The sequence below is a fragment of the Rhodococcus sp. PD04 genome (assembly GCF_035918275.1).
GTDB lineage: Bacteria > Actinomycetota > Actinomycetes > Mycobacteriales > Mycobacteriaceae > Rhodococcus > Rhodococcus rhodochrous.
Window position 1 is genome coordinate 2,349,098 of the sequence record NZ_CP142143.1, and the last position, 57,671, is coordinate 2,406,768.

Genomic DNA, 57,671 nt, shown 5'->3' on the forward strand with positions numbered 1-57,671 from the left:
CGAGACGATGGTCCGGCCGGGCCTGCTGGACTGGCGCGGCGTCGCGAAGGTCATGAGCGAGCGTCCCGCGGAGATCGTGGGCCTCGACGATCAGGGCCGGCCCCTCGAGGTGGGCGAACCCGCGAACATCGTGCTCGTCGACCCGGATACCGAGTGGACGGTGCACGGCCCCGACCTCGCGAGCATCTCCCACAACACGCCCTACGAGGACATGACCCTGCCGGGCCGGGTCACCACCACCGTGCTGCGCGGGCGGATCACCGCCCGCGACGGTGAGGTGTTCCCGCGCTCGACCGAAAGGTAGGAACCGACATGGATCGCTTGCTCATCACCGTCGGTTTCCTCGCGCTCTGGGTCGTGCTCGTCCTGCTGATGTGGAAGGGCTGGAAGGGACGTGCCCGACGCCAGCAGGATGCGGTCGGCGAACTGCCGACCGTGCCGGCGGAGCTGGGGGAGCGGCTCGTCGAACCGACGACCGGTCTGTACGTCGGCAGCACGCTCGCGCCGAGCTGGCAGGACCGCATCGCGGTCGGCGATCTCGGGCACCGCGCCAACGCGGAACTGACCCGATACCGATCGGGTGCCCTGCTCGAACGCGACGGTGCATCCCCGATCTGGATCCCGCAGGACTCGATCCGCGCGATCCGCACCGAACGCGGTCTGGCGGGCAAGGTCATGTCCAAGGACGGGGTGCTGGTCATCCGCTGGCAACTGCCCTCGGGCACGGAGGTCGACACCGGCTTCCGCGGTGACGACAAGTCGATATACCCGCTCTGGACGAACGGGTCGGACGAAAAATCTTGAGACGGTGACGATCACAACGACGATGACGATCACGACGAACAACACGACGATCACGACACGCGAGATCTCAGCCCGTGCGGCCGGCTCTGGTGCGGTCGATAAGAACGGAGACAACGCATGAGCGGCAGAACATTCGGCGGCGGCACGGCTGTGCTGGTCCTCGAGGACGGACGGGTCTTCCGCGGCATCCCCTTCGGTGCGGTCGGGCAGACCCTCGGCGAGGCCGTCTTCAGCACGGGTATGACCGGCTACCAGGAGACCCTCACCGACCCCAGCTACCACCGGCAGATCGTGGTGGCCACGGCACCGCAGATCGGCAACACCGGCTGGAACCACGAGGACAACGAGTCCGTCGGCCCCACCGGCGACCACGGCGAGTCCAAGATCTGGGTGGCCGGCTTCATCGTCCGCGACCCCTCGCGTCGCGTGTCGAGCTGGCGCGCCACGGGTTCGCTGCAGGACGAACTCGAGCGGCAGAACATCGTGGGTCTCGCGGGTATCGACACCCGCGCACTCGTGCGGCACCTGCGCACCCGCGGTTCGATGCGCGCCGGCATCTTCTCGGGCGACGCCCTCGCCTGGAAGGGGGACGACCTCGACATCGACGTCCTGCTCGACCGCGTGAAGAGCCAGCCCTCGATGCTCGGCGCCGACCTCGCCGGCGAGGTGAGCACCACCTCCGGCTACGTCGTCGAACCGACCGACGGCGAGGCCCGCTTCACCGTCGCGGCCATCGACCTCGGCATCAAGACCAACACCCCGCGCATGTTCGCCCAGCGCGGCATCCGGGTGCACGTGCTGCCGTCCACCGCGACGCTGCACGACATCCTCGACCTGAAGGCCGACGGCGTCTTCCTGTCCAACGGCCCGGGCGACCCGGCGACCGCCGACGGCGCGGTGCACCTGACCAAGGAGGTGCTCGGCCAGGGACTGCCCCTGTTCGGCATCTGCTTCGGCAACCAGATCCTCGGCCGCGCGCTCGGGCTGGGCACCTACAAGATGAAGTTCGGTCACCGCGGCATCAACATCCCGGTGGTCGAGCACGAGACCGGCCGCATCGCGATCACCGCGCAGAACCACGGGTTCGCGCTCGAAGGCGAGGCCGGCCAGGAGTTCGACACCCCGTTCGGTCGCGCGGTCGTCAGCCACACCTGCGCCAACGACGGTGCGGTCGAGGGCGTCAAGCTCCTCGACGGCCGTGCCTTCTCCGTGCAGTACCACCCCGAAGCGGCGGCCGGACCGCACGACGCCGCCTACCTGTTCGATCGTTTCACCCGCATGCTCGAGGGAGAGAAGAACTGATGCCACGCCGTACCGATCTCTCCCACGTCCTGGTCATCGGGTCCGGCCCGATCGTCATCGGACAGGCCTGCGAGTTCGACTACTCGGGCACCCAGGCGTGCCGGGTGCTCCGCGAGGAGGGCCTGCGCGTCTCCCTGGTCAACTCGAACCCGGCCACGATCATGACCGACCCCGAGTTCGCCGACTCGACCTACATCGAGCCGATCACCGCCGACTACGTCGAGAAGGTCATCGCGACCGAGCAGGCCAACGGCACCCCGATCGACGCGGTGCTCGCAACCCTCGGCGGCCAGACCGCCCTCAACACCGCCGTCGCCCTGTCCGAGCGCGGCATCCTCGACAAGTACGACGTCGAACTCATCGGCGCCGACTTCGACGCGATCCAGCGCGGCGAGGATCGGCAGAAGTTCAAGGACATCGTCGCCAAGTGCGGCGGCGAGTCCGCCCGCTCGGCCGTCTGCTACACGATGGACGAGGTCCGCGCGACCGTCGCCGAACTCGGCTTCCCGGTCGTCGTGCGCCCCTCCTTCACGATGGGTGGCCTCGGCTCCGGCATGGCCTACGACGATGCCGACCTCGAGCGCATCGCCGGTGGCGGGCTCGCGGCCTCGCCCACCGCGAACGTGCTCATCGAGGAGTCCATCCTCGGCTGGAAGGAATACGAGCTCGAGCTCATGCGCGACGGCGCCGACAACGTCGTCATCGTCTGCTCGATCGAGAACGTCGACCCGGTCGGTGTGCACACCGGCGACTCGGTGACCGTCGCACCCGCGATGACGCTCACCGACCGCGAGTACCAGAAGATGCGCGACCTCTCGATCGCCATCCTGCGCGAGGTCGGTGTCGACACCGGCGGCTGCAACATCCAGTTCGCGATGGATCCGCGCGACGGCCGGCTCGTCGTCATCGAGATGAACCCGCGCGTGTCGCGGTCGTCGGCCCTCGCGTCGAAGGCCACCGGCTACCCGATCGCGAAGATGGCCGCCAAGCTCGCCATCGGCTACACGCTCGACGAGATCGTCAACGACATCACCAAGGAGACCCCGGCCTGCTTCGAACCGAGCCTCGACTACGTCGTGGTCAAGGCCCCACGGTTCGCCTTCGAGAAGTTCCCCGGCGCCGACGGCACCCTCACCACCACCATGAAGTCGGTCGGTGAGGCCATGTCGATCGGCCGCAACTTCTCCGAGGCCTTCGGCAAGGTGCTGCGCTCGCTCGAGACGAAGTCCGCCGGCTTCTGGACGGGCCCCGAGGTCGAGGGCACCCTCGACGAGATCCTCGAGGAGATCCGCACCCCCACGGACGGCCGGTTCTACCGGATCGCCCGGGCCCTGGAGCTCGGTGCGACCGTCGAGCAGCTCTTCGACGCCACGAAGATCGACCCGTGGTTCCTCGAGCAGTTCGCGCACATCGTCGAGCTGGGCCAGGACGTCCGCAACGCCGAGCAGTTCGGTGCCACCGAGCTGCGCTACGCGAAGCACCACGGCTTCTCCGACCGGCAGATCGCGGCCCTGCGCCCGGCACAGTTCGCCTCCGAGGACGAGGTGCGCGCCCTGCGTCAGGAGCTGGGGATCCACCCGGTCTACAAGACCGTGGACACCTGCGCCGCCGAGTTCGAGGCCAAGACGCCGTACCACTACTCGACCTACGAACTCGACCCCGCGGCCGAGACCGAGGTCGCGGAGCAGCGCGACAAGCCGAAGGTGCTCATCCTCGGCTCCGGCCCGAACCGCATCGGCCAGGGCATCGAGTTCGACTACTCGTGCGTGCACGCCGCGCTGACGCTGTCCGAGGCCGGCTACGAGACCGTGATGGTCAACTGCAACCCCGAGACGGTCTCGACCGACTACGACACCGCCGATCGCCTGTACTTCGAGCCGCTGACCTTCGAGGACGTCCTCGAGGTCTACCGCGCCGAGTGCGAGTCCGGCACCGTCGCCGGCGTCATCGTCCAGTTGGGCGGCCAGACCCCGCTCGGCCTGGCGCGTCGCCTGAAGGCCGCCGGGGTGCCGATCGTCGGTACCTCGCCCGAGGCCATCGACCTCGCGGAGGACCGCGGCGAGTTCGGTCGCGTGCTCGACGAGGCCGACCTGCCGGCCGCGAAGTACGGCACGGCCACCACCTTCGAGGGTGCGCGCGAGATCGCCGCCGGCATCGGATACCCGGTGCTGGTGCGCCCGTCCTACGTGCTCGGTGGTCGCGGCATGGAGATCGTCTACGACGAGAAGGCTCTCGAGACCTACATCTCCAACGCGACCGAGATCTCCGACGACCGCCCCGTGCTCGTCGACCGCTTCCTCGACGACGCCGTCGAGATCGACGTCGACGCGCTGTGCGACGGCACCGACGTGTACATCGGCGGGATCATGGAGCACATCGAGGAGGCCGGCATCCACTCCGGCGACTCGGCCTGTGCGCTGCCGCCGATCACCCTGGGCCGCTCCGACATCGAGAACGTGCGCCGCTCGACGGCGGCGCTCGCGAAGGGCATCGGTGTCAAGGGCCTGCTCAACGTCCAGTACGCGCTCAAGGACGACATCCTGTACGTCCTCGAGGCGAACCCCCGTGCCTCCCGCACGGTGCCGTTCGTGTCCAAGGCCACCGCGGTGCAGCTCGCCAAGGCCTGCGCCCGGGTGATGCTCGGCGAGTCCATCGCCGAACTGCGTGCCGTCGGCATCCTCCCCGCCGAGGGCGACGGCAGCGACATCCCGCTCGATGCACCGGTCGCGGTGAAGGAAGCGGTGCTGCCCTTCAACCGGTTCCGGCGTGCCGACGGCACGGGCATCGACACCCTGCTCAGCCCGGAGATGAAGTCCACCGGTGAGGTCATGGGCCTCGACGACGACTTCGGAACCGCGTTCGCGAAGAGCCAGACCGCCGCCTACGGCTCCCTGCCGACCTCGGGCACGGTCTTCGTCTCGCTCGCGAACAAGGACAAGCGGTCGATGATCTTCCCGGTCAAGCACCTCGCCGACCTGGGATTCCACATCATGGCCACCGTGGGAACCGCAGAGGTGCTGCGCCGCAACGGTGTTCCGTGCGAGCAGGTCCACAAGGTCTCCGGCGAGGACAAGCCGGAAGGCGCGCTCGACGTCGTCGACCGCATCCGCGCCGGCGACGTGGACATGGTCATCAACACGCCCTGGGGCAACGCCGGTCCGCGCGTGGACGGTTACGAGATCCGCAGCGCGGCGGTCGCCGCGAACATCCCGTGCATCACCACGGTGCAGGGTGCCTCCGCGGCCGTGCAGGGTATCGAGGCGGCGCTGCGCGGTGAGATCGGAGTCAGCTCGATCCAGCGGATGCACGCGCGGCTGCGCGGCGTGCCCGCCGAGCAGGCGTGACGCCCTTCGGGCAGCGACTCGCGGACGCTCTCGGGCGCCGCGGGCCGCTGTGCGTGGGCATCGACCCGCATCCGGGGCTCCTCACCGCGTGGGGGCTCGGCGACGACGTCGACGGCCTGGCCCGGTTCAGCGAACTGTGCGTCGAGGCTTTCGGTGACACCGTCGCGGTCGTCAAGCCGCAGGTGGCGTTCTTCGAGGCCTACGGCTCCGCCGGACTCGCCGTGCTCGAACGCACCATCGCCGACCTGGGGGAGGCGGGGGCGCTCGTCCTCGCCGACGCCAAGCGCGGCGACATCGGCTCCACGATGGACGCCTATGCGCGCACCTGGCTGTCGGACGGCTCTGCGCTGCGTTCGGACGCGGTGACGGTCTCTCCGTACCTGGGGTTCGGTTCGCTCGCCCCGGCGCTCGATCTGGCCGCCGGAACGGGCCGCGGGGTGTTCGTGCTCGCGGCGACCTCCAATCCCGAGGGCGCCCAGTTCCAGCGTGCACGGCTCGACGACGGGCGCACCGTCGCGCAGGTCGTGGTGGACGAGTGCGCCGCCCGCAACAGCGCTGCCCGCACGGACGGGGCCGCACAGCTCGGCTCCGTGGGTGTGGTGGTCGGTGCGACCCTCACCGAGGCACCCGACCTCTCCGACCTCCACGGGCCCATCCTGATGCCCGGAGTGGGGGCCCAGGGCGGTACTGCCGACGACGTGCGACGACTCGCAGGCGACCACCTGCGAGCGGTCGTGCCCAACGTCTCACGTGACGTGCTGCGCGCCGGCCCGTCCGTCGCCGACCTGCGGGCCGCCGTCGCCCGCACCCTGGACGGCTTCGCCTTCCTGACGAACTGAGACGTTCGACTCTCGTGCCCGGATCGCCACGTGCGGTCCGGGCACGAGTCGTACATACCGCTGGTATGCACTCTGACCTGCGCTCGGAGTGACGCGACACGCGGAATGGGAAGAAAAATTTCTCGACCCGCCCGGGTGCCGGAACAGCGGGTCGGCCAGATGGGGAGCCGCCCCATCCGATGCAACCTCCTCCGCCGCGGCAGATGCCCGGTGACCTGCGGGTTTTCGCTGTTCGGGCAGTTCGTGGCGGTGTCCGGACGCGTGGTGGAGGGCACGAGATCCACTGCGGAAACGGCGTGCACTACCGCACGGATTTTCGAGCGGATCGCCGGGGGGTGGGTTCGCATTCGTCGGTGGTCGTGAGTACGGTCGCTATCGCCGCTGGTTACAGCGGTGAAGACTCGAAAGCCAACGATGAGACGGAGGAACCGTGGCCCTTCCCCAGCTGACCGATGAGCAGCGCGCCGCTGCTCTGGAGAAGGCGGCTGCTGCCCGTCGTGCCCGGGCTGAGCTCAAGGAGCGCCTCAAGCGCGGCGGCACCGACCTCAAGCAGGTGCTCAAGGACGCCGAGAACGACGAGATCCTCGGCAAGATGAAGGTGTCGGCTCTGCTCGAGGCCCTGCCGAAGGTCGGCAAGGTCAAGGCGCAGGAAATCATGACCGAGCTGGAGATCGCCCCGACCCGCCGTCTGCGCGGCCTCGGCGACCGTCAGCGCAAGGCCCTGCTCGCCAGGTTCGATTTCGACGCCTGAGCACCGTGGTAGCTGACGCACGACCTGTGACGGACAGCGCACCCGCAACGCGGAGGGGCCGGCTGGTGGTACTGGCCGGACCCTCCGCGGTGGGTAAGTCGACCGTCGTACGCCTTCTGCGGAGCCGGATCCCGGATCTGCACTTCAGTGTCTCGGCCACCACCCGGGACCCGCGACCGGGCGAGGTGGACGGAGTGGACTACCACTTCGTCGGCCGCGCCGAGTTCGACCGGATGATCGAAGCCGGTGAACTGCTCGAATGGGCCGACATCCACGGCGGCCTGCAACGATCGGGCACTCCGGCCAAGCCGGTGCTCGACGCACTCGCCGAGGGGCATCCGGTGCTCGTGGAGGTCGACCTCGCGGGAGCGCGGGCCGTCCGTGCCGCGATGCAGGACGCAGTCCTCGCCTTTCTCGCCCCGCCCAGTTGGGAGGTGCTCGTCGAGCGCCTCACCGGCCGAGGCACCGAAACCGACGAGGTCGTCGCTCGCAGGCTCGATACCGCCCGCAGCGAACTGGCCGCGCAGGACGAGTTCGATGTCGTGATCATCAACGACGATGTCGACCGGGCCTGCGATGAATTGGTATCCTTGTTGGTTGGACCCGGAGCCGACTGACCGTCCGCGCCTCGAGCGCGTCCGGCTGCCGGTTCCGGCGCCCTCCCATCCCGCGACATCTCAGGAGAACACCGAGTGAGCAGCATCCAGGCAGCCGCGACCGACCTCGAGGGCAACACCCTTCCGGTCTACGACACCCCCACGGGTATCACCAACCCGCCTATCGACGAGCTGCTCGAGCGCGCCTCCTCGAAGTACGCGCTGGTGATCTACGCCGCCAAGCGGGCACGCCAGATCAACGACTACTACAACCAGCTCGGCGACGGCATCCTCGAGTACGTCGGCCCCCTCGTGGAGCCGGGCCTGCAGGAGAAGCCGCTGTCGATCGCCATGCGCGAGATCCACTCGGATCTGCTCGAGCACACCGAAGGCGAGTGAGCAACCCCGCTTCGAGCGGCGAGGCCGGATCCGTGCAGCGCCGCCGTATCGTCGTCGGTGTCGCCGGTGGCATCGCCGCCTACAAGTCCTGCGCACTGATCCGTGCCTTCACCGAGAGCGGGCACCACGTGCGGGTCGTCCCGACGGAGTCCGCCCTCGAATTCGTCGGGCGCGCCACCTTCGAGGCGCTCTCCGGCAATCCCGTGCAGACCGGGGTCTTCGCCGAGGTGCCGCAGGTGCCGCACGTCCGGCTCGGGCAGGAGGCCGACCTCGTCGTCATCGCTCCGGCCACCGCCGACCTCATGGCGCGGGCGGTCGCGGGTCGCGCCGACGACCTCCTCACGGCCACCCTGCTCACCGCGCGGTGCCCCGTGATGTTCGTGCCCGCGATGCACACCGAGATGTGGGAGCACCCCGCGACCGTCGACAACGTCGCGACGCTGCGTCGCCGCGGTGCCGTGGTCGTCGAACCGGCGTCCGGTCGTCTGACGGGCAAGGACACCGGTGCCGGGCGGATGCCCGAACCCGACGAGATCTTCAATCTGGCCTCGCTGCTGCTCGAGCGGGCCGACGCGCTGCCCCGCGACCTTGCCGGTCGCCGCATCGTCGTGTCCGCCGGCGGTACCCGTGAGCCCCTCGACCCGGTGCGCTTCCTCGGCAACCGGTCGTCCGGCAAGCAGGGTTACGCGCTCGCCCGTCTCGCCGCGCAGCGCGGTGCCGACGTCACTCTCGTCGCCGGCAGCATCGCGGGTCTCGACGACCCGGCCGCGGTCGACGTCGTCCGGGTCCAGACGGCCGCACAGATGCAGGACGCCGTCGCCAAGCATGCCTCGGGTGCCGACGCGGTCATCATGTCCGCGGCCGTCGCCGATTTCCGGCCCTCCACCTTCGCGACCAGCAAGATCAAGAAGGGCGAGGGCGAACCCGACTCCATCGCGCTGACGAAGAACGACGACATCCTCGCCGGTCTCGTCCGGGCGCGTGCCGACGGCGGCCTGTCCGCCGAGACGGTCATCGTCGGATTCGCGGCGGAGACCGGCGACGAACACGGCGACGTGCTCACCTACGCCCGCGAGAAGCTCGCCCGCAAGGGATGCGATCTGCTCGTCGTCAACGCCGTCGGGGAAGGCAAGGCGTTCGAGGTCGACGACAACAACGGCTGGTTGCTGTCCGCGGACGGTTCGGAAACGGCCCTCGCCCACGGATCGAAGGCTCTCATGGCCAGCCGCGTGCTCGACGCGCTGGGACCTCTGCTGGCGGAACGCAGCAGAATCGGGTGATTTCAATACTCGCGCCGACGCCTGCGGAGCAGTAGCGTCGGCACTGCGATCGGGTCCTTCCGGCCCGATCGGGAGCGCATGCTCCATACGGTTTGTCCGTCCAGCGCCTGGCGCACAGTCGAGAGGGAGTTTCGTGAGCAAGACCGGCGGTCGTCTTTTCACCAGTGAGTCCGTGACCGAAGGGCATCCGGACAAGATCTGTGACGCGATCAGCGACTCGGTTCTCGACGCGCTCCTCACCGAGGATCCTCGTGCCCGGGTAGCAGTGGAAACCCTCGTCACCACGGGCCAGGTGCACGTGGTGGGTGAGGTCACCACCTCGGCGTACGCCGACATCCCCAAGATCGTCCGCGATCGGGTACTCGAGATCGGTTACGACTCGTCGTCGAAGGGCTTCGACGGCAACTCCTGCGGTGTCAACATCGCGATCGGCGCGCAGTCGCCCGAGATCGCGGGCGGCGTCGACGTCTCGCACGAGGCGCGCAGCGGTGTGCTCACCGACGACGAGGTCGCTCGTCAGGGCGCCGGCGACCAGGGCCTGATGTTCGGATACGCGTGCTCCGACACGCCCGAACTCATGCCGCTGCCGATCTCCCTCGCACATCGCCTGTCGCGCCGGCTCACCGAGGTCCGGAAGTCGGGGGTCCTGCCGTACCTGCGTCCCGACGGCAAGACCCAGGTCACCATCGAGTACGACGGCGACAAGCCCGTCCGCCTCGACACGATCGTCATCTCGACGCAGCACGCCGCCGACATCGATCTGAACAACCTGCTCACGCCGGATCTGCGCACCCACGTCGTCGACGCGGTGCTCGCCGACCCGAACCTGGCCGATCTCGACACGGACGAGGTGCGTCTGCTGGTCAATCCGTCCGGCTCGTTCGTCCTCGGTGGCCCGATGGGCGATGCCGGCCTCACCGGCCGCAAGATCATCGTCGACACCTACGGCGGCATGGCCCGTCACGGTGGTGGCGCGTTCTCCGGCAAGGATCCGTCGAAGGTCGACCGTTCGGCCGCCTACGCGATGCGCTGGGTCGCCAAGACCGCCGTCGCCGCCGGCCTCGCCGACCGCATCGAGGCGCAGGTCGCCTACGCGATCGGCAAGGCAGCTCCGGTGGGTCTGTTCGTCGAGACCTTCGGCACCGAGAAGACCGACCCGGCCCGCATCCAGCAGGCCATCGGCGAGGTCTTCGACCTGCGTCCGGGCGCGATCATCCGCGATCTCGACCTGCTGCGCCCGATCTACGCGCAGACCGCGGCGTACGGCCACTTCGGCCGTACCGACATCGACCTGCCGTGGGAGAACACCGACCGTGCCGACAAGCTGCGCGCGGCCGCCGGTCTGTAGATTCCGATCGGGCCCGGGTGGCTGCTGATTTCGACGCCGCCGAGGTCGATCCGGTCGCGCGGGTTCTCCCGCTGCTGCCGGTTCCGCACCTCGACCGGGAGTTCGACTACCTGATCCCGCGCGACCTGGACGCGGACGCCCGCCCGGGCGTCCGCGTCCGCGTCCGCTTCGCCGGACGTCTCGTCGACGGTTTCCTGCTCGCGCGCGCCGCGACGAGCGATCACACCGGCAAGCTCGGCCGGCTCGATCGGGTCGTCTCCTCCGAGCAGGTCCTCACGCCCGAGATCGCTGCTCTGGCAGAGGAAGTCGCGACCCGCTATGCCGGGACCCGGGCCGACGTGCTGCGTCTTGCGGTACCCCCGCGACACGCACGTGTCGAAGCCGAGGCGCCGCGGACACCGGAACCTCCGCCTGTTCCGGAGATCGATCACGCAGCGTGGGCCCGATACCGACACGGCGAGAATTTCCTCGAAGCGCTCGGCGGCGGCCGCGCCCCCCGCGCGGCCTGGCAGGCCCTGCCCGGTGAGGACTGGCCGCGACGGCTCGCCGAACTCGCCGCGCTGACCCTCGCCTCGGGGAAGGCGGCCGTGCTCGTCGTGCCCGACCAGCGCGATCTCGACCGTCTCGTGACGGCGTGCGCCGATGTCGCCGGGGCCGATCACGTCGTCGGCCTCGCTGCCGGCCTCGGACCGGCCGAACGGTATCGACGCTGGCTCGCGGCGTTGCGTGGCTCCGCGCGCATCGTCGTCGGAACACGGGCCGCGGTCTTCGCCCCGACCCCCGATCTCGGGCTCCTGGTGGTGTGGGACGACGGCGACGACCTGCACTGCGAACCACGGTCCCCGTATCCGCATGCCCGCGAAGTGGCTGCCCTGCGCGCCCACGCGGTCGGTGCCGCCATCGTGATCGCCGGGCACGCCCGGACCGCGGAGACCCAGGCACTCGTCGACGCGGGCTGGGCCCACGATCTCGTGGCGCCCCGCGACGTCGTACGGGCGTGCGCTCCCAAGGTCACGGCCCTCGCCGACAGCGACCATGCACTCGCACGGGATCCGGCCGCGCGCGCCGCGCGACTGCCGGCCATCGCGTTCGCCGCTGCCCGCTCCGCCCTCGCTGCCGACCGCCCGGTGCTCGTGCAGGTACCGCGACGCGGGTATGTGCCCGCGCTGGCATGCGGAAAGTGCCGGGCACCCGCCCGCTGCCGGCACTGCAACGGACCGCTCGCACTGCCCACGGCCGCCGGCCCCGACGGTGCCGCGATCCCAGCCTGCCGGTGGTGCGGTGTCGCCGATGCGCGTCACCGTTGCCACGCGTGCGGCGCGCGCTCGTTGCGGGCCGTGGTGGTGGGGGCGACCCGCACCGCCGAGGAGCTGGGCCGCGCCTTCCCCGGTGTGCCCGTCGTGACCTCCGGCGGCAACGACGTCAAGCACACCGTGCCCGGCTCGGCGTCGCTCGTCGTCTCCACCGTGGGGGCCGAACCCGTCGCCGACGGCGGTTACGGAGCGGCGCTGCTCCTGGACGGGTGGGCGTTGCTCGGCCGGGCCGACCTGCGTGCCACCGAGGAGACGATGCGACGTTGGCTCACGGCATCGGCGCTCGTACGGTCGTTCGCCGACGGGGGACAGGTCGTGGTCGTCGCCGATTCCGGCATCCCCACCGTGCAGGCACTCGTGCGCTGGGATCCCGTGGGACACGCGCAGTCCGAGGTCTCCGAACGCGCCGAGGTCGGTTTCCCGCCCGCGGTCCACATGGCCGCGATCGACGGGTCGTCCGCGGCCGTCGCCGAACTGCTCGAGGCCACACACCTGCCCGAGGGAGCAGAGGTGCTCGGCCCCGTGCCACTACCACCGGGGCAACGGCTGCCGTTCGGGTCCGAGGGGCCCGAACCGGAGGACGTGCACCGGATGATCGTGCGGGTTGCGCGCGAGCGCGGTCGCGCACTCGGCCGAGCCCTGCGCGACGCGCAGGCCACCCGCACGGCGCGCCGCGCGTACGGGCCGCTGCGGGTCCAGGTCGATCCGCCGCGTATCGGCTGAACCGGCCGCGACGAGCGGGCGCGGATTGCCGCCGCCCGACTAGGCCGCTTTCGGAATCGGTTGCGACGGAATCGATGCCGCGTCCGTTCCCTTCCACAGCGCCGCGAAGTCGTGGCGGTGTCGTATGCCGAGGACGTGCAGCAGGACGAAGCGCGGTACGGGCGGCACGAGATGCACGACGTGATCGCGCGAGGAGTCGTCGAGACCGTCGATCAGCCAGTTCCCTTCCTTGCCGAGCTGCTGCATGCTCTTCGGCTCGATGTTGAACTCCTCGTCCCACGCCCGCCACTGCGCATCGGTGATGCTCCTCGAGACCAGCGGCATCATCTCCCGCTCCTCGCGTTCGAGATGGGGGAGCAGGACCTCGGACAGGCGGGACAGCGCCGCGCGGAGTGCCTCCCCGGAACCGGGACGGTCGGCGCGGAAATCGCGGGCGGCCTCCTCGAGGGTGGCGATCGCAGGTTCGATGGTGCGGTGGTCGGCGTTCATCCTCTCCACGAGTGGCGCCGCGTCGGGATTGCACTGCACGACGCGCGGATAGAGCCCGCGGTCCTCGGACTCGTGGTGATGGTGGAGGAAATCCATCATCCACAACACGTGGTCGGCGAGCGCCACTCGGTGGGTCTCCTGCCATGTCTTCATCGAGGTGGCGACCTCGATGCGGAGGAGGTCGCGGCGTAGGGCGGAGTGCACGATTCCCATGATGCGGGTATCGGCGGGCCCGTCGGGATCGGTGATCATGATGACTCCGGTGGATCGATGAGCAACGAGACCTGCGAAGCGCAGGTCGGGATCTGCGAGGACGGTGGGGGACACCGTGTTCGCACCGCGGAGTTTCCGTCGACGGAGGCTGTTCCCAGTGTCGATCCGGCGTGGACCGAGCGCAAGGGTCGACGGACGCTGTCCTGTGCACGGACGACAGCGACACGCGTTGCCGGAGATATTATTTGTCACAGTAACGGAGCTGCTGATTGTGACCGATCTCTTCCGTAGGTGCCGGGGAGGCACAGGAGGAGAGGACGGACGAATGGGTGCCGGGCGAAGTGTCGGTAGTGTCGTCGGCGCGTGTGTCGTCGCGATGCTGACTGCGGGTGCAGCGGTACTGACTGCGGGTGCAGCGGCGGCACAGCCGCTCCCGACCGACGACGGACCGATCCTCGGTCTCGGGGAGGAGTCGTTCAGCAGCGTGCCCGTCCCGGCGGGACCGGTGGCCACCGGGCACGCCGAGGCGGCCGAATACGCCGAGAACAACCCCGATGTCGCGCCCGCAGGCAGCAACGACTTCGCGTGTGTGCCGTCCGAGGAACACCCCCGCCCGGTGGTGCTCGCGCACGGTACCGATTCCAATGCCTATTCCGACTTCGCTGCTCTCTCACCGTTGCTCGCGGCGTCCGGCTGGTGCGTGTTCGCCCTGAACTACGGGTTCGCCGACGGCGCCGAGGACTACGGTACGGGCGACATCCGGGTCTCCGCAGCACAGTTCGGTGAGTTCGTCACCGAGGTTCTCGACGTCACCGGTGCGGAGCAGGTCGACGTCGTCGGCTACTCGCAGGGGGCCACCGTGGCCCGCTACTACATCAACGAGCTCGGAGGTTCCGAGGTCGTCGACCGATGGGTGGGTATCGCGTCGCCGAGCTACGGAGGCACCTTCTACGGCATCGGGGCCGCCTTCGCCGCGCTGCCAGGAGCGACCGACATCGTCGAGGGCGAGTTCTCCGTCGCCCTCGTACAACAGCTTCAGGGGTCGGAACTGCTCACCGAACTCAACACCCCGACCGACACCGTGCCCGGTGTGCGCTACACGACCATCGGTAGCGAGGTCGACGAGGTCATCCAGCCTGCCGGCAACGTCGCTCTCCACGGCGAGGGCGCCGTCAACCACGTGATCCAGGAGTTGTGCCCCCAGGATCTGACAGGCCATTTCAACATGGTCTACGACCCGTTCTCGCTGCAGCTCGCGCGGCACGCGCTCGATCCCGACGGGTACGCGATCGGTGAGTGCACCTCCGTCGCGCTCGGCACCGGCATCCCCGAACTGATCCTGCAGTCCAACACCTGAGCTTCCGCTGCTCGGGCACCGACCTCCGTGAGGTGACCGCTCGGCGCGGTGATGCAGGTCGCACGACGTCGACTCCCTAGACTGTGAGAGGTCATCGCCGTCGAAAACTGGAGCAGCATCCGTGACATCCCCGCACAGTCCACACGCAGCGCACCCCACTTCCTGCCCGGCGGTGCTCTGACATGCGCGTGGTCTTCGCGGGAACGCCGGAACCCGCCGTCCCGTCGCTGCTCCGCCTCATCGAGTCGTCGCGCCACGAGGTCGTCGCGGTGGTCACCCGCCCCGACACCACAGCCGGTCGCGGCCGGAAGGTCGTGCGATCGGCCGTGGGGCGGATCGCCGACGAGCACGGCATCGAGGTCCTCACCCCGCGCTCGCCGCGCGACCCCGAGTTCGTCGCGCGACTGACCGAACTCGCCCCGGACTGCTGTCCCGTGGTGGCCTACGGAGCCCTGATCCCGCAGGACGTCCTGGACATCCCCACGCACGGATGGGTGAACCTCCACTTCTCGCTGCTGCCCGCCTGGCGCGGCGCGGCACCCGTGCAGGCGGCGATCGCTGCCGGTGACGAGATCACCGGAGCGAGCACCTTCCGGCTCGAGGCCGGACTCGACACCGGTCCGGTCTACGGCGTCGTCACCGAGACGATCCGTCCCACCGACACCGCCGGCGACCTGCTCGGCCGCCTCGCCGAGGTCGGTGCGAGCCTGCTCGAATCCACCCTCGACGGCCTCGAGGACGGCATCCTCACGCCCGCACCGCAGCCGGCCGACGGCGTCTCGCACGCTCCCAAGGTCACCGTGGAGGCCGCCCAGGTGCAGTGGACCCTCCCCGCACACGTCGTCGACCGCCGGATCCGCGCCGTCACCCCCGCTCCGGGTGCGTGGACGATGATCGGCGACCTGCGCGTCAAGATCGGCCCCGTGACCGTGACCGACGAGACCCTCGAACCCGGTGAGCTCGACGTCCGCAAGGACGGTGTGCTCGTCGGTACCGCTACCACTGCCGTCCGGCTCGGGACGGTGCAACCGCCCGGGAAGAAGGCGATGGCAGCCACGGACTGGGCGCGCGGCGCCCGCCTCGACCCGAAGGTGCGTGCGCGATGAGCGATTCCGGTAGGCCCCCGCGGGGCAAGCGCAATCCCGGAGGACGGAACCCCGCAGGCCGCGGTGGACGCAACGGCGGAGGGAAACCGAACCGCAACCCGGCGTCCGAGCACACCCGCCGGCCGTCGAAGCCTCCCGCCGACCCCGCACGCGTCGCCGCGCGGGACGTGTTGCGCGCGGTGCGCGAACGGGACGCCTACGCCAATCTCGTTCTCCCGTCGCTGCTCCGGGAACGGCATCTCGACGCGCGCGACGCCGCCCTGGCCACCGAACTCACCTACGGTGCGGCCCGTGCACGGGGTCTGCTGGACGCCGTGATCGCCGACGCCGCGAATCGTCCCGTCGACGAGATCGACGGTGCGCTGCTCGACGTGCTGCGTCTGGGCACCTACCAGTTGCTGCGCACGCGCGTCGCCCCACACGCCGCCGTCGCCACGAGCGTCGACCTCGTCCGGGTCGAATTCGGAGCGGGCCGAGCAGGTTTCGTCAACGCGGTGCTCCGTCGTGTGGGGGAGCGTTCGGAGGAGGAGTGGATCACGCTGCTCGCCCCGGACGCGGACCGCGATCCGGTGGGTCACCTGGCCTTCCGGTACGCCCACCCCCTGTGGATCGCGCAGGCGTTCGCGCACGCGCTCGGATCGGATGCCTCCGAACTCGCCGAGGTGCTCGCCGCCGACGACGCGCGCCCGATCGTCCACCTCGTCGCCCGCCCCGGGGTCATCACCGCGGAGGAACTCGCGCTCGTCACCGGCGGTGAGATCGGGCCGTGGTCGCCCTATGCGGTGCACCTCGATCACGGCGACCCCGGCCGCCTCGAACCCGTCCGAGAGGGCATGGCCGCGGTCCAGGACGAAGGAAGCCAACTCGTCGCACGTGCTCTCACCCTCGCTCCCCTCGTCGGCGAGGACCGGGGCCGCTGGCTCGACCTGTGCGCGGGACCGGGCGGAAAGGCCGCACTGCTCGGAGCCATCGCCGCGATCGACGGGTTCGCCGTCGACGCGGTCGAACCGGTCGAACACCGCGCGGAGCTGGTCCGCAAGACCGCCCGCGACCTGCCGGTGACCGTGCACGTCGCCGACGGACGCGAGCCAGGACTCGAACCGGGCTACGACCGGATCCTCGTGGACGCGCCCTGCACGGGACTCGGCGCGTTGCGTCGGCGTCCCGAGGCCCGCTGGCGCAGGCAACCCGGCGACGTCGCCGAACTCGTGCGGCTGCAGAAGGAACTGCTCGCGTCGGCGATCGGATTGCTGCGTCCCGGCGGTGTGGTGCTCTACTCGACGTGCTCGCCGCACGTCTCGGAGACCGTCGCCGTCGTGTCCGATGCGGTGCGTCGCCACGGTGTCGAACAGCTCGACACCCGCGAACTCGTCCCCGGCGTGCCGCGGGTCGGGGACGGGCCGGGAGTCCAGCTCTGGCCGCACCGCCACGGCACCGACGCCATGTTCATGGCCGCGCTGCGTAAACCGGAGCGCTGACCGCGAGGTGCCGCGCTCCGGACCGGTCGGGTGAAAGCAGCACGCGTACGTCGATCGGTCCGAATAGGGTTTCGGTCATGCCCGAGATCGTCACCCTGACCATGAACCCGGCACTCGACGTCACGACCTTCACCGACGCGGTGGTGCCCACCCGCAAGCTCCGCTGCGACGAGCCGTTCTACGACGCCGGTGGGGGAGGAGTGAACGTCGCGAAGGTCGCGCGCGTGCTCGGTGCCTCGGCCGCCGCCGTCTATCCCGCCGGTGGTGCGCGGGGTGAACAGATGAGCGGTCTCCTCGACGACGACGACGTCGAGGAGCACATCGTCCCCATCGCCGGGTCCACCCGCGAGTGCTTCACGGCCATCGACCGCCGCAGCGGTCAGGAATACCGTTTCGTCACACCCGGTCCCGAGCTGACGGACGAGGAGCAGGAACGCTGCCTCACGACGCTCGAGAAGGTCGCCGAAGGGGCGAAGTTCGTGGTGGCCAGCGGCAGCTTCCCGCCCGGTGTACCAGGCACCTTCGTCCGACGCATCGCCGCCGCGGCGCGAGAGGCCGGCGCACGGTTCGTCCTCGACTCGTCGGGCGATGCGCTGACCAGCATCGATTCAGGGGTCTACCTCGTCAAACCGAGCCTGGACGAGTTGTGCGAGTGGACCGGGCGGGAGCTGGCCACCGACGACGAGCGGATCGCGGCCGCGCGCGAACTCGTCACCTCCGGTGTCACGGAGATCGTCGTCGTCTCGCTCGGGGCGGACGGGGCGATCATGGTGACCGCCGACGAGGCCGTGCGGGTGCCGGCCCTGGCGGCCAAGGTGCGCAGCGCCGTCGGCGCCGGCGACAGCATGGTCGCCGGACTCGTCGTCGGACTGCTGCAGGAACGGTCGTTGCACGACGCTCTGGCCCTCGGGATCGCCTGTGGCACAGCCGCCCTGCTCACCGCGGGCAGCCATGTCTGCCGTCGTGAGGACATCGACCGCTTCGACGCCGTGGCCCGATATCGGTGAGTCCGGGACCCGTCGGAGCGACGGGTCCCGGACCGGAGTGATCAGGAACGTCCGGAGCCGAAACGTCGATCCTCGACCAGGGCGGTCTCGGCGAGTACGGCTTCCTCCTCGACAGTGGGTACGGCATGCACCGCAGCCTCGGCGTCGCGTCGCTCCTCCGACTCGGGTCGCCGTTCCTCCTCGTCGGCCGCATCCAGGGCGGGCCGCACGGTGGACAGGACTACGGCGCCGACGACGGCGGTCACGGCACCGACCACGAACGGCAGGTGCACGTTCACGTGCTCGACGAGCTTGCCTGCGACGAAGGGCGCGAGGCCGCCGCCGATGAACCTGACGAATCCGTAGGTGGCCGACGCGACCGGCCGCGGTACCGGGGCGATGCTCATCACCGCAGTGGTCACCAGGGTGTTGTTGAGGCCGACGAAGATCCCGGATGCGATGACCGCGATGATCACGACCCACCGGTTCTCGGCTCCGATGCCGATCGCCAGTGATACGAGGGCCATACCCAGGAGTGCGCCGTAGAGAGTGCGGGGTGTGCCGAACCTCGCCTTCAGCAGGGGCGCCCCGAAGACCGAGAAGAGTGCCACGAGGATGCCCCATCCGAAGAACACGAAGCCGAGACGCATCGCGGACAGGTCCATGAGGAAGGGTGCGTAACCCAGAATGGTGAAGAACGCCCAGTTGTAGAGCAGGCCCGTGACACTCGTCGTGGCGAGGCTGCGGTGACGCAGCGCCGCGATGGGTTCGAGCACCGAAGATCTCGTCTGTGGAACCGGTGTCGGTTCCACGAAGACCACCGTGGCGACCAGCGCGATGAGCATGAGGACGGCGACGCCGAAGAACGGGCCGCGCCAGCTGATGTCGCCGAGCAGGCCGCCGAGCAGGGGGCCCGTGGCGATACCGACGCCGAGCGCCGTCTCGTAGAGAACGATCGCACCGGCGAAGCCGCCGCTGGCTGCACCGACGATCACGGCGAGGGACGTTGCGATGAACAGGGCGTTGCCCAGGCCCCACCCGGCGCGGAAACCCACGATCTGCGCGATCGAACCACTGGCACCCGCGGCCGCCGCGAAGGCGACGATCAGGACGAGACCGACGATCAGGGTTCGTTTCGCCCCGATCAGGCTCGACACCCAGCCGGTCACGAGCATGGCGACCGCCGTGATCACGAGATAACTCGTGAACAGCAGGGTGACCTGCGAAGGAGTGGCATCGAGCTGTGAGGACAGTGCGGGCAGGATCGGATCGACGAGCCCGATCCCCATGAACGAGACGACGCAGGCGAAGGCGACTGCCCACACCGCTCTCGGTTGCCGGAAGGCAGTGGTGATGGAATCTGAAGCCATGAAATACATAGATACTCTATATAGAAGTTCTATGCAATGTCGGGAGGGCTCGAATACACTCGGTTCCATGAGTGAAGTGCGAGAACGGGGTGCCGCCGACGGACCGTCATCGACGGAGAAGAACGAGCTCGGATCGGTAGTGGAGACGGCGGACGTCCTGTACTCGCTCATGTCGGACTTCCTGCGACAACTTCCGCGCGATCTCAGTCTCACGGCTTCGTCCACTCTGTCGACCCTCAACCGTCGTGGCCCGCAACGAATCACGGCACTCGCTGCGGCGCAGGGAGTGACGCAACCGTCCATGACCTCTCTCGTCGCATCACTCGAGAAAGGGGGGATGGTGACCCGACGGCACGATCCGGCCGACGCGCGTGCCAGCCTCATCGAACTCACGGACAAGGGTGCCGAGTACGTGCTCGAGCGTCGCGGTCGTGGCACCGACAGGATCGGGGGATACATCCGCGATCTCCCCGAGGCGCAGCGAACCGCGTTGCTCGCCGCCTTCCCCGCCCTGCGCACACTGGAGGAACTCGCGCGCGAAAAAGCGCTGTGAGCACGCAGTCGAAGGCCGAACCGCGCCACCGCCCACCGGGGCATCCGGGGCTGCCCGGTGCGAGCCGCTCGCTGTGCACCCCACTAGACTCGGTCCACGTGGCCCACCCGATGATCGCTCCGTCCATCCTGTCCGCGGATTTCGCTCGTCTCGCCGACGAGGCGCAGGCCGTCGCCGGTGCCGACTGGCTCCACGTCGACGTGATGGACGCCCACTTCGTTCCGAACCTGACGCTCGGTCTTCCGGTCGTCGAGTCGCTGCTGAAGGCGACCGACATCCCACTCGACTGTCACCTGATGATCGAGAACCCCGGCCGGTGGGCTCCGCCCTACGCCGAAGCCGGTGCCCACAACGTCACCTTCCACGCCGAGGCGACCGACGACCCGGTCGCCGTGGCCCGCGACATCCGCGCGGCCGGCGGCAAGGCCGGACTGTCCGTCAAGCCGGGCACCCCCATCGAGCCCTATCTCGAGATCCTGAAGGAATTCGACACGCTGCTCGTGATGAGCGTCGAGCCGGGCTTCGGTGGTCAGTGCTTCATCCCGGACGTCCTCGACAAGGCCCGCCAGGTGCGTCGCCTCGTCGACTCGGGTGAACTCCGTCTGCTCGTCGAGATCGACGGCGGCATCAACACCGACACCATCGAAGCGGCCGCGGAAGCAGGTGTGGACTGCTTCGTCGCCGGGTCCGCCGTCTACGGCGCCGCCGATCCCGGTGAGGCGGTCCGCAAGCTGCGGGCGCAGGCCGGGGCTGCGTCCCCGCACCTGACGCTCGCGCCGTGACCGCACCCGAAATCGCCGAAGCCCTCCAGTTCGCGCTCGACGCCTCGGAGGCCGTGCGGGGCACGACCAGCCCCAACCCGCCTGTCGGAGCGGTGATCCTCGACGCGGACGGCGCGGTTGCGGGCGTCGGTGCCACCGCACCACCCGGCGGTCCGCACGCGGAGGTCCGGGCACTCGAGGCCGCGGGCGAACGCGCGCGCGGCGGCACCGCCGTCGTCACCCTCGAACCGTGCAACCACACCGGCCGCACCGGTCCGTGCGCGCAGGCCCTCATCGAAGCGGGGATCGCGACGGTGTACTACTCGGTCGCCGACCCGAATCCCGTCGCGGGGGGAGGTGCCGACACCCTCCGGGTCGCGGGCATCACCGTGCATCCCGGCCTCGGTGCCGAGGCCGTCGCCCGCGGCCCACTGCGGGCATGGCTGCACCGGCAGCACACCGGCAGGCCGCACGTGACCTGGAAGTACGCCGCGTCGATGGACGGTCGCAGCGCGGCCGCCGACGGCACGAGCAAGTGGATCTCCGGTCCCGAATCGCGTGCGCGCGTGCACGACCAGCGCAGCCGGCTCGACGCCATCATCGTCGGAACCGGCACCGTCCTCGCCGACGACCCGTGGCTGACCGCCCGCCTGCCCGACGGTGAACTCGCGCCGCACCAGCCGCTGCGGGTCGTCGTCGGTATGCGTGAGATCCCCACCTCGGCAAGGGTTCTCGACGACTCGGCGCCGACACTGGTGTTGCGCACCCACGATATCGGGGAGGTGCTCGACGCGCTCGGCGACCGACCCGACGTGCTGCTCGAAGGCGGCCCCCGGCTCGCGGGCGCGTTCCTCGCAGCGGGCTGCGTCGACCGCATCCAGGCCTATCTGGCGCCCGTCGTGCTCGGAGCCGGCGAGGCCGCCGTCGAGCACGCCGGCGTGGGCACGATCTCCGACGCGCTACGGTTCCGCCGGGAACGAGTCGAGACCGTCGGCTCGGACATTCTGTTGACACTCGTCCCGGACCGGGACAACTGAATCGGACCCGGTCGCGGATCGGGAGCTAAGGAGCGGAACATGTTCACCGGCATCGTCGAGGAACTCGGTGAGATCGTCGCGAAGGAGGACCTCGCCGACGCGGCACGCTTCACCGTGCGCGGACCGCTGGTCACCTCCGACGCCAAGCACGGCGATTCGATCGCGGTCAACGGGGTGTGCCTGACGGTCGTCGACGTGCTCGACGGCGGGTCCTTCACCGCCGATGTGATGCAGGAGACGCTGAACCGGTCGTCGCTCGGCCAACTCACTCTCGGCAGCTCCGTCAACCTCGAACGCGCCGCCGCACTGAACAGCCGCCTCGGTGGCCACCTCGTGCAGGGCCACGTCGACGCCACCGGCGCCGTCGTCTCCCGCACACCCTCGGAGAACTGGACCGTGGTGCGCATCTCGCTCCCGGCCGAAATCTCCCGCTACGTCGTCGAAAAGGGCTCGATCACCGTCGACGGTGTCTCGCTGACGGTCTCGGGTCTCGGAGGGGAACGAGGGGAGGAGTGGTTCGAGATCTCGCTCATCCCGACCACCCTGTCGCTGACGACCCTCGGCACCGCCGAGCCGGGCACCCTCGTCAACCTCGAGGTCGACGTGATCGCCAAGTACGTGGAGCGCCTGCAGAACGCGCGCTGACGCGTCGTACTGTGGAGATCGACAGTGGACGCGGAGCACGAGTCGTCCGGATACGAGAGTTGGAGTCCAGGGAAGTGACGAGGTTCGACACCATCGAGCGCGCGGTCGCCGACATCGCCGCCGGTAAGGCGGTCGTCGTGGTCGACGACGAAGACCGTGAAAACGAGGGCGACCTCATCTTCGCCGCGGAGAAGGCAACGCCGGAACTCGTGGCGTTCATGGTCCGCTACACATCCGGGTACCTGTGCGTGCCGCTGGACGGCGAGGACTGCGACCGTCTCGGTCTGCCTCCCATGTACAGCGTCAACCAGGACAAGCACGGCACCGCCTACACGGTCACCGTCGACGCGAAGGAAGGCATCGGCACGGGTATCTCCGCGTCCGACCGCGCCGCCACCATGCGGCTGCTCGCCGACCCGACCTCCACCGCCCAGGACTTCACGCGTCCCGGTCACGTGGTGCCGCTGCGCGCCAAGGAGGGCGGCGTCCTGCGCCGGCCCGGGCACACCGAGGCCGCCGTCGACCTCGCCCGCATGGCCGACCTGCGGCCGGCCGGCGTCATCTGCGAGATCGTCTCGCAGAAGGACGAAGGCGAGATGGCCCGCACCGACGAACTGCGGGTCTTCGCCGACGAGCACGAGCTCGCCCTGATCTCGATCGCGGATCTCATCGCGTGGCGCCGCAAGCACGAGAAGCACGTCGTGCGCGTCGCCGAGGCCCGCATCCCCACCCGGCACGGCGACTTCACGGCCGTCGGCTACCAGAGCATCTACGACGAGGTCGAACACGTCGCGCTCGTCCGCGGCGACATCGCCGGCCCGGACGGCGACGGCTCCGACGTGCTCGTGCGTGTGCACTCCGAATGCCTGACCGGCGACGTCTTCGGGTCGCTGCGCTGCGACTGCGGTCCGCAGCTCGACGCCGCCCTCGAGATGGTGGCCGAGGAAGGCCGCGGCGTCGTGCTCTACATGCGCGGTCACGAGGGACGCGGCATCGGCCTGATGCACAAGCTGCAGGCATACCAGCTGCAGGACTCCGGTTCCGACACGGTCGACGCGAACCTGCAACTCGGCCTGCCCGCCGACGCCCGGGACTACGGCATCGGTGCTCAGATCCTCGTCGACCTCGGCATCTCGTCGATGCGGTTGCTGACCAACAACCCGGCCAAGCGCGTCGGTCTCGACGGCTACGGCCTGCAGATCACCGAGCGTGTCCCGATGCCGTTGCGCGCGAACCGCGAGAACATCTCGTACCTGCGCACCAAGCGCGATCGCATGGGCCACGACCTGGTCGGTCTCGACGAGTTCGACGAGGGAGACGCCTGATGAGCGGCGAAGGCCTGCCCGACCTGCAGCTCGCCGACGCCGCGGGGCTGAGCCTCGCGATCGTCGCCGGTAGCTGGCACACCGAGATCTCCGACGCCCTCATCGCCGGCGCACAGCGTGTCGCCGAGCAGGCGGGCGTCACCGACGTCACCCTCGAGCGGGTCGCCGGAGCGATCGAGCTTCCCGTCGTCGCACAGCAGCTCGCCCGCACCCACGACGCGGTCGTCGCGCTCGGCGTGGTGATCCGTGGCGGCACGCCGCACTTCGAGTACGTGTGCGACGCCGTGACCTACGGCCTCACCCGGATCGCGCTCGACGAGGGCACCCCGGTGGGCAACGGCGTCCTCACCACCGACACCGAACAGCAGGCCCGCGACCGCGCCGGTCTGCCCGGCTCCGCGGAGGACAAGGGCGGCCAGGCCTGCGCGGCGGCACTCGACACCGCCGTGACCCTGCGGCGGCTGCGGAAGGCGGCGCGTTGACCCACGACGAGACCGGCTGGGATCTCGAGGTACGCCCGGAGAAGATGCGGCGCTGGGTGGTCGTGGCGGCGGTCGTCGTCATGGCCCTCCACATCTTCGCGGCGCTCGTGCTCCGCGGGGGCGGCGACACCGGTGTGAACCTGCGGGTCGTCGACCAGATCGCGATCCTCGCCATCGGTGTCGTGCTCACCGGAGGCGTCCTGCTGTTCACCCGCCCGCGGCTGCGCGCGGGTGCCGACGGCGTCTCCGTCCGCAACGTCGTCGCCGAACGACACATCCCGTGGACCGACGTGCGCGGGTTGTTCTTCGACCACGGCGCACCCTGGGCCCGCCTCGAGCTGCCGTTCGACGAGTACGCGCCCGTCGTCGCCATCCAGGCGCGCGACGGGGAACTCGCCGTGGACGCGCTCGAACGTTTCCGGGAACTCGAATCCCGCTACACCGTCCCCGACAGAAACGACGGCGGAGCCGTCCGGCGAAACGACGACGGCGGAGCCGCCAGACGCAACGACGACGGTGGAGCCGTCAGACGCAACGACGACGGTGGAGCCGTCAGGGGCGACGACTAGCCTGGACCTGTGCCCGACCCCTCGACATATCGCCCAGCCCCCGGTTCCATTCCCACGGAGCCGGGGGTCTACAAGTTCCGCGACCCGCACGGCCGGGTCGTCTACGTCGGCAAGGCGAAGAACCTCCGGTCCCGCCTGAACTCGTACTTCGCCGACATCGCGTCGCTGCATCCGCGCACCCGGCAGATGGTGACCACCGCGGGCCGGGTCGAGTGGACGGTGGTGCGCACCGAGGTCGAGGCACTCCAGCTCGAGTACAACTGGATCAAGGAGTTCGACCCTCGGTTCAACGTCCGCTACCGCGACGACAAGACGTACCCGATGCTCGCGGTCACGTTGAACGAGGAATATCCCCGCCTGTTCGTCTATCGTGGGCCGCGCCGCAAGGGTGTGCGCTATTTCGGTCCCTACTCGCACGCCTGGGCGATCCGCGAGACCCTCGACCTGCTGCTGCGGGTGTTCCCGTCGCGCACGTGCTCGGCCGGGGTCTTCAAGCGGCACGCGCAGATCGGCCGCCCGTGCCTGCTCGGCTACATCGACAAGTGCTCCGCGCCGTGCGTCGGACGCGTCTCCGCCGACGAACATCGCCGCATCGTCGAGGACTTCTGCGACTTCCTCGCCGGTCGCACCGACAAACTCGTCCGCGATGTCGAGAAGCGGATGCAGGCCGCCGCGGAGGAACTCGACTTCGAGACCGCAGCCCGCCTGCGCGACGATCTGGGGGCGCTGCGCAGAGCACTCGAGAAGCAGGCCGTCGTGCTCGGCGACGGCACCGACGCCGACCTCGTGGCGTTCGCCGGCGACGACCTCGAGGTGGCCGTCCAGGTCTTCCATGTGCGCGGCGGTCGCGTGCGGGGTCAACGCGGCTGGGTCGTCGAGAAGTCCGGTGACGTGCTCGACCGTCCCGAGGACCGCGACGTCGAAGGCGTCGAGGCCGCCGAGGGGACCGACGACGCCGAAGAACTCTCGCTGCTCGTCGAACAGTTCCTCACCCAGTTCTACGGCGAGGAGGCCGCGCTCGGCACCGACGACGCGGACGCCACCAGCGCTGTGCCGCGCGAGGTGCTCGTTCCCGCCCTGCCGCCCGACCCGGACGAGATGAGCCGCTGGCTCGGGCGCCTGCGCGGCGGTCCCGTGCGTCTGCGCATCCCGCAGCGCGGCGACAAGAAGGCACTGGCCGACACGGTCGAGCGCAATGCCAAGGAAGCACTCGCGCAGCACAAGCTGCGGCGCGCGGGCGACTTCAACGCCCGATCGGCGGCGTTGCAGGGCATCCAGGACGCCCTCGACCTCGACTCGGCGCCGCTGCGCATCGAGTGCGTCGATATCAGCCACGTGCAGGGCACCGACGTCGTCGCATCGCTGGTCGTCTTCGAGGACGGGTTGCCCCGTAAGTCCGACTACCGGCACTACGCCATCAAGCACGCCGCCGGCGACGGGCACTCCGACGACGTCGCTTCGATCGCCGAGGTCACGCGCCGGCGTTTCCTCCGCCACAACCGCGACCTCGCCCGGCAGGCAGATCCGGACGGATCCGCCCCAGAGGGCGGCGACGGCGGGGATCTGGCGCCCGAAGCGGCACTGGACCCGGCGACGGGCCGTCCGCGGCGGTTCGCCTATCCGCCGAACCTGTTCGTCGTCGACGGTGGTGCACCGCAGGTCGCGGCTGCGGCCGAGGTCCTCGACGAACTCGGCATCACCGATGTCGCGGTCGTCGGGCTCGCGAAGCGTCTCGAGGAGGTGTGGGTGCCGGGGGAGGAGGACCCGGTGATCCTTCCGCGCACCAGCGAGTCGCTGTTCCTGCTGCAGCGCATCCGCGACGAGGCACACCGTTTCGCGATCACCTACCACCGCAGCAAGCGGTCCAAGCGCATGACCGCCTCCGCTCTCGACGGGGTCCGTGGTCTCGGCGACACCCGGCGCAAGGCGCTCGTCACCCACTTCGGGTCGGTCGCGCGGCTACGGGAGGCGAGCGTCGAGGAGATCACCGCGGTGCCCGGGATCGGGCAGGCCACTGCGAAAGCCGTCCTCGAGGCGCTGCGGGGCGACGCACCCGCTCCCGCCGAGTCGCCGCAGGACACCGACGCCCCGACCGTCGCGGATGCGAGCGATCCGGCTGCGGCACCTGCGGGCGACCCGACTGCCGCGGATGCGGGCGACACGCCGGTAGGCGATGATGGCTCCGTCGGCGTGTCGGGAGTACGAGCGGAGTCGGAACAGTGACCGAAGTGGGTCGGATCCCGGGAATGGCGGACGGTTCGGAACAGGGTGTCGACGGTGAACGGCCGGCGCAGGCCGAGGTCATCGTCGTCACCGGCCTGTCCGGAGCCGGACTGAGTACGGCGGCGACGGCCCTCGAGGATCTCGGGTGGTACGTCGCGGAGAACCTCCCGCCCCAACTGATGCTGTCGATGATCGATCTCGCGGTGCAGGCCGAACCTCCGCTGCAACGCCTCGCCGTGGTGATGGACGTGCGCAGCCGGTTGTTCACCGGCGACCTCGAACGTGTCGTCACCGATCTGGCGGCCCGCCCGGTCAACACCCGGGTGCTGTTCCTCGAAGCGGCCGACTCGGTGCTCGTCCGGCGGTTCGAGCAGGTGCGCCGCAGCCATCCGCTGCAGTCCGACACGGCCGATCGCACGCTCACCGACGGCATCGCCGTCGAACGTGAGCAGCTCGCTCCCGTCAAGGCCGCCGCCGACCTCGTCATCGACACGTCGGCGCTGTCCGGACCCGACCTGCGTCGCAAGATCGAGGCGGCCTTCGGCGACGCCGCGTCCGACACCATCCGGGTGACCGTGGAGTCGTTCGGCTTCAAGTACGGCCTGCCCATGGACTCCGACGTCGTGTGCGACGTGCGGTTCCTGCCGAACCCCCACTGGATCGCCGAACTGCGTCCGCACACCGGGCAGGACGCGGCGGTGCGCGACTATGTACTCTCCCGCGACGGTGCCGAGGACTATCTCGCCACCTATCACCGGCTGCTCGATCTGACGACCGCCGGTTACCGTCGGGAGGGGAAGCGCTACATGACGATTGCAGTGGGCTGCACCGGAGGGAAACACCGGAGCGTGGCGATGGCCGAGGCCCTCGCCGCACGCCTCGAGCAGGCACCGGATCTGACGGTGAACGTGGTGCACCGGGATCTGGGGCGCGAGTGAACGCCGCCGAGACTCCCGACTCCGACAGCACGCCGAACTCCGAGAGCGCTCCGGGCTCCGGGACGGTGCCCGGTCCTGCGATCACCGCGCTCGGCGGCGGACACGGCCTGTACGCGACGCTCAGCGCCGTCCGGCGCCTCACCGACCGGGTCACCGCCGTCGTGACCGTCGCCGACGACGGAGGATCCTCGGGACGGCTGCGCGCCGAACTCGGCGTCGTCCCACCCGGCGACCTGCGCATGGCGCTCGCCGCACTCGCCGGCCGCGACGACGAGGTCCGGGTGTGGACCGAGACCGTGCAACACCGCTTCGGCGGCACAGGCGCCCTCGCCGGGCACTCCGTCGGCAACCTGATCCTCGCCGGCCTCGCCGAAGTGGCGGGCGACACCGTCACCGCCCTCGACATGCTCGCCCGCGTCCTCGACGTGCGCGGCCGTGTGCTGCCGATGTCGCCGATCCCGCTCGACATCGAGGCCGACGTGTCGGGACTCGAATCCGACCCGCGGGTGAGCCGCTGCATCCGGGGACAGGTCGCGGTGGCGACCACCCCGGGCAAGGTGCGCCGCGTCCGCCTGATCCCCGCCGATCCGCCGGCCTGCCCACCGGCGCTCGACGCAGTGTGCGAGGCCGATCTCGTGGTGCTCGGCCCGGGATCCTGGTTCTCGAGCGTCATCCCGCACGTGCTCGTCCCGGACCTGCACGAGGCGCTGGTCCACACGACGGCGCTCAAGGTCCTCGTGCTCAACCTCGCGGCGGAACCGGGGGAGACTGCAGGCTTCTCCGCGGAACGTCACCTGCACGTTCTCGCCCAGCACGCCCCCGATTTCCGTGTCGACCACGTCGTCGTGGATGCTGCCTCGGTACCGGAAGGACGCGAGCGCGAGCACCTGAGCCGGTCCGCGGCCCGATTCGGAGCGGACGTCTCGTTCGTCGACGTCGCCGAGACCGGTACGCATCGACACGACCCCGCCAAGTTGGCGGGGGCACTGGAAACATGTCTGTCCTCGCGCGGTGGAGTCCGTGCCGCGCGCGGGGACGGGAGGGAGAGCGTCTCGTGGCAATGACAGCGGAGGTCAAGGACGAGCTGAGCAGGTTGTCGGTCACCAGGATCAGCAATCGCAAGGCCGAGGTGTCCGCCCTCCTGCGCTTCGCCGGGGGATTGCACATCGTCGCCGGACGGGTGGTCGTCGAGGCCGAGGTCGACCTCGGATCGATCGCACGTCGCCTCCGCCGCGAGATCTTCGAGCTCTACAGCTATCCCGCCGAGATCCAGGTGCTCGGCGCGGGCGGTCTGCGCAAGAGCTCCCGGTACATCGTCCGCGTCGGCAAGGACGGTGAGGCACTGGCCCGTCGCACCGGCCTGCTCGACGGGCGCGGACGACCCGTGCGCGGACTGCCTGCGCAGGTGGTCGGTGGCAGCGTCTCCGACTCCGCCGCGGCGTGGCGCGGAGCGTTCCTCGCCCACGGTTCGCTCACCGAACCGGGCCGTTCCTCGGCCCTCGAGGTCAGCTGCCCCGGCCCGGAGGCCGCCCTCGCGCTCGTCGGCGCCGCCCGCCGGCTCGGCGTCACCGCCAAGGCACGTGAGGTGCGCGGCGCCGACCGCGTGGTGATCCGCGACGGCGAGGCCATCGGCGCGCTGCTCACCCACATGGGCGCGCAGGACACCCGGCTGGTCTGGGAGGAACGTCGCATGCGCCGCGAGGTGCGGGCGACCGCGAACCGTCTCGCCAACTTCGACGACGCCAATCTGCGCCGGTCCGCACGCGCCGCCGTCGCTGCCGCTGCGCGGGTCGAGCGGGCGTTGGCGATCCTGGGCGCCGACGTTCCCGATCACCTCGCCGCCGCCGGCGCGCTGCGCGTGCAGCACCGTCAGGCGTCCCTCGAGGAACTCGGTCAGCTCGCCGATCCGCCGATGACCAAGGATGCCGTCGCGGGACGGATCCGCCGTCTGCTGTCGATGGCGGATCGTCGAGCGAAGGAACTCGGGATCCCCGACACGGAGTCGGCCGTCACCGCTGAGTTGCTGGACGAGGCATAGCGGGGCAGGCTTGCAAAGGAGTTCGCGCCACGACCGGGCGGCTCCCCGCAGTACGGCCACATCCCACTAGGGTGGAGGTCACACGAGCACGAGCACCACCACGACCATCGAATACTGGGCAAAGGAGCTTCATTGTGACTGTCCGCGTAGGCGTGAACGGATTCGGACGCATCGGGCGCAACTTCTTCCGGGCGGTCGAGGCACAGAAGGCACTCGGTACCACCGACATCGAGATCGTTGCCGTCAACGACCTCACCGACAACGACACCCTCGCGACGCTCCTGAAGTACGACTCGATCCTGGGGCGCCTCGACAAGGACGTGCATGTCGAGGGCGACGACATCGTCGTCGGCGACCAGAAGATCAAGGCCCTCTCGATCAAGGAAGGCCCCTCCGCTCTACCGTGGGGCGACCTCGGTGTCGACGTCGTCGTCGAGTCCACCGGCATCTTCACCAACGCCGCCAAGGCGAAGGGTCACATCGACGCCGGTGCCAAGAAGGTCATCATCTCGGCGCCCGCCACCGACGAGGACATCACCATCGTCATGGGTGTCAACCACGACAAGTACGACGGCACGCAGAACATCATCTCCAACGCCTCGTGCACCACGAACTGCCTCGGCCCCCTCGCAAAGGTGCTGAACGACGAGTTCGGCATCGAGAAGGGCCTGATGACCACGATCCACGCGTACACCCAGGACCAGAACCTGCAGGATGGACCGCACAAGGATCTGCGTCGCGCGCGCGCCGCCGCCCTGAACATCGTCCCCACCGGCACCGGCGCCGCCAAGGCCATCGGCCTCGTGCTCCCCGAGCTGCTCGGCAAGCTCGACGGCTACGCGCTGCGCGTCCCGGTCCCGACGGGCTCGGTCACCGACCTCACCGCGACCCTCACCAAGAAGGCCACCGCCGACGAGGTCAACGCCGCACTGAAGGCTGCCGCGGAAGGTCCGCTGAAAGGCATCCTGAAGTACAACACCGATCCGATCGTGTCCTCGGACATCGTCACCGACCCGCACTCGTCGATCTTCGACGCGCCTCTGACCAAGGTCATCGACGAGCAGGTCAAGGTCGTCTCCTGGTACGACAACGAGTGGGGCTACTCGAATCGTCTTGTCGACCTCACCGGTCTCGTCGGCAAGTCTCTCTGAAACTCGTAGAACAGGACATTTGAACAGTGGCAGTTCAGACCCTCGAGGATCTGCTCGACGCAGGTGTGGAGGGTCGGGGCGTACTCGTGCGCTCCGACCTCAACGTCCCGCTCGACGGCGACACGATCACCGATGCCGGCCGCATCCTCGCGTCCGCGCCCACCATCCGCACGCTCGCGGAGGCCGGCGCCAAGGTCGTCGTGACCGCGCATCTCGGCCGCCCCAAGGGCGAGCCGGATCCGAAGTACTCGCTCGCGCCCGTCGCAGCGAAGCTCGGTGAGGTGCTCGGCCGCAACGTCCAGCTCGCCTCCGACGTCGTCGGGCAGGATGCGCTCGCGCGTTCCGAAGGGCTGACCGACGGCGACATCCTCCTGCTCGAGAACGTCCGCTTCGACGCTCGCGAGACCAGCAAGGACGACGCCGCGCGGCTCGCCTTCGCCCGTGAGCTCGTCGAGCTCGTCGGCGACGACGGCGCATTCGTCTCCGACGGCTTCGGTGTCGTGCACCGCAAGCAGGCGTCGGTCTACGACGTCGCGACGCTGCTCCCGCACTACGCGGGTGGTCTCGTCGCGGCCGAGGTCGACGTGCTCGCCAAGCTCACCACCGACACCGAGCGTCCGTACGCCGTGGTGCTCGGCGGCTCGAAGGTCTCCGACAAGCTCGGGGTCATCGAGGCGCTCGCGCCCAAGGTCGACACGCTCGTCATCGGTGGCGGTATGTGCTTCACCTTCCTTGCGGCACAGGGCTACTCGGTCGGCACCTCGCTGCTCGAGGAGTCGATGATCGACACCTGCAAGCAGCTGCTCGAACGCTTCGGCGACGTCATCCACATCCCGCAGGACGTGGTGGTGGCCGACAAGTTCGCGGCCGACGCACAGTCGCAGACCGTCGCGGCCGACTCCATCCCCGACGGATGGATGGGCCTCGACATCGGACCGGAATCCGTGCAGCGCTTCGCCTCGCTCCTCGGCTCGGCGAAGACGGTGTTCTGGAACGGCCCCATGGGCGTGTTCGAGTTCGAGAACTTCGCAGCCGGAACGAAGGGTGTCGCGGAAGCGATCATCGAGGCCACCGGCAAGGGAGCGTTCAGCGTCGTCGGCGGTGGCGACTCCGCTGCGGCCGTGCGGTCGCTCGGACTCGGTGAGGACCGCTTCTCGCACATCTCCACCGGTGGTGGCGCCTCCCTCGAGTACCTCGAGGGCAAGGAACTGCCCGGCATCGCAGTTCTGGAGGGCTGACGGTCATGGCACGGACACCGCTCATCGCGGGCAACTGGAAGATGAACCTCAACCACCTCGAGGCCATCGCCCTGGTGCAGAAGATCGCGTTCACCCTTCCCGAGAAGTACCTCGAGAAGGTCGACGTGACGGTCATCCCGCCGTTCACCGACATCCGCTCGGTGCAGACCCTCGTCGAGGGCGACAGGCTCGGCATCACCTACGGAGCCCAGGACCTGTCGGTCCACGACTCCGGCGCCTACACCGGTGAGATCTCCGGCGCGATGCTCGCGAAGCTCGGCTGCACCTACGTGGTGGTCGGGCACTCGGAGCGTCGCACCCTGCACGGTGAGACCGACGAGATCGTCCGCGACAAGACCAAGGCCGCGCTGCGGCACGGTCTCACGCCGATCGTGTGCATCGGCGAAGGACTCGACGTCCGCGAAGCCGGCAACCACGTCGAGTACAACGTCGAGCAGTTGAAGAACTCGCTCGCCGGCCTGTCCGCCGAGGAGATCGCTAAGATCGTCGTCGCGTACGAGCCGGTCTGGGCCATCGGCACGGGCAAGGTCGCCTCGGCGGCCGACGCGCAGGAGGTGTGCGCGGCGGTGCGCAACACCCTCGCCGAGCTGGCCTCGCCCGAGGTCGCGGCGTCGGTCCGCGTCCTGTACGGCGGATCGGTCAACGCCAAGAACGTCGGTGAGCTCATCGCTCAGACCGACGTCGACGGCGGCCTCGTGGGAGGCGCCTCCCTCAAGGCCGACGAATTCGCCCAGCTGTCGGCGATCGCCGCAGGCGGTCCGCTCCTCTAGAGCGACCGGCATCACGGTGGGGTGCAGGATCTCGACGAGATCCTGCACCCCACCCGCGTTTCGCCTCACCGCGGTGTTGCTAGCCCGACCCGCGCAGCCACGACGACCGTCCCCGGCACACCCGCAGCATCCCCGTATGACGAGCGGGTAAGCTGACGCCGACGTCGCCCACCATCCGAAGGACATCGAACACCGACATGGAACTGTTCCTGGACATCCTCCTGATCGTCACGAGCCTGTTGCTCATCCTGCTGGTGCTGCTGCACCGCGGTAAGGGCGGTGGTCTGTCCAGCCTGTTCGGTGGCGGAGTCCAGTCCAATCTCTCGGGCTCGACCGTGGCAGAGAAGAACCTCGACCGTCTCACCGTCTTCACCGGCATCATCTGGGTGATCTCGATCCTCGGCATCGGACTGCAGATCAAGTTCAGCTGATCCCCGCGGGTGCACGGCCGCTGCCGCGGTCGCGCCCCGGCCGCCAGGCACAGATACTGGCTGTATGACGGACACTGTGCCTGCCTCTGCGACCGAACCACTCCGCGAGGACATCCGCCTGCTCGGCGGCATCCTCGGCAACGTCATCCGTGAGCAGGCGGGACCCGAGACCTTCGACCTGGTCGAATCCGCTCGGGTGGAGAGTTTCCGGATCCGGCGCTCCGAGATCGACCGCACCGAACTCGCCGAACGCTTCGCCGGCGTCGCCACCGACGACCTGATTCCCGTCGCCCGGGCGTTCAGCCATTTCGGTCTGCTCGCCAATCTCGCCGAGGACCTGCACCGCGAACGACGTCGGGCCCTGCACGTGCGCGCAGGCGACCCACCGCAGGACAGCAGCCTCGCCGCCACCTACGCCAAACTCGACGCCGCCGGCCCGAGTCTCGACGCCGACACCGTGACCGACGCGCTCGCATCGGCTCTCGTCGCCCCCGTCATCACCGCTCATCCCACCGAGACCCGCCGACGCACCGTCTTCGACGTCCAGACCGCCGTCACCGAGCTCATGCGGCGCCGGGAGAGGACCGACGATCCCGCCGCGCTCGAGGAGATCGACCGCGCCCTGTACCGGCACATCCTGACCCTGTGGGACACCGCGCTCATCAGGCTCGCGCGTCTGAGGATCAGCGACGAGGTCGACAACGGTCTGCGCTACTACGACCTCGCGCTGTTCGACGTCGTTCCCGCCCTCAATGCCGAAGTGCGACGCGAACTCCGGCGACGCTGGCCCGATGCGGCGGTGCTCACCGAACCGCTGGTCCGGCCCGGAACCTGGATCGGCGGCGACCGCGACGGCAACCCCAATGTCGACGGCGAGGTCGTCACCACCGCAGCGAACCGCGCCTGTGAGACCGCGCTGCGACACCACCTCGCCGAACTCGCTGCGCTCGAACGCGCACTGTCGATGTCCGAACGCACCGCGACCATCAGCAGCGCTCTGAAGAAGCTCGCCGACGACTCGGGCGACGACAATCCCGCCCACAGCGACGAGCCGTACCGACGCGCAGTGCACGGCATCCGCGCTCGCCTCACCGCGACCGCGGACAGGCTGCTGCCCGGCGTCGATCTGCCCCACACGGTGCGTATCCCGTGCGAGCCCTACGCCACCCCGGCCCGCCTGCACACCGACCTGAACATCGTCGACGCCTCGCTGCGTGCCGGCGGCGCGGCCGTGATCGCCGACGATCGGCTCGCGCACCTGCGCAGCGCCGTCGAGGTCTTCGGTTTCCACCTCGCGCCCCTCGACCTGCGGCAGAACTCCGAGGTCCACGAGAATGTCGTCGCCGAACTGCTCTCCTGGGCCGGAGTGACCGACCGCTACCGTGACCTGCCGGAGGACGACAAGGTCGCGCTGCTCACCGCGGAGTTGCGGATCCGCCGTCCGCTCACCGCCCCCGACGCCCACCTGTCGGACGAGACCGCCAAGGAGCTCGGCATCCTGCGCGCCGCCGCCGAAGTGGTCCGCCGCATCGGGCCGGCCGCCATCGAGCACTACATCATCAGCATGTGCACCTCGGTGTCCGACCTGCTCGAGGTCGAGGTCCTGCTCAAGGAGGTCGGGTTGCTCGACCTCGACCGCGGATACCCGCGCAGCACGGTGCAGGTCATCCCGCTCTTCGAGACGATCGACGATCTGCGCGGCGGTGCCGCCACGCTGACTGCAGCCCTCGCCGTACCCGAGTTCCGCAGCCTCGTCGACGGACACGACGGACTGCAGGAGGTCATGCTCGGCTACTCCGATTCCAACAAGGACGGCGGCTATCTCACCGCCAACTGGGCGCTCTACCGTGCAGAACTCGACCTCGTCGAGGCGGCGCGCACCGCCGGGATCCGGCTGCGCCTGTTCCATGGTCGCGGCGGCACCGTCGGCCGCGGTGGTGGACCGAGCTACGACGCCATCCTCGCCCAGCCGCCCGGTGCGGTACAGGGCTCGCTGCGCCTGACCGAACAGGGCGAGGTCATCGCCGCGAAGTACCGCGAACCGGTGCTCGCCCGCCGCAACCTCGAGGCGCTCGTCTCGGCGACCCTCGAGTCGAGCCTGCTCGACGTCGAAGGCCTCGGCAAGGACGCCCCGGAGGCCTACCGGATCCTCGACGAACTCGCCGACCTCGCTCGCGCCGCGTACAGCCGCCTCGTGCACGAGACACCGGGCTTCGTCGAGTACTTCACCACCGCGACACCGGTCTCTGAGATCGGGGCCCTCAACATCGGCAGCCGTCCCGCCTCCCGCAAGCAGACGAAGGCCATCAGCGACCTGCGGGCCATCCCGTGGGTGCTCTCGTGGACCCAGAGCCGCGTGATGCTCCCCGGCTGGTACGGCACGGGAACAGCCGTGCAGGACTGGGTGGCCGGAGATCCGGACCGGTTGGCGACCCTGCAGGATCTCTACCGTCGCTGGCCGTTCTTCCGCTCGGTGCTGTCGAACATGGCGCAGGTGCTCGCCAAGTCCGATCTCGGCCTGGCCGCCCGGTACTCCGAACTCGTCGAAGACACCGAACTGCGCGAGCGGGTGTTCGACAGCATCGTCGACGAACACGCCCGCACGGTCGACGCCTACCGGCAGATCACGGGATACGACTCGCTCGTCGCGGACAATCCGGCGCTCGAGCGGTCGCTGCACAACCGCTTCCCGTATCTCGAACCGCTCAACCACCTGCAGGTCGAGTTGCTGCGCCGGTTCCGCGCCGGTGAGGACACCGACCGGGTCCGGCGCGGTATCCAGATCACGATGAACGGTCTCGCCACGGCGTTGCGCAACAGCGGCTAGAAAAAACTTCTCGTCGGGTTGTCGATACGGCAGGCGTCCGTTCGTCGTGATGGTGTAGGACGAACACCACACAGACGGGAGCGACCGCTATGAAGTACATGCTGCTGATCTACGCATCCACGACCGACGAGCCCACCTGCACCTTCGAGGGCTGGCAGGACTACGAGAAGGCGATGCGCGATGCGGGTGTCCTCGTGTCCGGGCACGCCCTGCAGGATCTCGTCACCGCGACCACCGTGCAGGTCGACGCGGACGGGCGCCGCACGGTGACCGACGGGCCGTTCGGCGAGAGCCGTGAGGTTCTCGGCGGATACGACGTCATCGACGTCGGCAGCCTCGACGAGGCACTCGACTGGGCGGCGCGCTGCCCCGGATCGCGGGACGGCGGCAAGGTCGTCGTGCGGCCGATCGCCGACTTCGGGGACTGAGCGATGGTGGAGCCGGCCGCGACCGTCGAGTCGGTGTTCCGCGAGGAGCACGGCCGGCTCCTCGCCGCACTCGTTCATCGCTTCGGCGACCTCGACCTCGCCGAGGAGGTCGCGTCGGAGGCGCTCGAGGCGGCGCTCGTGCACTGGCCGGTCGACGGTGTGCCCGAACGGCCGGGCGCCTGGCTGCTCACCACGGCCAGGCGCCGAGCGCTGGACCGGGTGCGCCGCGACCGCGTATATGCGACGCGGCTGGCCGAACTCGCCGTCGACACCGAACGTCACGCGTCGTACGAGCCGCCCGGGACGGGAGAACTGCCGGACGACCGCCTCGAACTGTTCTTCACGTGCGCCCATCCCGCGCTCGCCGCGGACGACCGTGTCGCGCTGATCCTGCGTTGCCTCGGTGGTCTGACGACGAACGAGGTCGCGCGGGCCTTCCTCGTCCCGTCGTCGACGATGGCCCAGCGGATCGTGCGGGCCAAGAAGAAGATCCGCGGTGCCCGCATCCCGTTCCGGGTGCCCGGACCGGACGAACTGCCCGAACGCCTGCCGGTGGTGCTCGCGGCGCTGTACTCGATCTTCACCGAGGGATACACCGCGAGCAGCGGCGAGCATCTGCAACGTCCCGACCTCGCCGAGGAGGCGATCCGCCTCACGCGCATCCTGCATCGCCTGATGCCGGCGGAACGTGAGGTGAGCGGGTTGCTTGCACTGATGCTGCTCGTCCACGCCCGCCGGGACGCGCGCACCGACCCGTCCGGCGCCGTGATGCTGCTCGACGCGCAGGACCGCACCCTATGGGACCGCGCGATGATCGACGAGGGCAGCGCACTGGTGGTCGCCGCACTCACCGGAGGACCACCCGGACCGTACGGGGTGCAGGCCGCCATAGCCGCGCTGCACGACGAGGCGAGCGACGTCGACAGCACCGACTGGCCGCAGATCGTCGCCCTCTACGACGTACTGACCGCCCTGAGTCCGTCACCGGTCGTCGCACTGAACCGCGCCGTGGCGGTCGCGATGCGTGACGGGCCCGCCGCCGGACTCGAACTCCTCGACGGACTCGCCGAGGAGCCGAGTCTGCGCGATTACGGGCCGTACGTGGTGGCGCGCGCCGGGTTGCTGGGCCGGGTCGGGCGGAAAGGCGAAGCGGCCGAAGCGTATCGGCGGGCACTCGAGCTCGCCGGTACCGAACCCGAGCGGCGCCACCTCGAGGCGAGGTCGGCGGAGTTGTCGCGTTCACGGGAATTGTGACCGACCCCGGTGCGCCGAGACCTCCGATCCGGGCGGAGCGGCGCAGTCCGGCGGTTCGTGTAGCCGGAGACCTCGAGGTCGTAGCGCTTCGGTGTGTACCACTCCGGATCGACCCAGTGCGGATCCCGTAGCCGGGTCGCCAGATCGTCCTCGCGGAGCCTGACGCTCTCGTGGACCCTCAGTCCTCTGGGAGGCCGCGTTCCGCCGACGATCTCACGAGTTCCTCGACCGATGAGCCCCCAGATGCGGCTCATCCGGGTCGGCTTCGCCGTCGCGTTCGTCCGCTCCGGTTTCGGAAGCTGCCGCAGGCTCACCGTCCGGCGCAGGAGCACGCCGTGGTCGAGGGCGCCTTCGAGGACCCAGCGGAGCGAGATGTCGGCGAGTCGGCAGTCCTCGAATCCGCCTCCGACGTCGGAATGGACGCCCGTGAACCAGACCTCCTCGACCCGGTCGTTCGCGACCTTGTCCACCCTGTACGGCCTGCGGTACTCGTCGATGGAGATCGCGTGCCGGCCGGATTCCACGTTCGGCAACTCGGCCGTCTTCTCGAAGTGGTAGTCCTTCTCGAAGATTCCGGGTGCGCTGACGCTGTCCCATATCCCGAGGTAGTGCACGGGGACGGAGAACGTCCCGTTCGACGCCCGGCACACGGTCGTCGCGAACTGTTCGGCGCACGCGAAGTCGTCGGGGCCCCAGGACCTGCGACGGGCATACGCGGCGATCGCGTACTGCACGAGATTCTCGGCCGACGCCCGTGGAAGCCCGACGAGATGCAACATCGCCGCGAAGGCACGTGCCGTGTGGGCGCCCCGGCTGAACCCGAAGAGATAGATCCGATCACCGGGTTCCCACTGCTTCATCAAGAACGTGTAGGCCTCTGCGAGGTTCGTCTTGATTCCGACGCCGAATGCGAGGCCGAGCGTGCGGGAGATCCTCTGTCCCACGCGCGTCGAGGCGCCGGCGGAGGAGAAGGTGCCGACGCCGGGGTCGTAGTAGGTGACCTGCTCGCCCGTGGTGTTCTCGAGTGCTCGGAACAGGCGGACGACGTTGGTGTTCCCCTTCGCCCGAATTTCGTTTCCCGTGCCGTCGAAGCACAGGACGATGTTCTTCGATCCCTTCCTTCCGGCGACCTTCTGCGTGATCTCTGTCGACTGTGCGTACGTTCCGGGCTGCGGCATCGTAGTGCTCCCTGAATGCGACCTACTGGTGGATTCGACGCTAGGAGGCGGATCGGGAGGTCTCACGGGTAGTGCGCTACTCGAATCCGATCGTGCTCGTCGCGAAGATCACTGCAGCGAGGGCACCGGCCGACGGTCAGCGGTATTCGTCGACCAGGTCGAGGTAGTCGTCCCACACCGGCGGGCGGGTGCCGGCCAGTGCCGCGTCGAGACGGTCGAGGTAGTACTGCCACCCCGGCCCGATCTCTCCGGCCTCCGATCGCGGGACGTGGCGATGTGTGAACTCGAGGGTGGTGACCTTCCCGACCTGGCGCAGCGCCACCTCGAGCTGCCACCCGTCCACGTCGACGGCGAATCCCTCCGGAGGAGAACACCGGAGGATGTCCACGTAGGTGGTGGCCGAGTCGAGGTCGTCGGTCATCGTCAAGCGCACACGGCCCGTGGTCGGGTCGCCGGTGTACGTGCCGTACCAGCGACCCAGCTTCTCCGAGTCGGTGAGCGCTGCCCAGACCTCGCCGATCGGGAGCAGGAAATTGCGGTGGTAGATCAGCCGCACCAGCGACGAGTCTCTCGGGCAGTCACGTTCCGGGCTCACTTCGCCTGTGATCGTCGTCGGCGTGCTCATCACGGCTCCTCTCGATGGGCGCTCGCCTTATCGAAATTGTCCTGCATCCGGCTGCCGGTGCGGTCCGTTTCACCGCGATGGGTCCTCCCGCTGTGGAGTGCGCTACTCGAATCCGTTCACAGGATCGTCCCGATCCGGCACGGCGGGGTGAACCGTCGGTACAGGGACGAGAGCCTCGAACTCGGATGGCGGCAGTCGTGGAGGTCGTTGTCCGGCACTTCGGTCCTCACGGATACCGGTTCACCGTCCCGGTCGAGCCGGATGTACCGGTTCGCGACCAGGCTGCGGTCCCGCCACGTGCGTATGTAGGTGATCCACTCGTCGTCGCACAGGCCGGTGACGAGAAGTTCCAGACGGTCCTCGGCGTCTGCGGGCGGCTCGCCACGACGGGCGACCGCCTCGACCAACGCCTTACGGTGAGCGCATCTCTGCCGGGCTGCCAGGAGGTCGGTCGCGCTACGGATGCCCAGTGCGCGCAGGTCGGACAGCACCGTCGTGCCCTCGGGGTCCTTCTCGGCGGTCGAATCCACGATGTGGAGGCGCAGAATCGCCTGATCGACCCAGTCGACGAGGCGGCCGACCGGAATCCGTGTCTCGAGCAGCAGATCGACGAGATCATGATGCGCGAGGGCCTCGACATTGGGTACACCTTCGTCGATCAGTCGTGCCCGGTCGTAGAGGTCGAGTCCCTCGATGTCGGTGAGCGGTAGCTGCTCTTCGAGCATGCGGTGTTTCCTGGTCAGGGCGAAGCGCCGCACGGTGTCGCGCAAGAGCACCATCGCGGTTTCGGGAAGCACGCCGATCACGAACGCCAGTGGCAGCACGGTGGCGTCGTAGACCCGCGACTCCGGTGATTCGACGACGGCCTGGAGCAAGCAGGCAAGGATGACGACGGTGATCACTCGTACGGTGATCTCGCTGTATGCCTTGGGCCGTAAGTCGTTCCGTGAATACCGGCGCAGGCAGGTGTTGAGGGAGAAGAAGTACGCGCCCAGGAACGCGAACGCGAGCGGGTCGGAGAGCGCAGTGAAGAGACTCGTGTCGGGCGCGCCGGACGACGCGGCGGGGGAGTACAGCGCCATGGTCCAGCCCAACGCGATGGTGACCGTGGAAACGAGGATGGGCCACAGTCGCTGGGTGGCGTTCACCGTCGTGGTCTGCTCGCTCGGCGCATAGAAGACCTCGTCCATCTGGCCGCCGTACTTCGCCTGCACGTCCGCCAACGTGCGGACGTTCGGGTCCAGCCGGAAGATCTGCCATTCGAAGCGGTCGCGGAGCGTACTCAGACGTTGACGGTCGAACAGGAAGAACAACAGGCCCGGCAACATGGTCGCCACTGCGACGAACGCGACGGCGACGACGGGAGCCTCCGTGATCCTCACCAGCCCGGTGCCGAATGCCGCCACCGGCACAGCCACGCTGATCTCGAGCATGCACCACAACGTGACCGTGTGCAGACGGCGGCGGGAACGAGCCTTGGTGCCGTCGAGACGTGTCTCCGATGTGGCGTGCAGGGGGACGACATATCCGTGGCGGATCAGCCCCTCCCAGGGCCACTGCCGCTCCGGGTCGGTCGGTACGCGACGTTCGAGCGGTGCGAACACGAGCGTCCGACCGTCCGCGTCGGTGATGTGCAATCGCGAAGGCGTCGCATTGCGCAGTTCGGCAGGTGCCGTGTCCGAGGCCGGCGCGGGAGCGCCGGCGCGACGCTCGTCGCCGGGACGAGCAGCAGGAGCATCGTCCCGGCCTCGGAGTGTCTTCAGGACGGACGCGAACCGGTTGCTCTCCCTCTTCTGCAACATGATTCCCACCCCGTCGCACCGATCGGCCGTGTTCGAATCCTGCACGCCCCGGGCACGAACGGCACGGGTAGCGAGCTACCCGATTTCCGTGTATCGCTCCACCGGTCCGTGCGACCCGCCGGACGATCCGGACGAAATTCCGCAACCGTTCCACGACATCTCGTACGCTGCACCACGGCAACGACGAGGGGGCGACGTGGACGACCCGCAGCACGGGTACTGGAACAGGCGGCGTTTTCTCGCCGGGACAGCCGCGACGATGGCGGCGTTGATCGGCACCGCAGGGGTGTTCGCGAGGGAGGCGGACGCGAGTCCGCTGAGTGAGACGCCGCCCGTACGCGACACGATCAACGGGGTGCTCGCGTTCGTCGTGCCCGGCAACGACCCGTACTCGCACCAACAGGGCGTGTGGACCGACCGGCCCGGCGGCGTCACCGCCGGTACCGCGGAATCCCTCGAGCGAACCCTGGACCAGGCCTCGCCGATGCCGCTGCTCGGACCCGAGGCGGGCAACCTGCCCGGCGCCGCGGCGATCGCGGTGCTGCTCAACACCTTCGGTGTCACCACCGACCCGCGTTCGGTGAGCGGGCCGTTCGCAGCACCGTTCGCGAACCTGAGTCATGCCGCGAAGGCACAGGTCTTCGAATGGCTCGACACCGACCAGCGTTTCGAAGGTCTGGTGCTGAAATTCGTGGTCAACGCGATTCCCACGTTGGCGGCCTTCGCGGCGTTCTCGGAGGTCTCCGCGTACGACCGCACCCGGCGCGAGCTCACAGGGCGCCCGGTCGGCTGGGAGTTGAGCCGCTATGCCGGGCCGAGCGACGGGTGGGACGAGTTCCTGGGCTACTACGGCGGAATCGACCAGGTGGAGGGATAGATGACCGACGTCATCGTCATCGGGGCCGGGGGTGGCGGACCCGTCGTGGCCAAGGAACTCGCGGCGCGCGGGCTCGACGTGCTCGTTCTCGAAGCAGGTCCCCGCTTCGCCGACCCGGAGAACGAGTGGACCCATCTCGAGGACGACATCAACAATCCGATCACCGGGCTGTTCCGCCACGGACCGGGAGACCGCTCGGGCACGCCGTGGCTCCGTGATCTGCCTCAGAATTCGTTCGTGTGGCAGGTATCCGGCGTCGGTGGCACCACGCTCCACTTCTTCGGCAACTCGCCGCGGGCGGCACCCGGCGTGTTCTCCGGATACGACGGCGCCGACCGCGACATGTACGACACGGCGCACCTGTTCCCCTTCGGATACGACGAACTGCGTCCCTACTACGAGTGGGTGGAGGCCACGCTGCCGGTGCAGACTGCCCCGATGGGCGTCAAGGAGCAGTTGTTCCTGCGGGGAGCAGCGGCCATGGGTCTGCCACACCAGACCTCGCTCGACACCACCGTGGCCGCCCACCGCGCACAGCAGAATGCGATCCTCCAACCCGGTGGTACCGCCGGCCGCACCCGCGACCGTGCGCGTCTGCACCATCCCGAAGCGCGGGGCTGCACGATGTGCGGGCACTGCTATCAGGGCTGTTACCTGCCGCTGGGGGCACCGCGGAATCTCAAGGCCAGACGCTCCACCGACAATTCGTACGTCCCGATGATGCTCACCGCGGACGCGTGGTCACCCCAGGGGCGTGCCGTTACCCTGATCGCCGATGCAGTGGTCTCCGAGATCCTCGTCGAGGAGGTGAACGGGGAGACCGTGGCGCGCGGCGTGCGGTTCACGACGGGAGAGGACGAGCACGAAGCGACCGCCCCGGTGGTGGTGCTGGCGGCCGGGTGCATCGAGAGCCCACGATTGTGGCTGAACTCGGCGCTGCCGAATCCGAACGGCTGGGTCGGCCGCGGCCTCACCGACCACCACATGGACGCGGTCTTCGGCGTCTTCGACGAGTACACCGGGCAGACGCGCGGCCCGGGTTCCAACGCGCGCGTCGATCTGCCCGGCTACGGCGGGATCGAGCAGGTCGGCCTGCCCCCGGCATTGATCGCGTACGCGCTGAACTTCAGCGACTCCGGCATCCACGGGTACGGACGTGCCGGAGGCGTCGTCGATTCCGCGGGGTCCGACAGCGTGGGGAGGCTCGTCGGACGCGACCTGCTCGACACGATGGCCGACGCCGACCGGGTCCTCGCGGCGCTCGTCATCTCGGACGACGACGTCGAACCGGACAACCGCGTGACGCTCTCGCCGATCCTGTACCCGGACGAAGCAGGTCTGGCGCCGCGGGTGACCGTGCAGCATCGTCGGCGTTCGGCGCGTACCCGCCGCAATCGTGACCACGCGACCCGCAAGGCCGTCGAGTTGATGAGGGCCGCGGGCGCGAAGAGGGTGCATCGCTGCGATTGGCCACCGCTGATCCTGCACTCGCAGTCGAGCATGCGGATGGGGGTGAGCGACCGGGATTCGGTGCTCGACGCCGACGCGGAGGCCCGGTGGGTGAAGAGACTGTTCGTCGCCGACAACTCGGCGCTCGCCAACAGTCTCGGAGGTCCGAACCCGACGTTGACGACGCAGGCGATCGCCACCCGCACGGCCGAGAAGATCTTCGCGAAGTACTTCGACGGTGAGCCCTGGGTGGCACGGGAGAACCCGGTGTCGTCGATCGACGACCGCGTCACCGCCGCGGTGATCGAACGGGGTATCTGACCGCTCGAGCCCGGATCGGACCGGCCGATTTCGTCCCGAGTGGAACCGTCGGGCGTCCCGGCGCGTCGAACGAGACAGAGGGCCGTGACGACATCGGTCCACGACGGGAGGAGTTCACCGGCATGGACCCACGAACGGTGCGATGTGTCCCGGGCCGATCACCGTTGCGCGCACTGCGCTCGACGGCAGGTCCGCGATCGATGAATCGGATGCGGTGTGTGCGAACCGGTGTCGACGACGGCGACACCGCCGGTACTTCGGAGGGGCGCCGTGTGGAGACGGACGACGCCGACGATCCCGACTTCGACGGCGCGGGCGCGTGACGGCCGGATCGCCGATCACGGCGTCGGGCTCCCGGCGCTCCGCTCGGTTACTACGCCGGGAGTTGCTCTGCGGCAGCCGGATCGAGGAACCACACGGTGCGTTCGGTGCCGCGGGCGCCCGCGGACGGGAAGTCTTCCGGTGCGGCACCGCCCACGGCCGCCGCGACGGCCTCCGCCTTGGCGGCACCGGTGACCAGCAACCAGACCTGCCGCGCCCGCTGCACGGCGGGCAGCGTCAGCGTCACCCGGGCCGGCGGCGGCTTCGGGGAGTCGTCGACACCCACCACGAAACGCTCCGACTCGCGCACCGCGTCGGTGTGGGGGAACAGCGAATTGATGTGTCCCTCACCGCCCATGCCGAGCAGGTGCACGTCGAAGACCGGCACGGTGCCGTCGGGGGAGTGCGTCGCGAGGAGTTCGGCGTACCGCTGGGCCGAGTCCTCCGGTGTGCTGCACCCGTCCTCGCCGAGCGCCGGCATGGTGTGGATACGGGCCGGGTCGATCGGCACGTGGTCGAGTAGAGCCTCACGGGCCTGCACCTCGTTGCGATCCGGATCGCCGGGCGGCAGGAAACGCTCGTCGCCGAAGTAGACGTTCACCGCCGACCAGTCGATGGCGCCCTGGTCACGACGGACGTGCTCGAGCATCGCGATACCGGTACCGCCGCCGGTGAGCACGACGTGGGCCTGCACCCGCTCGCGCTGCGCGGCGACGACGGCATCGACGAAGGCGGACGCCGCCGCGCGGGCGACCTCGTCGGCGTCGGCGAAACGCCGGATCTCGGACGGAGTGCGGACCGTGTCAGACATAATCCACCTTCGGCAAGGCCGACAACGCGGCTTCGTAGACTTTGTCGGGATCGAGGCGACGCAGTTCCTCGGCGAGGCATTCGGCCGAGTTCCGGCGCGCCAGGCTGATCAGCGAATCGGGCTTGTGGGTGCGTTCGAGGGTCGCCACACGACCTTCCTGCGGGCGTTCCAGGGCGATCGTCTGCGACGCCGTGCGCAGTTCCACCCTCAGCTCGCCGACGGACCGTTCGACGGGACAGTCGAGGCGGCTCGCGAGCCACCCCGCGATCAGATCGACGGCCGGCTCGGTCCGCAGCCCGGACACGCGCGCCGAGAGCACCGGCTCGTATGGCGGCTGATCGAGCGCCGAGACCAGCAGGGCCCGCCAGTAGGTGATGCGGGCCCAGGCCAGATCCGTGTCGCCCGGGCGGTAACCGGACAGGCGGGTCGCGAGATCGGCACGCGGGTCGTCGGAGTTGGTCACGTCGGTGATGCGGCGGACGGCGAGGCGTCCCACCGGGTCCTCGGCCGGCACCGCGGGGGCCTGGTTGGGCCACCACGCGACGACGGGGGTGTCCGGCAGCAGGAACGGCACCACGACCGATTCCTGATGCTCGCCGAGTTCGCCGTGCAGGGCGAGGATCAACGCCTCGGAGGCACCCGCCTCACCGGCGACCCGGATCTCCGCGTCGAGCCGCGACGGACCGTCCTGCCGACCGCGACCGACGACGATGACGCGGCAGGGATGTTCCTTCGACGCCTCGGTGGCGGCGGTGATCGCGGCGTCGAGGCCCCGCGCGTCGCCGGCGCACACGATGAACGTGAGGACACGTCCCTGCGTGACCATTCCGCTCGATCGTCGCAGCTCCACCAGCTTGCGACTGATGGCGTTGGCGGAGGTGTTGCGCAGCTGGATCCTCACGGACGCCTCCATTCCCGGCCGGTGCGTCGCAGCATCTCGTCGGCCGATTGCGGACCCCAGGTGCCGGACTCGTAGGGTTCCGGTCGCCCGTTCGCCGCCCAGTGCTCGAGCACCGGATCGAGGATCTTCCAGGACAATTCGACTTCCTCGTCCACCGGGAACAGCGACGGGACGCCGAGGAGCACGTCGAGGATCAGGCGCTCGTAGGCCTCGGGGGAGGAGACCGTGAACGCCTGGCCGTAACTGAAGTCCATGTTCACGTCCCGGACCTCCATCTCGGAGCCGGGCACCTTCGACCCGAAGCGCATCGTGATGCCCTCGTCGGGTTGTACGCGGATCACCAGTGCGTTCTGACCGAGCTCCTCGGTCATGGTCTTGTCGAACGGCAGGTGCGGGGCCCGCTTGAAGACCACCGCGATCTCGGTGACGCGGCGGCCGAGGCGCTTGCCGGTGCGCAGGTAGAAGGGCACACCCGCCCAGCGGCGGGTGTCGACCTCGAGGGTGATGGCCGCGTACGTCTCGGTGGTCGAATCCGCCGCGAAACCCTTCTCCTCGAGCAGGCCGACGACCTTCTCGCCGCCCTGCCAGCCGGATGCGTACTGGCCGCGCGCGGTGGTCTCGTCGAACGGCTCCGCCGGCCGGGTCGCCGACAGCACCTTGATCTTCTCCGCGTGCAGCTCCGACGCCGCGAAGCTCACCGGCTCCTCCATCGCGGTGAAGGCGAGCAGCTGCAGGAGGTGGTTCTGGATGACGTCGCGCGCCGCGCCGATGCCGTCGTAGTAGCCGGCGCGACCACCGAGACCGATGTCCTCGGCCATCGTGATCTGCACGTGGTCGACGTAGTGCGCGTTCCACACCGGCTCGAACATCTGGTTCGCGAAACGCAACGCGAGGATGTTCTGGACCGTCTCCTTGCCGAGATAATGATCGATGCGGAAGACGGATTCCTCGGAGAACACCTCACCGACAACGGAATTGAGCTCGCGTGCGCTCTCGAGGTCGTGCCCGAAGGGCTTCTCGATCACCACGCGGCTCCACGAGCCGTCGCGTTCCGCGGCCAGACCCGAACGCGACAGCTGCCCGCACACCACGGGGAAGGCGTCCGGGGGGACCGACAGGTAGAACGCGTGGTTGCCGCCCGTACCGCGTTCGCGGTCGAGCTTCTCGAGGGTCGTCGCGAGTTCCGCGAACGCCGCATCGTCGTCGAAGGTGCCCTGCACGAAGCGGATCCCCTCCGCGAGGCGCTGCCAGACCTCCTCGCGGAAGGGGGTACGCGAGTGCTCACGCACCGCGTCGTGGACCACCTGACCGAAATCCTCGTCGGCCCAGTCCCTCCGGGCGAAACCGACGAGCGCGAATCCGGGCGGCAGGAGGCCGCGGTTGGCGAGGTCGTAGACGGCGGGCATCAACTTGCGCCGGGCCAGATCGCCGGTCACGCCGAAGATCACCAGCGCGCACGGGCCGGCGATACGGGGCAGTCTGCGATCTCTGTTGTCCCGGAGCGGGTTCACCCACTCCGCCGCACCGGATTCGGGCACGTTCAGCCCTCCGCGCCGGGCGCGTGAGCCGCGAGCTGTTCCGCCGTCGCCGCGAGCAGGTCCTTCCACGCCACGACGAACTTCTCCACACCCTCGTCCTCGAGCTTGCGGAAGACGTCGGGAAGATCCACACCGACCGATGCCAGCGCGTCGAAGACCTGCTGGGAGGAGGCGATGTTGCGGGTGACGGTGTCGCCCGTGACCTCACCGTGGTCGGCGACGGCCTCGAGGGTCTTCTCCGGCATCGTGTTGACGGTGTTCGGCGCGACGAGCTCGGTGACGTAGAGGGTGTCGGGGTAGTCGGGGTTCTTCACACCCGTCGACGCCCACAACGCACGCTGGGGAACGGCACCCGCCTCGGCGAGCTGCTCGAACCGCGTTCCGCCCTCGAACGCGCGCTGGTACGCGCCGTACGCGAGCCGCGCGTTGGCGAGACCGGCCTTGCCGCGCAGCGCCAGCGCCTGATCGGTGCCGATCTCCTCGAGGCGCGGATCGATCTCGGTGTCGACACGCGAGACGAAGAACGACGCGACCGAGCGGATCTTCGACAGGTCGTGACCGGAGGCCTTCGCCGCGGTGAGGCCGTCGAGGTAGGCCTCGATGACCCGCTCGTAGCGCTCGACCGAGAAAATGAGCGTGACGTTGACGCTGACACCCTCACCGATCACCCGGGCGATGGCCGGCAGCCCCGCCACCGTCGCCGGGATCTTGATGAACAGGTTCGGGCGGTCGACGATGCGCCACAGCTCGAGGGCCTGCTGGACGGTGTCGTCCGTCTTGTGCGCCAGACGCGGGTCGACCTCGATCGACACCCGTCCGTCGAGGCCGTCCGTCGCCTCGAACACCGGCGCGAGGACGTCGCAGGCCGCGCGCACGTCGTCGGTGGTGACGGTGCGGATCGCCTCGGTGGCGTCGGCACCGGCGGCGGCGAGATCGCGGATCTGCGCGTCGTAGGCGTGGCCCTTCGACAGGGCGGCCTGGAAGATCGACGGGTTGGTCGTCACACCCACGACACTGCGGGTCGCGACGAGCTCGGCGAGCTTGCCGGAGTCGATGAGGTCGCGGGACAGGTCGTCCAGCCACACCGAGACACCCTGGGCGGACAGTTCGGCCAGCGCAGCGTTCTGCGTGGAGGTCTGCTGGGTCATCGGATCATCCCTTCACTCGGGTCAGCGAGCGACGCGCGGCGTCGACGACGGCCTCGGCAGTGATGCCGAACTCGCGGTACAGGGTCTTGTAGTCGGCGGAGGCGCCGTAGTGCTCGAGCGAGACCGGCTCACCGGCGTCGCCGATGAGGCGGTACCACGGCATCGCGAGACCGGCCTCCACGGACACACGGGCGCGCACCGACGGGGGCAGCACCTCGTCGCGGTAGGCCTGGTCCTGCTCGAGGAACCGGTCGAGCACCGGCACCGAGACGACGCGGGTGGGAACACCGTCGGCCTCGAGGGTCTCGCGGGCGGCAACGGCGAGCTGGACCTCGGAACCGGTCGCGAGGATCACGACCTCCGGGGTGCCCGACGAGGCCTCGGCCAGGATGTAGGCGCCGCGGGCGACACCCTCGGCGGCCCTCTCACGCGTGCCCTCGAGCACCGGCACGTTCTGACGGGTCAGCGCCAGCGCGGTCGGGCCGGTGCGGTTCTCCAGAGCGGCCTTCCACGCGAACGAGGTCTCGTTGGCATCGGCCGGGCGGATCACCGCGAGATTCGGGATCGCGCGCAGCGCCGCGAGGTGCTCGATCGGCTGGTGCGTCGGGCCGTCCTCACCGAGACCGATCGAGTCGTGCGTCCACACGTAGATCGCCGGGGTCTGCATGAGGGCCGCGAGACGCACCGCGGGCCGCATGTAATCGGAGAAGACGAGGAAGGTGCCGCCGTAGGGGCGGGTCGGGCCGTGCAGAGCGATGCCGTTGAGGATCGATCCCATCGCGTGCTCGCGGACACCGAAGTGCAGGGTGCGTCCGTAGGGCTGCGCGTTCCAGTCCTTCGTGGAGATCGCCTCGGGTCCGAAGGAGTCGGAACCGGGGATCGTCGTGTTGTTGCTGCCGGCGAGGTCGGCGGAGCCACCCCACAGCTCGGGCAGCACCGGCCCGAGCGCGGCGAGGGCCTTACCGGACGCCGAGCGGGTCGCGGGACCGCTCTCGGTGGGCTCGTAGGTCGGCAGTGCGTCGACCCAGCCCTCCGGGAACTCGCCGGCGTGCAGGCGGTCGAAGAGCTCCTTGCGCTGCGGCTCGCGGGCGGCCCACGCGTCGAAGTCGGCCTGCCATGCGGCACGGGCCTCGGCGCCGCGCGTCACGACCTGTCGGGCGTGCTCGATCACGGCCGGGTCGACGTCGAAGTTCTTCTCGGGGTCGAAGCCGAGGATCTTCTTGATCTCGGCGACCTCGTCGGCACCGAGCGCGGCACCGTGCGCGTCGCCGCTGTTCATCTTCGTCGGGGCCGGGTAGCCGATGATCGTGCGGACGGAGATGAAGGACGGACGGTCGGTGACCGCCTTCGCGGCCTCGACGGCCTCGAGGAGCGCGGTGACGTTCTCGCCGCCCTCGACGGTCTGCACGTGCCAGCCGTAGGCCTCGTAGCGCTTGGCGACGTCCTCACCGAGAGCGATCGCGGTGTCGTGCTCGATGGAGATCTTGTTGTCGTCGTAGAAGACGATCAGGTTGCCGAGCTGCTGGACACCGGCGAGCGAGGACGCCTCGGAGGTCACGCCCTCCTCGATGTCGCCGTCGGAGGCGATCACGTAGACGTAGTGGTCGAACGGGCTCGAGCCGGCGGGCGCCTCGGGATCGAACAGACCGCGCTCGCGGCGGGCGGCCATCGCCATGCCCACGGCGGAGGCGAGACCCTGACCCAGCGGGCCGGTGGTCATCTCGACGCCGGCGGTGTGGCCGTACTCGGGATGACCCGGGGTGAGCGAACCCCACGTGCGCAGCGCCTCGAGGTCGGCGAGCTCGAGTCCGTAGCCGGACAGGTACAGCTGGGTGTACAGCGTCAGGCTCGAATGCCCGCACGAGAGCACGAAGCGGTCGCGGCCCACCCACTCGGGGTCGGTCGGATCGTGGCGCATCACACGCTGGTAGAGGGTGTACGCGAGGGGAGCGAGGCTCATCGCGGTACCGGGATGCCCGTTTCCGACCTTCTGCACGGCGTCGGCGGCGAGCACGCGCGCGGTGTCGACGGCCTTGGTGTCCAGGTCGGTCCAGTCGGCAGGATGCGCAGGCTGGGTGAGGGTGCGGATCTCGTCTGTGATCGACACGAGCTTGAAGTCTCCTGACATGGGTGAACGGGGTCCCGGCGGGTGGAAGTCGGCCCGCGCGCTACTTCAGACTAGTGCGCTGCTCCGAACGGGTCGATTCGGTCCGGGCAACGGTCCGGTCTACCATCGTTCGTAGTAGAGGAGCGTCCGGAACCGGGCGACCGTGAACGGGCGAAACGAAGGTGCGGATCCGCGTGGGACAAGGAGACAGTGTGCGGGCAGGGCGACGGCCGGGAGGACACGGCTTCGGCGCCCCCGAAGCGCCGAGCGCCCCGCGCCCCGACACCGCGTGGGGCCGGATCTCCGGCACCGTCCTCGCCTACATCGCGTTGACCAAGCCGCGGGTGATCGAACTCCTGCTGGTCGCGACCATTCCCGCGATGCTGTTCGCAGACCGCGGCAAGGTCGACATCGTGCTCATCCTGAGCACCCTGTTCGGCGGTTGGATGGGTGCGGCGAGCGCCAACTCGCTCAACTGCGTCGTCGACGCCGACATCGACAAGGTGATGAAACGCACGGCGTTGCGTCCGCTCGCTCGGCAGACGGTGCCGACACGCAACGCCTTCGTCTTCGGCATGGTGCTCGGTATCGCGTCGTTCGCGTGGTTGTGGTGGCGCGCGAATCTGCTGGCCGGACTGCTGGTCGTGGCGACGATCGCGTTCTACGTGCTCGTGTACACGATGGTGCTCAAACGCCGGACCTGGCAGAACGTGGTCTGGGGCGGGGCTGCCGGTTGTATGCCCGTGATGGTGGGCTGGGCCGCGGTGACGGGTTCGCTGAGCTGGGAACCGATCGTGTTGTTCCTGGTCATCTTCTTCTGGACGCCGCCGCACACCTGGGCGCTCGCGATGCGCTACAAGGAGGACTACAAGGCCGCGGGTGTGCCCATGCTCCCGGTCATCGCCACCGAGCAGCACGTCACGAAGCAGATCCTGCTGTACACCTGGGCGACCGTGATCGCGACGCTGGTGATCGTCCCGGCCGCCGGTGTGATCTACGCGGCCGTCGCGCTGCTCGCGGGCGCCTGGTTCCTGCTCGTCGCGCACCAGCTGTACAACAGCGTGCGCGGTGGGGCATCGGTCAAACCGCTCAAGCTGTTCCTGCAGTCCAACAACTACCTCGCGGTGGTGTGCCTGGGACTGGCGATCGACTCCGTGCTCGCACTGCCGACGATCGGCTCGTACTTCTGACCCACGCTTCACCACGAACGCCCCGGCCGGTCGGCCGGGGCGTTCGCCGTATCGGGTCGGGAGATCACGGGATCAGGACGATCGATCCGGTGGTCCGGCGTCCCTCGAGATCGGCATGGGCGCGGGCGGCCTCGGCGAGGGGATAGCTCGCTCCGACCCGGAGCTTCAACGACCCGTCGGCGAGCGCCGCGAGCACGTCGCCCGCACGCCACAGCAGCTCCTCGCGGTCGCGGGTGTAGTGCACGAGGGTCGGCCGGGTGACGAACAGCGAACCTGCCGGGTTCAGGCGCTGCAGGTCGAAGGGCGGGACTGGTCCGCTCGCGGCACCGAACAGCGCGATCGTGCCGCGCACACGGACGGACGCCAGCGACGCCTCGAAGGTTGCGGCACCGACACCGTCGTAGGCCGCGGCCACCCCCTCGCCGCCGGTGAGCTCGCGCACCTTCTCGGCGAGGTCGTCGCTGTAGCGGAGCACCTCCGCGGCGCCGGCCTCCCGCGACAGCGCCTCCTTCTCGTCGGAGGACACGGTGGTGATCACCCGCACGCCCTTCGCGACGGCGAGCTGCGTCAGGATCAGCCCCACGCCACCTGCACCGGCGTGGACGAGCACCGTCTCACCGGGCTGCGCGGGGTAGACGGACTCGAGCAGGTAGTGCGCCGTCGTGCCCTGGAGGAGGACCGAGGCGGCCTGCTCCGCCGGCACCGAGTCCGGGACCGGTACGGCGACCTGTTCGCGGACGCGGACCAGTTCGGCGTACGAGCCGGGTGCCTCGCACCACGACACCCGGTCGCCGACCGCAGTGTCCCGGACCCCCTCGCCGACGGCGACGACCGTGCCCGTGCCCTCCGAGCCCGGGATGTACGGCAGTTCCGTGCCGTACAGGCCGGTGCGGAAGTAGGTGTCGATGAAGTTGACGCCGATCGCGTCGGTGCGGACCAGCAGCTCACCCGGTCCGGGCGAGGGGTCGGGTCGTTCGACGGGGACGAGGACGTCGGGGCCTCCGTGCTGTGCCACTTCGATTGCGTGCATAGCGCTCACAGTATTCTGCAGACATGAGCGTCGAAACACAGGTCGTGGCCGCACCGGCCGACATCGTCTCGTCCATCCGCAGCTTCGTCGCCGAGCACGGAGGTTCCGGGAAGGCCGTGCTGCAGCCGATCGGTCTGTCGGGCGTCCGGATCACCGTGGTCGCCGCCGACGGCACCCTCGGCGATCGCGTCGCGAAGGACCTCCCGACGGCGCGCGCCATCGTCGAGGAGATCCCCGACGTCACCGTCTCCGAGTGGGACCGCGAGGTCACCAGCATCGCCACCCCGCAGAAGGGTCACTGGGCGAAGATGGCCGGCTGGGTGGCACGCCAGACGAAGTTCCCGAAGGCCCGCAACGAGCGCTGACAGGCCCGATACCCGTACGACGGCACGCGGCCCCTTCCCGGAATCCGGGGAGGGGCCGCGTCGTCGATCGGTCAGGCCGGAACAGGCTCGCGGTCCGGTGTGGTCGTGCGGGTCCGTCCGGCCGCCCAGACCGCGGCGGTCGCCGCCGTGCACAGTCCGGCGCCGGCGACGTGGAAGACGACCAGCACGGCGGGCACGTCCGTCCAGAACTGGACGAGGCCGATGCAGGCCTGCGCGACGACCAGTGCGAGGACGACCTTCAGCCGCAGCGTGACGGCCCGCGGTGCGTGAACGGCATACACCGCGAAGGTGAGGCCGATCAGCAACGCGAGATAACCGACGAGCGCTTCGGCGTGCAGGTGGACGAGATTGGTGATGTCGAGCGCGAGGCGCGGGACGGACCTCTCGATGCTCTTGTCTCCGGCGTGCGGGCCGGCTCCGGTGACCATCGTGCCGAGCACGAGGACCACGGCGAGCGCGACACCCGACAACGCGGTGAGCCAGCGCAGCGGCTGGGGCAGGACCTGCACCACCGTCCCGTCGTCCGGCTCGCTCACCTTGGCGTAGAGCACCGTCGCCAGCCACACCATGAGCATCGATGCAAGCAGGTGGATCGCGACCGTCCACCAGGCCAGACCGGCCAGGACGGTGATGCCGCCGATGATCGCCTGAAGCACGGTGCCCGCGGGCATCAACCATGCCCAGGCGATGACCTCCTTGCGGCGCCGCGCGCGGGTGACGGCCAGGACGATCGCGGCTGCGACGGCCACGACCACGAAGGTCAGCAGCCGATTGCCGAACTCGACCACCTGATGGAGGGTGTTCACGCTGCTCGACACACCGACCGGAACCAGCGACCCGGGGAAGCACTGCGGCCAGGTCGGGCAACCCAGTCCGGAGGCGGTGACGCGGACGACCGAGCCGGTCACGGCGATGCCGCCCTGGGTGACGATCGTGAGGAACGCGATGATCTTCTGCGTCCGCAGCGACGGCAGGGGGAGACGGTCGACAAGGCTCAGGTAGCCGCGATACAACACGGTTCGATGGTACGGCGTGAACCACTACACGCTGTAGTTGGGTCGTGCCCGATCGGGCCGCCCACGACTCAGGTGAAGCGGAACCAGCGCGCCGCGGCGGTGCCGCCGATCACCGTCCAGACGAGCAGCGAGACGATCGACAGCCAGTCGAACACACCCGAGGTGGCGTTCTCGAGCGCGAGCGTCAGCGCCCCCGACGGCACGATCCGCAGCAGGTGGACCACTGCTTCAGGGATCACGTCGCCGAGCACCACGATGCTGCCGATGCCCAACAGCACGAACCACACGATGTTCGCGAGGGCGAGCACGATCTCGGCGCGCAGGGTTCCGCCGAGCAGCAGCCCCAGTGTCGCGAACATCACCGTGCCCAGGGCGATGACGACCGCCCCGATGAGCAGGTCGACGGGGGAGGGGCGCCAGCCCAGGGCCAGTCCGATGGCGCCGAGCAGCACGGCCTGCAGGACGACGACGATGCCCACCGCCGCGCTCTTGCCCGCGATGATCCCCCACTTGGGCAGCGCGGTCGCGCCGATCCGCTTGAGGGCGCCGTAGCGGCGGTCGAAGCCCACGGCGATCGCCTGACCGGTGAACGCCGTCGACATGACGGCCACCATCATCACCGCAGGCAGCACGCTGTCGACCCGCGAGTCGCCGAGATCGCCGATGGGCAGCAGCGACAGGCCGACCAACAGCGTGATCGGGATGAACATGGTCAACAGGAGCTGCTCGCCGTTGCGTAGCAGCAGCTTGAGTTCCATGGCGGTCTGCGCCGCGAGCATCTTCGACGGCGAGTTCGGCTGCGGTCGCGGGGTGAAGGTCCCCTCCGCGAACCGGTTGTTCGCCAGACGATCGTGGGTCACGCTCACCCTCTCAACTCCCGACCGGTCAACTCGAGGAAGACGTCCTCGAGGCTGCGTTGATCCACCCGGATCTCGGTTGCCAGTGCGCCCAGGTTCGCGCACCAGGTGGCCGCCGCCGCGACGACGGACGGTTCGATCGTGCCCTCGACCAGATACCGCCCGGGATTGTCCTCCCGGACCCGGTGGGTGCCGGCCAGAGCGGACTGCAGGGCGCTCAGGTCGAGACCCGCAGGCGCGGTCAGCCACAACTGGCCCTCGGCGCCGTCACGGGTGACCTCGTCGGGCGTTCCCGCGGCGACCACCCGGCCGTGATCGATGATGACGATCTCGTCGGCGAGCTCTTCGGCCTCGTCCATGAGGTGGGTGGTGAGCAGCACGCTCACGCCGTCGCGGCGCAGCGCGTCGATCAGTTCCCACACGAGCAGCCGGGCCTGCGCGTCGAGACCCGCCGTCGGTTCGTCGAGGAACACCAGTTCGGGGCGTCCGACCAGCGCGCACGCGAGCGCGAGGCGTTGCTGTTGTCCGCCCGACAGCCGGCGGTAGGGGGTGCGGCGGGCGTCGGTGAGCCCGAGGCGCTGGAGCAGCCAGTCGGGGTCGAGGGGGTCGGCCGAGTACGCCGCCACCAGGTCGAGCATCTCGCCGGCCCGCGAACCCGGATAGGCGCCGCCACCCTGCAGCATCACGCCGATCCGGGGACGGAGGGCGTCGGAGTCGGCGACGGGATCGAGACCCAGGACGCGGACCGTGCCCGCGTCGGGAGTGACGAACCCCTCGCACATTTCCACGGTGGTGGTCTTACCGGCACCGTTCGGGCCGAGGAGGGCGAGCACCTGGGCGCGTTCGACGGTCAGGTCGAGACCGTTCACGGCGGTGACGCCCCCGTAGGTCTTGACGACGCCGTCCAGGCGCACGGCCGGTACCGCACCGGCGGGAGAACTCGGGGTCACAGGGTTCCAGCCTAGGCGTCCGCGGTTTCCGTCGGACGCGGTGGTGTGCGCTCCTGCAGCCGCCACGGCAGCCGGGAACGTGTGGCGACGATGATCAGCCCGACCACGACGATGGTTGCGATCGACGCCTGGACGATGATGAACGGTTGATATTCGCTGCCGTTGGGCATGAGGATCATGCCGACCACCGACGAGAACGCGATGGTGGGGATCCGGAAGACGGGGCGGGTCGCCCAGGCCGCGAGCGGGATGACCGCCCACAGCAGGTACCACGGCTGCACGACCGGGAAGAGCAGCACGATCGCGCCCAGCGACACCCCCAGCGCACCGACGGGATGGATCCGTCCCGTGAGTACCGCGAGCAGCATGCGCACCGTGACGAAGGCGGCCACCAGCGCGGCGATGGGCCGTGTGATGGACAGCACGGCCGTCGTGTGGTCGCCGAGGCCGAGCAGCACACCCCCGAGACCGGTGCCCATACCGAGCAGGGTCGGGATCGACATCCAGCTGCGCACTTCCGTGGCGGTCCCGAGGGTCTGCGTCCAGCCGAGACCGAGGCCGCTTCCCCAGCTCACCGCCGCGATCACGACGGCTGCGCCCAACCCCAGGACGGCGGCGGCCGCGACCACCGAGCGGAAGGACGCACCCCACTTGCGGGCCAGCGCCATACCTACGAACCCGAGGGCGAGCAGCGAGGGCACCTTGATCATCGACGACAGCGCGATCAGGGCCGTTCCGGCGGCGAGCCATCCCGCGAGACGCAGACGCGACGCCG

Annotated in this window: 51 protein-coding genes and 1 pseudogene (2 of these 52 running past the window's edge); 37 read left to right on the forward strand and 15 right to left on the reverse strand. The window is 69.3% G+C overall.

The annotated features are described in order from the left end of the window. The 11 genes from U9J23_RS10880 to U9J23_RS10930 all read left to right on the forward strand — a co-directional run. Positions 1–304, forward strand: partial view of a dihydroorotase gene (locus tag U9J23_RS10880; RefSeq protein WP_085468297.1) — the 3' portion only. Its footprint begins 1,010 nt before the window's first position; 304 of the gene's 1,314 nt are visible here — the last part of the coding sequence; its start codon lies off the left edge, out of view; the stop codon is at positions 302–304. Between the two features lie 8 nt (positions 305–312). Continuing rightward, positions 313–804, forward strand: coding sequence for a PH-like domain-containing protein (locus tag U9J23_RS10885; protein WP_272266528.1), 492 nt, complete (start codon positions 313–315; stop codon positions 802–804). A 117-nt stretch (positions 805–921) separates the two neighbouring features. Further along, the gene (gene carA, locus U9J23_RS10890) at positions 922–2,106 is read left to right on the forward strand and encodes a glutamine-hydrolyzing carbamoyl-phosphate synthase small subunit (protein WP_272266530.1); all 1,185 of its coding nucleotides are present in this window, start codon (positions 922–924) and stop codon (positions 2,104–2,106) included. Then, the gene (gene carB / locus U9J23_RS10895; protein ID WP_059381368.1) at positions 2,106–5,450 is read left to right on the forward strand and encodes a carbamoyl-phosphate synthase large subunit; all 3,345 of its coding nucleotides are present in this window, start codon (positions 2,106–2,108) and stop codon (positions 5,448–5,450) included. The genes carA and carB overlap by 1 nt, the downstream gene beginning before the upstream one ends. Further along, complete coding sequence (gene pyrF / locus U9J23_RS10900) at positions 5,447–6,289, forward strand: orotidine-5'-phosphate decarboxylase (RefSeq protein WP_272266532.1); 843 nt, start codon at positions 5,447–5,449, stop codon at positions 6,287–6,289. Before carB ends, pyrF begins: the two co-directional genes overlap by 4 nt. A 430-nt stretch (positions 6,290–6,719) precedes the next feature. Continuing rightward, positions 6,720–7,040 carry an integration host factor, actinobacterial type gene (gene mihF, locus U9J23_RS10905; protein WP_006551450.1) on the forward strand — a complete coding sequence of 107 codons (321 nt, stop codon included), beginning with the start codon at positions 6,720–6,722 and terminating at the stop codon, positions 7,038–7,040. 65 nt (positions 7,041–7,105) lie between these two features. Further along, complete coding sequence (gene gmk, locus U9J23_RS10910; RefSeq protein ID WP_039587131.1) at positions 7,106–7,657, forward strand: guanylate kinase; 552 nt, start codon at positions 7,106–7,108, stop codon at positions 7,655–7,657. A gap of 75 nt (positions 7,658–7,732) precedes the next feature. After that, the gene (gene rpoZ, locus U9J23_RS10915; protein WP_016691680.1) at positions 7,733–8,035 is read left to right on the forward strand and encodes a DNA-directed RNA polymerase subunit omega; all 303 of its coding nucleotides are present in this window, start codon (positions 7,733–7,735) and stop codon (positions 8,033–8,035) included. Beyond that, positions 8,032–9,315 (forward strand): bifunctional phosphopantothenoylcysteine decarboxylase/phosphopantothenate--cysteine ligase CoaBC, encoded by a 1,284-nt coding sequence (coaBC, locus tag U9J23_RS10920; RefSeq protein WP_085468095.1) that lies wholly within the window; start codon positions 8,032–8,034, stop codon positions 9,313–9,315. The genes rpoZ and coaBC overlap by 4 nt, the downstream gene beginning before the upstream one ends. A gap of 133 nt (positions 9,316–9,448) precedes the next feature. After that, positions 9,449–10,663, forward strand: a complete 1,215-nt coding sequence (gene metK / locus U9J23_RS10925; RefSeq protein WP_272266537.1) for a methionine adenosyltransferase — start codon at positions 9,449–9,451, stop codon at positions 10,661–10,663. 17 nt (positions 10,664–10,680) lie between these two features. After that, entirely contained in the window at positions 10,681–12,699 is a 2,019-nt protein-coding gene (locus tag U9J23_RS10930) for a primosomal protein N' (protein WP_272266539.1), read from the forward strand. A gap of 39 nt (positions 12,700–12,738) precedes the next feature. Here the strand turns inward: U9J23_RS10930 and U9J23_RS10935 are convergent, their stop codons facing one another. Then, positions 12,739–13,515, reverse strand: coding sequence for a hemerythrin domain-containing protein (locus U9J23_RS10935; RefSeq protein ID WP_272266541.1), 777 nt, complete (start codon positions 13,513–13,515; stop codon positions 12,739–12,741). Positions 13,516–13,726: 211 nt separating this feature from the next. Here U9J23_RS10935 and U9J23_RS10940 point away from each other — a divergent pair, with 211 nt between their 5' ends. The 4 genes from U9J23_RS10940 to U9J23_RS10955 all read left to right on the forward strand — a co-directional run bounded on the left by U9J23_RS10940 (position 13,727) and on the right by U9J23_RS10955 (position 18,349). Beyond that, positions 13,727–14,758, forward strand: coding sequence for an esterase/lipase family protein (locus tag U9J23_RS10940; RefSeq protein ID WP_272266542.1), 1,032 nt, complete (start codon positions 13,727–13,729; stop codon positions 14,756–14,758). 182 nt (positions 14,759–14,940) lie between these two features. Continuing rightward, complete coding sequence (gene fmt / locus U9J23_RS10945) at positions 14,941–15,864, forward strand: methionyl-tRNA formyltransferase (RefSeq protein ID WP_326602640.1); 924 nt, start codon at positions 14,941–14,943, stop codon at positions 15,862–15,864. Further along, positions 15,861–17,342, forward strand: a complete 1,482-nt coding sequence (locus U9J23_RS10950) for an RsmB/NOP family class I SAM-dependent RNA methyltransferase (RefSeq protein ID WP_272266545.1) — start codon at positions 15,861–15,863, stop codon at positions 17,340–17,342. The genes fmt and U9J23_RS10950 overlap by 4 nt, the downstream gene beginning before the upstream one ends. Before the next feature lie 77 nt (positions 17,343–17,419). Beyond that, the gene (locus U9J23_RS10955) at positions 17,420–18,349 is read left to right on the forward strand and encodes a 1-phosphofructokinase family hexose kinase (protein ID WP_272266547.1); all 930 of its coding nucleotides are present in this window, start codon (positions 17,420–17,422) and stop codon (positions 18,347–18,349) included. 41 nt (positions 18,350–18,390) lie between these two features. Here the strand turns inward: U9J23_RS10955 and U9J23_RS10960 are convergent, their stop codons facing one another. Continuing rightward, positions 18,391–19,698, reverse strand: coding sequence for an MFS transporter (locus U9J23_RS10960; RefSeq protein WP_326602645.1), 1,308 nt, complete (start codon positions 19,696–19,698; stop codon positions 18,391–18,393). Between the two features lie 67 nt (positions 19,699–19,765). On the opposite strand from U9J23_RS10960, the gene U9J23_RS10965 reads away from it, so the two are divergent. The 18 genes from U9J23_RS10965 (at position 19,766) to U9J23_RS11050 (ending at position 38,389) form a co-directional block, all read left to right on the forward strand. Further along, entirely contained in the window at positions 19,766–20,251 is a 486-nt protein-coding gene (locus tag U9J23_RS10965; RefSeq protein ID WP_272266548.1) for a MarR family winged helix-turn-helix transcriptional regulator, read from the forward strand. Between the two features lie 98 nt (positions 20,252–20,349). After that, on the forward strand, positions 20,350–21,033 hold the full coding sequence (gene rpe, locus U9J23_RS10970; protein WP_059381375.1) for a ribulose-phosphate 3-epimerase: 684 nt from the start codon (positions 20,350–20,352) through the stop codon (positions 21,031–21,033). Beyond that, a complete protein-coding gene (ribD, locus tag U9J23_RS10975; RefSeq protein ID WP_326602649.1) occupies positions 21,030–22,049 on the forward strand; it encodes a bifunctional diaminohydroxyphosphoribosylaminopyrimidine deaminase/5-amino-6-(5-phosphoribosylamino)uracil reductase RibD in 1,020 nt (339 codons plus the stop codon). Before rpe ends, ribD begins: the two co-directional genes overlap by 4 nt. 39 nt (positions 22,050–22,088) lie before the next feature. Further along, positions 22,089–22,694: a riboflavin synthase gene (locus U9J23_RS10980; RefSeq protein WP_060653234.1), complete on the forward strand. Its 606-nt coding sequence runs from the start codon at positions 22,089–22,091 to the stop codon at positions 22,692–22,694. Positions 22,695–22,768: 74 nt separating this feature from the next. Beyond that, the gene (locus tag U9J23_RS10985; RefSeq protein WP_326602652.1) at positions 22,769–24,019 is read left to right on the forward strand and encodes a bifunctional 3,4-dihydroxy-2-butanone-4-phosphate synthase/GTP cyclohydrolase II; all 1,251 of its coding nucleotides are present in this window, start codon (positions 22,769–22,771) and stop codon (positions 24,017–24,019) included. Further along, on the forward strand, positions 24,019–24,501 hold the full coding sequence (gene ribH / locus U9J23_RS10990; RefSeq protein ID WP_006551470.1) for a 6,7-dimethyl-8-ribityllumazine synthase: 483 nt from the start codon (positions 24,019–24,021) through the stop codon (positions 24,499–24,501). Before U9J23_RS10985 ends, ribH begins: the two co-directional genes overlap by 1 nt. Continuing rightward, entirely contained in the window at positions 24,498–25,070 is a 573-nt protein-coding gene (locus U9J23_RS10995; RefSeq protein ID WP_442802279.1) for a PH domain-containing protein, read from the forward strand. The genes ribH and U9J23_RS10995 overlap by 4 nt, the downstream gene beginning before the upstream one ends. Positions 25,071–25,079: 9 nt before the next feature. Continuing rightward, positions 25,080–27,293, forward strand: a complete 2,214-nt coding sequence (gene uvrC, locus U9J23_RS11000) for an excinuclease ABC subunit UvrC (RefSeq protein WP_326602655.1) — start codon at positions 25,080–25,082, stop codon at positions 27,291–27,293. A 23-nt stretch (positions 27,294–27,316) separates the two neighbouring features. Further along, positions 27,317–28,231: an RNase adapter RapZ gene (rapZ, locus tag U9J23_RS11005; protein ID WP_059381381.1), complete on the forward strand. Its 915-nt coding sequence runs from the start codon at positions 27,317–27,319 to the stop codon at positions 28,229–28,231. Continuing rightward, positions 28,228–29,295: a gluconeogenesis factor YvcK family protein gene (locus tag U9J23_RS11010; protein WP_059381382.1), complete on the forward strand. Its 1,068-nt coding sequence runs from the start codon at positions 28,228–28,230 to the stop codon at positions 29,293–29,295. The genes rapZ and U9J23_RS11010 overlap by 4 nt, the downstream gene beginning before the upstream one ends. Next, on the forward strand, positions 29,286–30,269 hold the full coding sequence (whiA, locus tag U9J23_RS11015; RefSeq protein ID WP_006551475.1) for a DNA-binding protein WhiA: 984 nt from the start codon (positions 29,286–29,288) through the stop codon (positions 30,267–30,269). The genes U9J23_RS11010 and whiA overlap by 10 nt, the downstream gene beginning before the upstream one ends. 134 nt (positions 30,270–30,403) lie before the next feature. Then, positions 30,404–31,420 (forward strand): type I glyceraldehyde-3-phosphate dehydrogenase, encoded by a 1,017-nt coding sequence (gap, locus tag U9J23_RS11020; RefSeq protein WP_272266587.1) that lies wholly within the window; start codon positions 30,404–30,406, stop codon positions 31,418–31,420. Positions 31,421–31,446: 26 nt separating this feature from the next. Beyond that, positions 31,447–32,658, forward strand: coding sequence for a phosphoglycerate kinase (locus tag U9J23_RS11025; RefSeq protein WP_059381383.1), 1,212 nt, complete (start codon positions 31,447–31,449; stop codon positions 32,656–32,658). Positions 32,659–32,663: 5 nt separating this feature from the next. Further along, positions 32,664–33,449 carry a triose-phosphate isomerase gene (tpiA, locus tag U9J23_RS11030; RefSeq protein WP_059381384.1) on the forward strand — a complete coding sequence of 262 codons (786 nt, stop codon included), beginning with the start codon at positions 32,664–32,666 and terminating at the stop codon, positions 33,447–33,449. Between the two features lie 197 nt (positions 33,450–33,646). Further along, complete coding sequence (secG, locus tag U9J23_RS11035) at positions 33,647–33,880, forward strand: preprotein translocase subunit SecG (protein WP_006551479.1); 234 nt, start codon at positions 33,647–33,649, stop codon at positions 33,878–33,880. 64 nt (positions 33,881–33,944) lie between these two features. Continuing rightward, the gene (gene ppc, locus U9J23_RS11040) at positions 33,945–36,707 is read left to right on the forward strand and encodes a phosphoenolpyruvate carboxylase (RefSeq protein WP_326602661.1); all 2,763 of its coding nucleotides are present in this window, start codon (positions 33,945–33,947) and stop codon (positions 36,705–36,707) included. Between the two features lie 89 nt (positions 36,708–36,796). Beyond that, positions 36,797–37,135 carry a YciI family protein gene (locus U9J23_RS11045; protein WP_326602663.1) on the forward strand — a complete coding sequence of 113 codons (339 nt, stop codon included), beginning with the start codon at positions 36,797–36,799 and terminating at the stop codon, positions 37,133–37,135. 3 nt (positions 37,136–37,138) lie between these two features. Then, positions 37,139–38,389: an RNA polymerase sigma factor gene (locus tag U9J23_RS11050; RefSeq protein ID WP_059381387.1), complete on the forward strand. Its 1,251-nt coding sequence runs from the start codon at positions 37,139–37,141 to the stop codon at positions 38,387–38,389. Between the two features lie 362 nt (positions 38,390–38,751). Here the strand turns inward: U9J23_RS11050 and U9J23_RS11055 are convergent. The 3 genes and pseudogenes from U9J23_RS11055 to U9J23_RS11065 all read right to left on the reverse strand — a co-directional run. Then, positions 38,752–39,567: pseudogene (locus U9J23_RS11055) on the reverse strand (DUF2235 domain-containing protein); the annotation flags it as partial. A gap of 136 nt (positions 39,568–39,703) precedes the next feature. After that, on the reverse strand, positions 39,704–40,192 hold the full coding sequence (locus tag U9J23_RS11060; RefSeq protein ID WP_059381388.1) for an SRPBCC domain-containing protein: 489 nt from the start codon (positions 40,190–40,192) through the stop codon (positions 39,704–39,706). Between the two features lie 116 nt (positions 40,193–40,308). Further along, complete coding sequence (locus tag U9J23_RS11065) at positions 40,309–41,994, reverse strand: hypothetical protein (protein ID WP_272266597.1); 1,686 nt, start codon at positions 41,992–41,994, stop codon at positions 40,309–40,311. Positions 41,995–42,190: 196 nt separating this feature from the next. Between U9J23_RS11065 and U9J23_RS11070 the strand changes: the two genes are divergently transcribed. Both U9J23_RS11070 and U9J23_RS11075 read left to right on the forward strand, forming a co-directional pair. Then, on the forward strand, positions 42,191–42,871 hold the full coding sequence (locus U9J23_RS11070; protein WP_226949811.1) for a hypothetical protein: 681 nt from the start codon (positions 42,191–42,193) through the stop codon (positions 42,869–42,871). Beyond that, positions 42,872–44,641, forward strand: coding sequence for a GMC family oxidoreductase N-terminal domain-containing protein (locus U9J23_RS11075; RefSeq protein WP_272266599.1), 1,770 nt, complete (start codon positions 42,872–42,874; stop codon positions 44,639–44,641). A 373-nt stretch (positions 44,642–45,014) separates the two neighbouring features. On the opposite strand, the gene pgl is transcribed toward U9J23_RS11075, so the two are convergent. Genes pgl through tkt form a run of 5 tightly spaced genes read right to left on the reverse strand, consistent with a single transcriptional unit; the run spans position 45,015 to position 51,467 of the window. Then, complete coding sequence (pgl, locus tag U9J23_RS11080; RefSeq protein WP_085468123.1) at positions 45,015–45,773, reverse strand: 6-phosphogluconolactonase; 759 nt, start codon at positions 45,771–45,773, stop codon at positions 45,015–45,017. Further along, on the reverse strand, positions 45,766–46,674 hold the full coding sequence (gene opcA, locus U9J23_RS11085; protein ID WP_315899290.1) for a glucose-6-phosphate dehydrogenase assembly protein OpcA: 909 nt from the start codon (positions 46,672–46,674) through the stop codon (positions 45,766–45,768). Before opcA ends, pgl begins: the two co-directional genes overlap by 8 nt. Then, entirely contained in the window at positions 46,671–48,212 is a 1,542-nt protein-coding gene (gene zwf / locus U9J23_RS11090) for a glucose-6-phosphate dehydrogenase (protein WP_085468125.1), read from the reverse strand. Before zwf ends, opcA begins: the two co-directional genes overlap by 4 nt. 2 nt (positions 48,213–48,214) lie before the next feature. After that, a complete protein-coding gene (tal, locus tag U9J23_RS11095) occupies positions 48,215–49,360 on the reverse strand; it encodes a transaldolase (RefSeq protein WP_059381395.1) in 1,146 nt (381 codons plus the stop codon). A 4-nt stretch (positions 49,361–49,364) separates the two neighbouring features. Further along, a complete protein-coding gene (tkt, locus tag U9J23_RS11100; protein ID WP_085468299.1) occupies positions 49,365–51,467 on the reverse strand; it encodes a transketolase in 2,103 nt (700 codons plus the stop codon). 212 nt (positions 51,468–51,679) lie between these two features. On the opposite strand from tkt, the gene U9J23_RS11105 reads away from it, so the two are divergent. Continuing rightward, positions 51,680–52,657, forward strand: a complete 978-nt coding sequence (locus tag U9J23_RS11105; protein ID WP_059381396.1) for a heme o synthase — start codon at positions 51,680–51,682, stop codon at positions 52,655–52,657. Positions 52,658–52,721: 64 nt separating this feature from the next. Here U9J23_RS11105 and U9J23_RS11110 read toward each other — a convergent pair whose 3' ends face one another. Further along, positions 52,722–53,687 (reverse strand): quinone oxidoreductase family protein, encoded by a 966-nt coding sequence (locus U9J23_RS11110; protein WP_272266607.1) that lies wholly within the window; start codon positions 53,685–53,687, stop codon positions 52,722–52,724. A gap of 23 nt (positions 53,688–53,710) precedes the next feature. Between U9J23_RS11110 and U9J23_RS11115 the strand changes: the two genes are divergently transcribed. Continuing rightward, complete coding sequence (locus tag U9J23_RS11115; protein WP_059381398.1) at positions 53,711–54,052, forward strand: hypothetical protein; 342 nt, start codon at positions 53,711–53,713, stop codon at positions 54,050–54,052. A gap of 71 nt (positions 54,053–54,123) precedes the next feature. Here the strand turns inward: U9J23_RS11115 and U9J23_RS11120 are convergent, their stop codons facing one another. The 4 genes from U9J23_RS11120 to mptB all read right to left on the reverse strand — a co-directional run. After that, entirely contained in the window at positions 54,124–55,089 is a 966-nt protein-coding gene (locus U9J23_RS11120; RefSeq protein WP_272266609.1) for a COX15/CtaA family protein, read from the reverse strand. A gap of 68 nt (positions 55,090–55,157) precedes the next feature. After that, the gene (locus U9J23_RS11125) at positions 55,158–55,955 is read right to left on the reverse strand and encodes an ABC transporter permease (RefSeq protein ID WP_272266611.1); all 798 of its coding nucleotides are present in this window, start codon (positions 55,953–55,955) and stop codon (positions 55,158–55,160) included. After that, a complete protein-coding gene (locus U9J23_RS11130; RefSeq protein ID WP_016691723.1) occupies positions 55,952–56,896 on the reverse strand; it encodes an ABC transporter ATP-binding protein in 945 nt (314 codons plus the stop codon). Before U9J23_RS11130 ends, U9J23_RS11125 begins: the two co-directional genes overlap by 4 nt. Positions 56,897–56,907: 11 nt before the next feature. Continuing rightward, on the reverse strand, positions 56,908–57,671 hold the 3' portion of the coding sequence (gene mptB / locus U9J23_RS11135) for a polyprenol phosphomannose-dependent alpha 1,6 mannosyltransferase MptB (protein ID WP_370670838.1). Its footprint extends 964 nt past the window's final position; 764 of the gene's 1,728 nt are visible here — the last part of the coding sequence; its start codon lies off the right edge, out of view; it ends in the stop codon at positions 56,908–56,910.

What these genes read in the sequence shown, in the direction of transcription:
- U9J23_RS11045 (WP_326602663.1), top strand. Translation starts at nt 36,797, where the DNA reads ATGAAGTACATGCTGCTGATCTACGCATCCACGACCGACGAGCCCACC.
- tal (WP_059381395.1), bottom strand. Translation starts at nt 49,360, where the DNA reads ATGACCCAGCAGACCTCCACGCAGAACGCTGCGCTGGCCGAACTGTCC.
- carB (WP_059381368.1), top strand. Translation starts at nt 2,106, where the DNA reads ATGCCACGCCGTACCGATCTCTCCCACGTCCTGGTCATCGGGTCCGGC.
- U9J23_RS10955 (WP_272266547.1), top strand. Translation starts at nt 17,420, where the DNA reads ATGCCCGAGATCGTCACCCTGACCATGAACCCGGCACTCGACGTCACG.
- U9J23_RS11060 (WP_059381388.1), bottom strand. Translation starts at nt 40,192, where the DNA reads ATGAGCACGCCGACGACGATCACAGGCGAAGTGAGCCCGGAACGTGAC.
- U9J23_RS10940 (WP_272266542.1), top strand. Translation starts at nt 13,727, where the DNA reads ATGGGTGCCGGGCGAAGTGTCGGTAGTGTCGTCGGCGCGTGTGTCGTC.
- U9J23_RS11115 (WP_059381398.1), top strand. Translation starts at nt 53,711, where the DNA reads ATGAGCGTCGAAACACAGGTCGTGGCCGCACCGGCCGACATCGTCTCG.
- pgl (WP_085468123.1), bottom strand. Translation starts at nt 45,773, where the DNA reads ATGTCTGACACGGTCCGCACTCCGTCCGAGATCCGGCGTTTCGCCGAC.
- U9J23_RS10950 (WP_272266545.1), top strand. Translation starts at nt 15,861, where the DNA reads ATGAGCGATTCCGGTAGGCCCCCGCGGGGCAAGCGCAATCCCGGAGGA.
- U9J23_RS10980 (WP_060653234.1), top strand. Translation starts at nt 22,089, where the DNA reads ATGTTCACCGGCATCGTCGAGGAACTCGGTGAGATCGTCGCGAAGGAG.
- U9J23_RS11075 (WP_272266599.1), top strand. Translation starts at nt 42,872, where the DNA reads ATGACCGACGTCATCGTCATCGGGGCCGGGGGTGGCGGACCCGTCGTG.
- carA (WP_272266530.1), top strand. Translation starts at nt 922, where the DNA reads ATGAGCGGCAGAACATTCGGCGGCGGCACGGCTGTGCTGGTCCTCGAG.
- U9J23_RS10885 (WP_272266528.1), top strand. Translation starts at nt 313, where the DNA reads ATGGATCGCTTGCTCATCACCGTCGGTTTCCTCGCGCTCTGGGTCGTG.
- rapZ (WP_059381381.1), top strand. Translation starts at nt 27,317, where the DNA reads ATGGCGGACGGTTCGGAACAGGGTGTCGACGGTGAACGGCCGGCGCAG.
- ribH (WP_006551470.1), top strand. Translation starts at nt 24,019, where the DNA reads ATGAGCGGCGAAGGCCTGCCCGACCTGCAGCTCGCCGACGCCGCGGGG.
- U9J23_RS10965 (WP_272266548.1), top strand. Translation starts at nt 19,766, where the DNA reads ATGAGTGAAGTGCGAGAACGGGGTGCCGCCGACGGACCGTCATCGACG.
- fmt (WP_326602640.1), top strand. Translation starts at nt 14,941, where the DNA reads ATGCGCGTGGTCTTCGCGGGAACGCCGGAACCCGCCGTCCCGTCGCTG.
- U9J23_RS11110 (WP_272266607.1), bottom strand. Translation starts at nt 53,687, where the DNA reads ATGCACGCAATCGAAGTGGCACAGCACGGAGGCCCCGACGTCCTCGTC.
- ppc (WP_326602661.1), top strand. Translation starts at nt 33,945, where the DNA reads ATGACGGACACTGTGCCTGCCTCTGCGACCGAACCACTCCGCGAGGAC.
- tpiA (WP_059381384.1), top strand. Translation starts at nt 32,664, where the DNA reads ATGGCACGGACACCGCTCATCGCGGGCAACTGGAAGATGAACCTCAAC.
- U9J23_RS11050 (WP_059381387.1), top strand. Translation starts at nt 37,139, where the DNA reads ATGGTGGAGCCGGCCGCGACCGTCGAGTCGGTGTTCCGCGAGGAGCAC.
- U9J23_RS11065 (WP_272266597.1), bottom strand. Translation starts at nt 41,994, where the DNA reads ATGTTGCAGAAGAGGGAGAGCAACCGGTTCGCGTCCGTCCTGAAGACA.
- secG (WP_006551479.1), top strand. Translation starts at nt 33,647, where the DNA reads ATGGAACTGTTCCTGGACATCCTCCTGATCGTCACGAGCCTGTTGCTC.
- U9J23_RS10960 (WP_326602645.1), bottom strand. Translation starts at nt 19,698, where the DNA reads ATGGCTTCAGATTCCATCACCACTGCCTTCCGGCAACCGAGAGCGGTG.